The 52,889-nt window shown below is 72.9% G+C and carries 46 protein-coding genes, 1 tRNA gene and 4 pseudogenes (1 of these 51 only partly in view); 23 read left to right on the top strand and 28 right to left on the bottom strand.

Annotated elements, in window-relative coordinates; translation table 11 throughout:
- Window positions 1-306 precede the first annotated feature (306 nt).
- The 4 genes from ACFCZF_RS18335 to ACFCZF_RS18320 all read left to right on the top strand — a co-directional run bounded on the left by ACFCZF_RS18335 (window position 307) and on the right by ACFCZF_RS18320 (window position 2,746).
- Entirely contained in the window at window positions 307-588 is a 282-nt protein-coding gene (locus ACFCZF_RS18335; RefSeq protein ID WP_376672528.1) for a hypothetical protein, read from the top strand.
- Between the two features lie 60 nt (window positions 589-648).
- Window positions 649-1,164 (top strand): hypothetical protein, encoded by a 516-nt coding sequence (locus ACFCZF_RS18330; RefSeq protein WP_375912942.1) that lies wholly within the window; start codon window positions 649-651, stop codon window positions 1,162-1,164.
- A 144-nt stretch (window positions 1,165-1,308) separates the two neighbouring features.
- Window positions 1,309-1,896, top strand: coding sequence for a tyrosinase family oxidase copper chaperone (locus ACFCZF_RS18325; protein ID WP_376672527.1), 588 nt, complete (start codon window positions 1,309-1,311; stop codon window positions 1,894-1,896).
- Window positions 1,880-2,746, top strand: coding sequence for a tyrosinase family protein (locus ACFCZF_RS18320; protein WP_376672526.1), 867 nt, complete (start codon window positions 1,880-1,882; stop codon window positions 2,744-2,746). Before ACFCZF_RS18325 ends, ACFCZF_RS18320 begins: the two co-directional genes overlap by 17 nt.
- Window positions 2,747-2,887: 141 nt before the next feature.
- Here ACFCZF_RS18320 and ACFCZF_RS18315 read toward each other — a convergent pair whose 3' ends face one another.
- The gene (locus ACFCZF_RS18315; RefSeq protein WP_376672525.1) at window positions 2,888-3,208 is read right to left on the bottom strand and encodes a chaplin; all 321 of its coding nucleotides are present in this window, start codon (window positions 3,206-3,208) and stop codon (window positions 2,888-2,890) included.
- Window positions 3,209-3,427: 219 nt separating this feature from the next.
- Between ACFCZF_RS18315 and ACFCZF_RS18310 the strand changes: the two genes are divergently transcribed.
- On the top strand, window positions 3,428-4,054 hold the full coding sequence (locus ACFCZF_RS18310; RefSeq protein ID WP_376672543.1) for a DUF2087 domain-containing protein: 627 nt from the start codon (window positions 3,428-3,430) through the stop codon (window positions 4,052-4,054).
- 146 nt (window positions 4,055-4,200) lie between these two features.
- Here ACFCZF_RS18310 and ACFCZF_RS18305 read toward each other — a convergent pair.
- Together ACFCZF_RS18305 and ACFCZF_RS18300 are read right to left on the bottom strand one after the other, a co-directional pair.
- Window positions 4,201-5,157, bottom strand: a pseudogene (locus tag ACFCZF_RS18305) (D-2-hydroxyacid dehydrogenase family protein); the annotation flags it as partial.
- Window positions 5,158-5,187: 30 nt separating this feature from the next.
- Window positions 5,188-5,263: transfer RNA gene (locus tag ACFCZF_RS18300), tRNA-Arg, on the bottom strand.
- A gap of 321 nt (window positions 5,264-5,584) precedes the next feature.
- On the opposite strand from ACFCZF_RS18300, the gene ACFCZF_RS18295 reads away from it, so the two are divergent.
- From ACFCZF_RS18295 to ACFCZF_RS18260, 8 genes are all read left to right on the top strand, one after another.
- Window positions 5,585-7,192: a dynamin family protein gene (locus ACFCZF_RS18295; protein ID WP_376672524.1), complete on the top strand. Its 1,608-nt coding sequence runs from the start codon at window positions 5,585-5,587 to the stop codon at window positions 7,190-7,192.
- A 3-nt stretch (window positions 7,193-7,195) separates the two neighbouring features.
- A complete protein-coding gene (locus ACFCZF_RS18290) occupies window positions 7,196-9,241 on the top strand; it encodes a YfjP family GTPase (protein ID WP_376672523.1) in 2,046 nt (681 codons plus the stop codon).
- Window positions 9,242-9,546: 305 nt separating this feature from the next.
- Window positions 9,547-10,020, top strand: a complete 474-nt coding sequence (locus tag ACFCZF_RS18285; RefSeq protein ID WP_375912924.1) for a single-stranded DNA-binding protein — start codon at window positions 9,547-9,549, stop codon at window positions 10,018-10,020.
- 263 nt (window positions 10,021-10,283) lie between these two features.
- Window positions 10,284-11,696 carry a Cys-Gln thioester bond-forming surface protein gene (locus ACFCZF_RS18280; protein ID WP_376672522.1) on the top strand — a complete coding sequence of 471 codons (1,413 nt, stop codon included), beginning with the start codon at window positions 10,284-10,286 and terminating at the stop codon, window positions 11,694-11,696.
- 314 nt (window positions 11,697-12,010) lie between these two features.
- Window positions 12,011-13,300: a chloride channel protein gene (locus tag ACFCZF_RS18275; protein WP_376672521.1), complete on the top strand. Its 1,290-nt coding sequence runs from the start codon at window positions 12,011-12,013 to the stop codon at window positions 13,298-13,300.
- A gap of 170 nt (window positions 13,301-13,470) precedes the next feature.
- The gene (ettA, locus tag ACFCZF_RS18270; protein WP_375912915.1) at window positions 13,471-15,135 is read left to right on the top strand and encodes an energy-dependent translational throttle protein EttA; all 1,665 of its coding nucleotides are present in this window, start codon (window positions 13,471-13,473) and stop codon (window positions 15,133-15,135) included.
- Between the two features lie 6 nt (window positions 15,136-15,141).
- The gene (locus tag ACFCZF_RS18265; RefSeq protein WP_121747045.1) at window positions 15,142-15,552 is read left to right on the top strand and encodes a thioesterase family protein; all 411 of its coding nucleotides are present in this window, start codon (window positions 15,142-15,144) and stop codon (window positions 15,550-15,552) included.
- The gene (locus ACFCZF_RS18260) at window positions 15,549-16,241 is read left to right on the top strand and encodes a hypothetical protein (protein ID WP_376672520.1); all 693 of its coding nucleotides are present in this window, start codon (window positions 15,549-15,551) and stop codon (window positions 16,239-16,241) included. The genes ACFCZF_RS18265 and ACFCZF_RS18260 overlap by 4 nt, the downstream gene beginning before the upstream one ends.
- Window positions 16,242-16,322: 81 nt before the next feature.
- Here ACFCZF_RS18260 and ACFCZF_RS18255 read toward each other — a convergent pair.
- Window positions 16,323-17,018, bottom strand: a pseudogene (locus tag ACFCZF_RS18255) (ABC transporter permease); the annotation flags it as partial.
- A gap of 145 nt (window positions 17,019-17,163) precedes the next feature.
- Complete coding sequence (locus ACFCZF_RS18250; RefSeq protein WP_376672519.1) at window positions 17,164-17,577, bottom strand: globin; 414 nt, start codon at window positions 17,575-17,577, stop codon at window positions 17,164-17,166.
- Between the two features lie 75 nt (window positions 17,578-17,652).
- Between ACFCZF_RS18250 and ACFCZF_RS18245 the strand changes: the two genes are divergently transcribed.
- Complete coding sequence (locus tag ACFCZF_RS18245; protein WP_376672518.1) at window positions 17,653-18,627, top strand: methyltransferase domain-containing protein; 975 nt, start codon at window positions 17,653-17,655, stop codon at window positions 18,625-18,627.
- 13 nt (window positions 18,628-18,640) lie between these two features.
- On the opposite strand, the gene ACFCZF_RS18240 is transcribed toward ACFCZF_RS18245, so the two are convergent.
- The 14 genes from ACFCZF_RS18240 to ACFCZF_RS18175 form a co-directional block, all read right to left on the bottom strand.
- Window positions 18,641-20,275: an FHA domain-containing protein gene (locus ACFCZF_RS18240; protein ID WP_376672517.1), complete on the bottom strand. Its 1,635-nt coding sequence runs from the start codon at window positions 20,273-20,275 to the stop codon at window positions 18,641-18,643.
- Between the two features lie 47 nt (window positions 20,276-20,322).
- Entirely contained in the window at window positions 20,323-21,669 is a 1,347-nt protein-coding gene (locus tag ACFCZF_RS18235) for a VWA domain-containing protein (RefSeq protein ID WP_376672516.1), read from the bottom strand.
- Between the two features lie 136 nt (window positions 21,670-21,805).
- The gene (locus tag ACFCZF_RS18230) at window positions 21,806-23,230 is read right to left on the bottom strand and encodes a PP2C family serine/threonine-protein phosphatase (protein WP_376672515.1); all 1,425 of its coding nucleotides are present in this window, start codon (window positions 23,228-23,230) and stop codon (window positions 21,806-21,808) included.
- A gap of 3 nt (window positions 23,231-23,233) precedes the next feature.
- Window positions 23,234-26,149, bottom strand: coding sequence for a tetratricopeptide repeat protein (locus ACFCZF_RS18225; RefSeq protein WP_376672514.1), 2,916 nt, complete (start codon window positions 26,147-26,149; stop codon window positions 23,234-23,236).
- Window positions 26,150-26,210: 61 nt separating this feature from the next.
- Window positions 26,211-27,545, bottom strand: coding sequence for a hypothetical protein (locus ACFCZF_RS18220; RefSeq protein ID WP_375912888.1), 1,335 nt, complete (start codon window positions 27,543-27,545; stop codon window positions 26,211-26,213).
- Between the two features lie 60 nt (window positions 27,546-27,605).
- On the bottom strand, window positions 27,606-28,658 hold the full coding sequence (locus tag ACFCZF_RS18215; RefSeq protein ID WP_376672513.1) for a glutamate ABC transporter substrate-binding protein: 1,053 nt from the start codon (window positions 28,656-28,658) through the stop codon (window positions 27,606-27,608).
- A gap of 59 nt (window positions 28,659-28,717) precedes the next feature.
- Window positions 28,718-30,160, bottom strand: a complete 1,443-nt coding sequence (locus ACFCZF_RS18210) for a hypothetical protein (protein WP_376672512.1) — start codon at window positions 30,158-30,160, stop codon at window positions 28,718-28,720.
- Window positions 30,161-30,490: 330 nt separating this feature from the next.
- Window positions 30,491-31,462: an N-acetylglucosamine kinase gene (locus ACFCZF_RS18205; protein WP_376672511.1), complete on the bottom strand. Its 972-nt coding sequence runs from the start codon at window positions 31,460-31,462 to the stop codon at window positions 30,491-30,493.
- Window positions 31,453-32,718, bottom strand: coding sequence for a 6-phospho-beta-glucosidase (locus tag ACFCZF_RS18200; RefSeq protein ID WP_376672510.1), 1,266 nt, complete (start codon window positions 32,716-32,718; stop codon window positions 31,453-31,455). Before ACFCZF_RS18200 ends, ACFCZF_RS18205 begins: the two co-directional genes overlap by 10 nt.
- A gap of 7 nt (window positions 32,719-32,725) precedes the next feature.
- On the bottom strand, window positions 32,726-33,619 hold the full coding sequence (locus ACFCZF_RS18195; RefSeq protein ID WP_376672542.1) for a carbohydrate ABC transporter permease: 894 nt from the start codon (window positions 33,617-33,619) through the stop codon (window positions 32,726-32,728).
- Window positions 33,620-33,633: 14 nt separating this feature from the next.
- Window positions 33,634-34,578 carry a carbohydrate ABC transporter permease gene (locus tag ACFCZF_RS18190; protein WP_376672509.1) on the bottom strand — a complete coding sequence of 315 codons (945 nt, stop codon included), beginning with the start codon at window positions 34,576-34,578 and terminating at the stop codon, window positions 33,634-33,636.
- 15 nt (window positions 34,579-34,593) lie between these two features.
- On the bottom strand, window positions 34,594-35,931 hold the full coding sequence (locus ACFCZF_RS18185; protein ID WP_376672508.1) for an ABC transporter substrate-binding protein: 1,338 nt from the start codon (window positions 35,929-35,931) through the stop codon (window positions 34,594-34,596).
- Between the two features lie 95 nt (window positions 35,932-36,026).
- Window positions 36,027-37,244, bottom strand: coding sequence for an ROK family protein (locus tag ACFCZF_RS18180; protein WP_376672507.1), 1,218 nt, complete (start codon window positions 37,242-37,244; stop codon window positions 36,027-36,029).
- Between the two features lie 209 nt (window positions 37,245-37,453).
- Entirely contained in the window at window positions 37,454-38,536 is a 1,083-nt protein-coding gene (locus tag ACFCZF_RS18175; protein WP_376672506.1) for a mechanosensitive ion channel family protein, read from the bottom strand.
- 329 nt (window positions 38,537-38,865) lie between these two features.
- Between ACFCZF_RS18175 and ACFCZF_RS18170 the strand changes: the two genes are divergently transcribed.
- The gene (locus tag ACFCZF_RS18170) at window positions 38,866-39,402 is read left to right on the top strand and encodes an HNH endonuclease (RefSeq protein ID WP_019325428.1); all 537 of its coding nucleotides are present in this window, start codon (window positions 38,866-38,868) and stop codon (window positions 39,400-39,402) included.
- A gap of 36 nt (window positions 39,403-39,438) precedes the next feature.
- Here the strand turns inward: ACFCZF_RS18170 and ACFCZF_RS18165 are convergent, their stop codons facing one another.
- A complete protein-coding gene (locus ACFCZF_RS18165) occupies window positions 39,439-40,023 on the bottom strand; it encodes a Uma2 family endonuclease (RefSeq protein WP_376672505.1) in 585 nt (194 codons plus the stop codon).
- Window positions 40,020-40,502 carry an ATP-binding protein gene (locus ACFCZF_RS18160; protein WP_376672504.1) on the bottom strand — a complete coding sequence of 161 codons (483 nt, stop codon included), beginning with the start codon at window positions 40,500-40,502 and terminating at the stop codon, window positions 40,020-40,022. The genes ACFCZF_RS18165 and ACFCZF_RS18160 overlap by 4 nt, the downstream gene beginning before the upstream one ends.
- A 200-nt stretch (window positions 40,503-40,702) precedes the next feature.
- Between ACFCZF_RS18160 and ACFCZF_RS18155 the strand changes: the two genes are divergently transcribed.
- Together ACFCZF_RS18155 and ACFCZF_RS18150 are read left to right on the top strand one after the other, a co-directional pair.
- The gene (locus ACFCZF_RS18155) at window positions 40,703-41,587 is read left to right on the top strand and encodes a DUF5753 domain-containing protein (RefSeq protein ID WP_376672503.1); all 885 of its coding nucleotides are present in this window, start codon (window positions 40,703-40,705) and stop codon (window positions 41,585-41,587) included.
- A 3-nt stretch (window positions 41,588-41,590) separates the two neighbouring features.
- Complete coding sequence (locus ACFCZF_RS18150) at window positions 41,591-41,794, top strand: DUF397 domain-containing protein (protein ID WP_376672502.1); 204 nt, start codon at window positions 41,591-41,593, stop codon at window positions 41,792-41,794.
- Here ACFCZF_RS18150 and ACFCZF_RS18145 read toward each other — a convergent pair.
- The 3 genes and pseudogenes from ACFCZF_RS18145 to ACFCZF_RS18135 form a co-directional block, all read right to left on the bottom strand.
- Window positions 41,775-42,431 carry a class I SAM-dependent methyltransferase gene (locus ACFCZF_RS18145; protein WP_376672501.1) on the bottom strand — a complete coding sequence of 219 codons (657 nt, stop codon included), beginning with the start codon at window positions 42,429-42,431 and terminating at the stop codon, window positions 41,775-41,777. The two genes, ACFCZF_RS18150 and ACFCZF_RS18145, sit on opposite strands and share 20 nt — an antisense overlap.
- Before the next feature lie 259 nt (window positions 42,432-42,690).
- Window positions 42,691-43,038: pseudogene (locus ACFCZF_RS18140) on the bottom strand (nuclear transport factor 2 family protein); the annotation flags it as partial.
- Between the two features lie 171 nt (window positions 43,039-43,209).
- Window positions 43,210-43,617: pseudogene (locus ACFCZF_RS18135) on the bottom strand (MerR family transcriptional regulator); the annotation flags it as partial.
- A gap of 28 nt (window positions 43,618-43,645) precedes the next feature.
- Here ACFCZF_RS18135 and ACFCZF_RS18130 point away from each other — a divergent pair.
- Window positions 43,646-44,107 carry an NAD(P)-binding domain-containing protein gene (locus ACFCZF_RS18130; RefSeq protein WP_376672500.1) on the top strand — a complete coding sequence of 154 codons (462 nt, stop codon included), beginning with the start codon at window positions 43,646-43,648 and terminating at the stop codon, window positions 44,105-44,107.
- 171 nt (window positions 44,108-44,278) lie between these two features.
- Here ACFCZF_RS18130 and ACFCZF_RS18125 read toward each other — a convergent pair whose 3' ends face one another.
- From ACFCZF_RS18125 to ACFCZF_RS18115, 3 genes are read right to left on the bottom strand one after another with little or no spacing between them, the layout of a single operon-like run.
- Window positions 44,279-45,640 carry an ABC transporter permease gene (locus ACFCZF_RS18125; protein ID WP_376672499.1) on the bottom strand — a complete coding sequence of 454 codons (1,362 nt, stop codon included), beginning with the start codon at window positions 45,638-45,640 and terminating at the stop codon, window positions 44,279-44,281.
- Window positions 45,637-46,344 (bottom strand): ABC transporter ATP-binding protein, encoded by a 708-nt coding sequence (locus tag ACFCZF_RS18120; RefSeq protein ID WP_376672498.1) that lies wholly within the window; start codon window positions 46,342-46,344, stop codon window positions 45,637-45,639. The genes ACFCZF_RS18125 and ACFCZF_RS18120 overlap by 4 nt, the downstream gene beginning before the upstream one ends.
- Window positions 46,341-46,874, bottom strand: coding sequence for a PadR family transcriptional regulator (locus ACFCZF_RS18115; RefSeq protein ID WP_376672497.1), 534 nt, complete (start codon window positions 46,872-46,874; stop codon window positions 46,341-46,343). Before ACFCZF_RS18115 ends, ACFCZF_RS18120 begins: the two co-directional genes overlap by 4 nt.
- Before the next feature lie 237 nt (window positions 46,875-47,111).
- On the opposite strand from ACFCZF_RS18115, the gene ACFCZF_RS18110 reads away from it, so the two are divergent.
- The 4 genes from ACFCZF_RS18110 to ACFCZF_RS18095 all read left to right on the top strand — a co-directional run bounded on the left by ACFCZF_RS18110 (window position 47,112) and on the right by ACFCZF_RS18095 (window position 51,529).
- Window positions 47,112-47,417: a hypothetical protein gene (locus tag ACFCZF_RS18110; protein WP_376672496.1), complete on the top strand. Its 306-nt coding sequence runs from the start codon at window positions 47,112-47,114 to the stop codon at window positions 47,415-47,417.
- A 9-nt stretch (window positions 47,418-47,426) separates the two neighbouring features.
- Window positions 47,427-49,529 (top strand): 4-alpha-glucanotransferase, encoded by a 2,103-nt coding sequence (gene malQ / locus ACFCZF_RS18105; RefSeq protein ID WP_376672495.1) that lies wholly within the window; start codon window positions 47,427-47,429, stop codon window positions 49,527-49,529.
- A gap of 93 nt (window positions 49,530-49,622) precedes the next feature.
- Window positions 49,623-49,904 (top strand): hypothetical protein, encoded by a 282-nt coding sequence (locus ACFCZF_RS18100; protein WP_375912843.1) that lies wholly within the window; start codon window positions 49,623-49,625, stop codon window positions 49,902-49,904.
- A 161-nt stretch (window positions 49,905-50,065) separates the two neighbouring features.
- Window positions 50,066-51,529: an FAD-dependent monooxygenase gene (locus ACFCZF_RS18095; protein ID WP_376672494.1), complete on the top strand. Its 1,464-nt coding sequence runs from the start codon at window positions 50,066-50,068 to the stop codon at window positions 51,527-51,529.
- Between the two features lie 10 nt (window positions 51,530-51,539).
- Here ACFCZF_RS18095 and ACFCZF_RS18090 read toward each other — a convergent pair whose 3' ends face one another.
- Window positions 51,540-52,049, bottom strand: coding sequence for a MarR family winged helix-turn-helix transcriptional regulator (locus ACFCZF_RS18090; RefSeq protein WP_376672493.1), 510 nt, complete (start codon window positions 52,047-52,049; stop codon window positions 51,540-51,542).
- Window positions 52,050-52,168: 119 nt separating this feature from the next.
- Here ACFCZF_RS18090 and ACFCZF_RS18085 point away from each other — a divergent pair, with 119 nt between their 5' ends.
- A protein-coding gene (locus tag ACFCZF_RS18085; protein ID WP_376672492.1) for an EamA family transporter crosses the window boundary here: on the top strand, window positions 52,169-52,889 show its 5' portion. The gene runs 233 nt beyond the window's last position; the window shows 721 of its 954 coding nt (coding positions 1-721); the start codon lies at window positions 52,169-52,171; its stop codon lies beyond the right edge, outside the window.

Below are 52,889 nucleotides of genomic sequence, written 5' to 3'. Positions count from 1 at the left end.
CCGCCAGGTCCAGGCCGGTCGCCGCGGCGATCCGGCGCGGTACCTCGACGGCCCGGTCGCGCAGCGCCCCGCCCCCCCCCCTCCACCCCCCCCCCCCCCACCCCCCATTTCGCTCCGCCCCTCCCCCCCCCCTCCAGGGGGGGCCCCCAACGTCCCTTCGCCATTCTCCATTCCCTTTCCTTTCCATTCGGCCCTCCGGAGATCTCATATGTCTTCCGGACGCGGGGTTTCCGTGCCCGGTGCAGGTCGTTAGGCACGGCGTCAGCATTTCGTCCGGTAACACGAGTTGCCGAAGAAAGGAACACGATGAAGTCCCTCAAGGCCGCCGCTGTCGTCGCCGGGTCCCTGGTCGCCGCCGGATCCGCCGCGCCCGCGTTCGCCTACGACGCCGCCGACATCACGCCCACCAGCCTCAACGGCGCCGTGAACGCGCTCACCGCGGAACCCATCGACGTGATGCCGCTCAAGCACCAGTCGGACGCGCTCGACACCGAGAACAAGGAGTCCGTGCTGCACACCGTGAAGGGCGCGACCACCGACCTGAACTCCGAGGGCGGCCTGCTCGGCGGCCTCCCGCTGGGCGGCTGAGCCACCCCGCCCCGCCTTTTCACCGTTCTTCTCGCATTCTCGAAAGGGACCGTGCCTGAAATGAAGTCGACCACCAGACGAACCCTGGCCGCCGTCGTCACCGGTGTGGCGGCCGCCGTGGGCGCAGCCGCGACCCCCGCCGCCGCGGCCGGCGCGATCCCCGTGCCGGTGCCGCTGGACGGCGCGGAGACGGCCCTCGGCATGGAACTGCCCGAGGTGGCCGGCGAGCTGCCCGTGCCGACGGCCGGCGCGCCCGAAGGCCCGCGGTACGTCGAGGGCCGACTGCTGCCGGAGCGGACGCTGCCGCAGTTGCCGGTGCACGGCGGGCTGCCCGGCGCCGACCTGCGTCAGCCGCTGCCGCGCGTCCTCGGTGACGACTTCGACCACGCCGCCGTCGACGCCCCCGCCGCCGGGTTGCGGACCCTGGCGCCGGGCCTGTCCCTGGACGCCCCGCTCACCGCGCCGAACCCCGACGCCCTCGGCCTGCCGACGGCCAAGCTCCCGCAGGCCGGGCTGCTGGCCCCGGTGGTCCAGACGGTTCCCGTGGCCGACCTGGGCGTCGGGCCGGGGTTGTAGTGCCGGGGTTGTAGTACCGCAACGGCCCGCCGCGCCTCGCTGCCCGGGGCCGGCCCGTGCTCCGACTGGCCCTGCGAGCGGTGACCGTGGAGCCCGTCGGCCGGTTATCGGTGCGGACCACCGGAACCGGACGAGGAGCGAGCCATGGTCGTCAACGCGGGCGGAGCGGCGAACGACGCGGAGCAGCAGCGGGATCACCAGCGGGATCACCAGCGGGATCTCCAGCGGGATCACCAGGGGGAGGGCCCGGCGAGAGTCGGGCCGGCGTCCGGAAGCCGGCGGCAGCTGATGAGGCGGCTGCTCGCCCCGGCCCTCGCCGTGACGCTGGCCCCCCTGGTCGCCGCCTCCCGGCCCTCCCGGGCGGCCGAGGCCGCCGCCACCGGGGGCGGGGCGGGGCCCGCGCGCCCCGAGCCGCACGCCGGCGAGCCGGCCGGGAGCACCTCGTTCGACGAGACCTACCGGGGCCGTCGTATCCGCGGCATCCGGTCCGCCGCGGGCCGGGCCGTCGGTGCCGGCACCTGGCACGTCACCGTGGACGGCCGCCCGCTGCACCTGATGCGCCGGGCCGACGGCAGCTGGCTGAGCATGATCGACCACTACCGGTCGTACCCCACCCCCCTTGCCGCGGCCCGCGGTGCCGTCGACGAACTCGGCCCCGGCGAGCACCTGCGCGACACGCCGGCCGCCGCCGGCCAGGGCCACTCCGGGGGGCACCATGGCGTACACGCGTAAGGACGTCAGCACGCTGACCCGCACCGAGAAGCGACGGTTCGTCAAGGCCCTGCTGGAGATCAAACGGCGCGGCGAGTACGACGAGTTCGTGCGCACCCACATCGAGTACTACGTCTCCGACGGCGAGGACGGACTGCGTACGGCGCACATGGCGCCGTCCTTCCTGCCCTGGCACCGCAGGTTCCTGCTGGACCTGGAGGAGGCGCTGCGCCGGGTCGACTCGTCGGTCACCGTGCCGTACTGGGACTGGACGAAGGACCGCACCACCAAGTCGGCGCCGTGGACCGCCGACCTCCTCGGCGGCACCGGGCGGCGCTCCGACCACCGGGTCACCACCGGGCCGTTCGCCCACGCCGAGGGCAACTGGACCCTCAAGGAGAACATCACCGACACCGAGTACCTCACCCGGGACCTCGGCCGCGCCCAGGATCCCATCGCGCTGCCCACCGAGAGCGACCTGGAGTGGGCGCTCGACGACCCGGCGTACGACACCGCGCCCTGGGACTCCACGGTCCGCAAGGGGTTCCGGAACAAGCTGGAGGGGTGGGGGACCGGCCGGGGCAGCGTCTCCTGGCGCAACCACAACCGCGTGCACCGCTGGGTCGGCGGGGCCATGGTCGGCGGCGCGTCCGTCAACGACCCGGTGTTCTGGCTGCACCACGCCTTCGTCGACCTCCAGTGGTCCCGCTGGCAGGCCCGGCACCGCGGCGCCCGCTACCAGCCCGCCGAGCCGCCGGGCCGGGGCAGCGCACAGCGCGGACGGATCGTCGCACGGCACGAGAGGCTGCCGCCGTGGGACGTGACGCCGGACGAGCTGGAGGACCACAGCCGGATCTACCGGTACGGCTGAGCGACCGGTCCCGAGCGGTCCCGAGCGGTCCCGACCGGTCCCGACCGGTCCCGAGCGGTCCCGGGCGGTCCCGAGCGGTCGGTGCGGACATGGGGAGAGCCCCGGCCGGGAAGGCCGGGGCTCTCCTGGTGCCTACGGGACTCAGCCGCCGTAGCCGCCGTTCTCGCCGTCCTCGTTCTTGCCGTCCTCGCCGTGCTTGTCGCTCTCGTCCTTCTTGTCGTCGTCGCCGTTTTCGCAGGCGTTGCCGAAGGCCGGGTTGAGCAGGCCGATCACATTGATGGTGTTGCCGCAGACGTTGACCGGCACGTGGACCGGGACCTGGACGACGTTGCCGGACAGGACGCCGGGCGAGCCGACGGCCGCGCCCTCGGCGCCCGCGTCCGCCATGGCCAGGCCGGTGCCGCTGAGCACCACAGCGCCGGCGCCGAGTACGACGCCGGCGGCCTTCGCGATGCGAGACATCACGTTCTCCTTCTGACTCGGGGAGCGCGGCGGCAGGACGTGCCACCGCACTGCCGGTCCAACGCAGCAGGTCGCGAACGGGTCACGGGAGGAATGTGAGGATCACCCTTTTTGAACAGAAGGGTGGCGATGGGTCGCCCGGGGGCGGAAAATCGCTCCGCTCCGCGCCGGGGTGTCCACTAGCCTCCGGGCATGGTTAACGACCAACCCGACCGGTTCATGGAAACGCCGGAGCCGTCTGCGCCGTCTGCGCAATCCGCGCCGTCCGCGCAATCCGCGCTGTCCGCACTGCCCGGCCTGTTCGCCGAGGAGGGCCGGGTGCGGGCCTTCGCGGCCGTGGCCCTGGGGGCGGGCAGCGCCGCACAGGTGGCGGAGACGGCCGGCCTGTCCGCCAAGGACACGGCCGCCGCGCTGCGCCGACTGCGGGAGCAGGGCGTGGTGACGCTCGGGGACGGCGGCGAACTCGTCGTCGCCCATGACCGCTTCAGGGACCTGGCCCGCGCGGGCCGACCGGCGGCGGAGGCCGCCGTGAATTCCGAGGCGGGCGAAGACGACCGGGCGGCCGGCATGATCGTCCGGACCTTCGTGAAGGACGGGCGGCTGGTCCGCCTCCCCGCGCGCTGGACACGTAAGAAGGTGGTGCTGCGGCACATCGCCGAGCAGACCTTCGAGCCCGGCGCGGAGTATCCGGAGCGCACCGTCGACGAGAAGCTCCGGGCGTGGTGCGAGGACGGCGACGTCGACCATGTGACGCTCCGGCGCCATCTGGTGGACCTCGACCACCTGCGCCGGAGCGGCGGAATCTACTGGCGCCCGGCGGAGTCCGCCCGGGCGGGAATCGCCTGAGCGTCCGGAGCCGCAGCCGCAGCCGCAGCGGCAACTGAAGCGGGAGCTGGAGCCGCAGCCGCAGCTGAAGCTGAAGCGGGAGCTGGAGCTGGAGCTGGAGCTGGAGCCGGAGCCGGAGCCGGAGCCGGCTCCGGGGGCGCGGGCGCGGGCAGGCGGCGTACGGGCGAGCCCGCGAGATACGCCTGGATCGCCTCGACCGCCTGCCCGTAGTACGTGGCGTAGTTGGCCCGTGAGACATAGCCCAGATGCGGCGTCGCGAGCAGGCGCGGGGCGGTGCGCATCGGGTGGTCGGCGGGGAGCGGCTCGGTGTCGAAGACGTCCACGCCCGCACCGGCGATCCGGCCCTCGTGCAGCGCGGCGAGCAGGGCGTTCTGGTCGACGATCGCCGCGCGCGAGGTGTTGACCAGGTAGGCGGTCGGCTTGAGCAGGGCCAGTTCGGCGGGGCCGAGCAGGCCGCGGGTGCGGTCGCCGAGCGCCAGGTGGACGGAGACGAAGTCGGCGGCCCGCAGGAGCTCCTCCTTGGAGGGGGCGAGTTCGACGCCGACCTCGTCGGCGCGCTCCCGGGTGAGGTTCTGGCTCCACGCGCTCACCCGCATGCCGAAGGCGAGGCCGACCCGCGCGACCCGGCCGCCGATCTTGCCGAGGCCCAGCAGTCCGAGCCGCCGGCCGTGCAGGTCGGCGCCCACCGTCTGCTGCCAGGGGCCGCCCTCGCGCAGCGCGTTGCCCTCCTGGACGATGCCGCGGGCCAGGCCCAGCAGCAGGGCCCAGGTCAGTTCCACGGGCGGGGTCGAGGAGGAGGCCGTACCGCACACGGTGACGCCGTGGGAGTCCGCGGCGGCGTAGTCGATCACGCTGTTGCGCATGCCCGAGGCGACGATCAGTTTCAGCCGGGGCAGCCGGGCGATCAGTGACCCGGGGAAGGGCACGCGTTCCCGCAGCGTGACCACGATGTCCACGTCGGCGAGCGCCTCGGCGAGGGCGTCCTCGTCGCCGAGATGAGTGTCGAAGGACACAACGTCCACGTCGTCCGCGACCGGGGACCAGTCGGCGATCTCGGTCGCCACCTGCTGGAAGTCGTCGAGCACCGCGCAGCGCAGTCGCACGTCGTCCGGTCCCTCCCGCCAAACGGGCAGTGGCGCCCCCGGCAGGACTCGAACCTGCGGCCAAGCGCTTAGAAGGCGCCTGCTCTATCCACTGAGCTACGGGGGCCAGGTGTGGTGGCCTCGGTCGTGGTGCCCGGGTGTGGGCTGATCCGTGACGATGCCGGGGACAAGGATAGGGCTCCCGGCTCCATGTCCCTGATGCTTCGCCTCCGTGGCTCGATGTGGAGGTTCGGTGAAGCGGTCCTGATAATCGCAGGCAGGTACGAATCGTGCATCGCTTTTGGCGTCTCGCGCATCGGGTGTTGTGCACTCGTTATGCCTGGACTGCCCTCACGTCCCAGTAGTCCCTTCCGCCCGGAGTGTCTGGTCGGCGCGCAGACATACTCATATGCTTCAGAATTCCCCTAAAATTGGGCATTCTTCACATGTGGTGACCTTGGACGTACGGCCTCAGTTGCTCGACGCACTCTCCGCCCTGCGCGACCGTGTCGCGGCCGCACGCTTCCCGCTGCCCCTGGCGGGGGCCCCACGCGCGCGTGCCAACCGCGACGAACTGCTCGCACAGCTCGACGACTACTTGGTGCCCCGGTTGAAGGAGCCCGAAGCGCCCTTGCTGGCCGTCGTGGGCGGATCCACCGGCGCCGGGAAGTCCACGCTGGTGAACTCCCTCGTGGGGCGGCGGGTCAGCGAGGCGGGTGTGCTGCGGCCCACGACCCGGACGCCGGTGCTGGTGTGCCATCCGGAGGACCACCACTGGTTCAGCGGCATGCGGGTGCTGCCCGACCTCACGCGCGTGTGGGTGCCCCACCGGGAACCGGACGACGACCTGCTCCTGCCGGGCGAGAACCCCGCGCGCGTACTGCGCGTCGAGACCGCCGACACCCTGCCGCCCGGCATCGCCCTCCTGGACGCGCCCGACATCGACTCCCTCGTCGCCGACAACCGCGTCCTGGCCGCCGAGCTGATCTGCGCCGCCGACATCTGGGTGATGGTCACCACGGCCGCCCGGTACGCCGACGCCGTGCCCTGGCATCTGCTGCGCACCGCCAAGGAGTACGACGCCACCCTGGTCACCGTGCTCGACCGGGTGCCCCACCAGGTGGTGTCCGAGGTGTCGCGGCAGTACGGGGCGCTGCTCACCAAGGCCGGACTCGGCGAGGTGCCCCGCTTCACCGTGCCCGAGCTGCCCGAGTCCGCCTGGGGCGGCGGCCTGCTGCCGGCCAGCGCGGTGGCGCCGCTGCGGGCCTGGCTCGTCCACCGGGCACAGGATCTCGAGGCCCGGCACCACGCCATGGCCCGTACGGCGCACGGCATCCTGGACTCCCTCAAGTCCCGGATGCCCGAACTGGCCGGCGCCTCCGCCGCCCAGTACGCCGCCGCGTTGCGGCTCACCGCCGCCGTCGACGGTGCGTACGACGGCGAGCACGCGCGCGTGCGGGGGCGGTTGCAGGCGGGTGCCGTACTCGCCGGGGACGCGCTGAAGCGGTGGCGGGCCTTTCCCCTCGACTGCTCCCCCGAGGAACTCCTCGACTCGCTGGTGGAGAGCCTGAGCGCCCTGCTGCTGTGCGCCGTCACCGCCGCCGACGAACGCGTCGACGAGGCCTGGCAGCGCGAACCGGCGGCCGCCGCTCCGGAACTCGCCGACCGCGACCCGGCGCCGGAGACCGCCGAGCACCGCATCGGGATGGCCGTACGGCGGTGGCGGCGCGAGCTGGAGGAGTACGCCGAGGAGGAGGTGGGCCGGCTCGACCGGAGCATGGCACCGGACCCGGGGGTGGTCGCCGCCCTGGTAGCCACCGTGCTGCTGGGCGGGCGGCGCGCGCGCATCGCCGGGGAGCGGCTCGCCGAGCGGATCGGTGCCCACGGCGCGCTGCGGCTGCGCGACCGGGGCGGGCGGCTGCTCGACGAACACGTGGACCGGGTCGTGCACATCGAGCGAGAACGCCGACTGGCTCCGCTCGACGGGCTGGAGGTGCATCCCGAGCCGCAGGCCGAACTCATCGCCGCGCTGTCCGTACTGCAGAAGGAGAGGTGACCGGTGACCGCCGTCACTGACCAGGACCCCACCGAGCACACCGACCACACGACGGAGGAAGCAGGCCGGAAAGGCCAGGCGGACCGGACGGGCAGGACGGGCCGGACAGGCCGGACAGGTTCCGGGGACGGCCGGGGCCCGGAGCGGGGCGCCGACAAGGACGAGAGCGAGCGCGCACGCGGCTCCCACGCGCGCGTGCGGGACGGCGGGGAGTCCCGCCGTACGGACCGGGATCGGGACCGGGACCGGGACCGGGACCGCGGGGACGAGCGCGTGGAGCGTACGGAAGGCAGCGCGCGTACGGAGGACGTGGCCGGCGGTTCGTCCGGGCCCGGGGGCGGGGAGGAGGGCGCCTGGGGCGACGGGCTGATCGCGCGGCGGGTGGACGAGAACAGCGGGGCGGAGCAGTTCAGCATCGTGCCGAGCAGGCCCGCCAGTTCCTCGGCCCTCATGCCGCTGGCGTACGACGGGCAGCTCAGGTCGCGCCTTGACGCGCTGCGCGAGCTGGTGGGCCTCTCCCGTACCCGGCTCGACAGCGGGACGCTGGCCGAGGCGGGCCGGGTCCTCGACGAGGCCGCCGCGCGGCGCAGGCTCTCCGGGCAGCACACCGTGGTGGCCATCGCGGGCGCGACCGGCAGCGGCAAGTCGCAGCTGTTCAACACGCTCGCCGGTGTCACGATCTCCGAGACGGGCGTCCGCCGGCCGACCACCGCGGCGCCCATCGCGTGCAGTTGGAGCGACGGCGCGGCCAGCCTCCTGGACCGGCTCGGCATCCCAGGGAGGCTGCGGCGCCGCCCGCTCCAGCACCCGGACGCCGACTCGCCGCTGCGCGGGCTGGTCCTGATCGACCTGCCCGACCACGACTCGGCCGCCGTGCAGCACCGCGAGCAGGTGGACCGCATCCTGGCGCTCGTCGACGCCGTCATCTGGGTCGTGGACCCGGAGAAGTACGCCGACGCCGTGCTCCACGAGCGCTATCTGCGGCCGATGGCGGGCCACGCGGAGGTCACCCTCGTCGTCCTCAACCAGGTCGACCGGCTGCCCGGGGAGGCGGCCGAACAGGTCCTGGACGACCTACGGCGGCTGCTCGACGAGGACGGCATCGCGCTGGGGGAGTACGGCGAACCCGGCGCCACCGTGCTCGCCCTGTCCGCCCTCACCGGCGACGGCATCGGCGAACTGCGCGAGGCGCTCGGCCAGTTCGTCGCCGAGCGGCAGGCCCCCGCGCGCCGCATCTCGGCCGACGTGGACGCCGCCGCCTGGCGCCTGCGTCCCGTGTACGTCACCGGGCGGCGGACCGGGCTCAGCGAGGAGGCACGGGAGGAGTTCGCGGACCGGCTCGCGGACGCGGTGGGTGCCACCGCGGCGGGCGAGGCGGCCGAACGCTCCTGGCTGCGCAACGCCAACCGCGCGTGCGGCACGCCCTGGCTGCGGCTGTGGCGCTGGTACCACGACCGGCGCGAACCCCCCACGGGGCGGCTCCCGCTGCGCGCCCAGGCGGACGAAGAGGCCACGGCCCGTCAGCGCGTCGAGCAGGCGGTGCGTACGGTGTCGGAGCGGGCGTCGGCCGGGCTGCCGGCGCCGTGGGCGCAGGCGATGCGCGAGGCGGCCGTCCGCGGCGCCCAGGGGCTGCCCGAGGCCCTCGACGAACTGGCGGTGCGCACGGGGCTGCCGCCGGGGCGTCCGCCGCGGCCGGGCTGGTGGCCGGTGGCCGTGCTGGCCCAGGCGGCCATGACCCTGCTGCAGGTGGTGGGCGGCCTGTGGCTGCTGGGCCAGATCATCGGCTTCGTGCCGCCCAACCTGGGCGTGCCGGTGCTGCTGATGGTGGCCGGCATCATCGGCGGCCCCCTCATCGAGTGGAGCTGCCGCATCGCGGCACGCGGACCGGCACGGCGCTACGGCCACGAGGCGGAACGCCTGTTGCGGGAGGCGGCCGCCGGGTGCGGCCGGGCCAGGGTGCTGGATCCGCTGGCGGCGGAGCTGCTGCGGTACCGGGAGGTGCGGGAGCAGTACGGACGGGTCACGGGGGCGGGGGCCGCGGCGAGGTAGCGGAGGCCGGGGCTGCGGCGAGGTAGCGGGGCCGGGGGGCCGCGGCGAGGTAGGGCTGGGGGCCGACGGCGCGGGCCGCGGGCGTCGTTGCCGTCCGGAGCTCCCACTCGCCGGGGTGACGGAGTTCTCCACAGGCGCCGGGACGGTCCACAGCCCGCAGCGGGCCCGGCCCGGACGGAGGCAGTCTGGCTTCGCGGCGATCGCGACGGACGCGGTCGTCGCGGCAGCGGCGGCGTGCGGGAACGCGACGCGGCCGCGCCGGACGCAGCCGTACGGGAAGCGCCCGTACGGGAGGGAGGACTCCGATGAACGAGACGATGATCTGCGCCGTCGGCAACGTGGCCACGCAGCCGGTGTTCCGGAACCTGGCGAACGGACCGTCGGCGCGGTTCCGGCTGGCGGTCACCGCGCGCTACTGGGACCGCGAGAAGAGCGCGTGGACCGACGGCCACACCAACTTCTTCACGGTGTGGGCCAACCGGCAGCTCGCCGCCAACGTCTCGGCGTCCTTGGCGGTGGGCGAACCCGTCGTCGTACAGGGCCGGTTGAAGGTGCGCACGGACGTGCGCGAGGGGCAGAACTGGACCTCGGCGGACATCGACGCGGTGGCGATCGGTCACGACCTCGCGCGCGGCACGGCGGCGTTCCGGCGCACCGGGAAGGCGGAGACGGCGGCCTCCCCACCGCAGCCGGAGCCCAACTGGGAGACACCGGCGGGGGAGTCGGCCGGCGCGGACAACGCCGGACAGCGGCCGGAACCCGCCGCCGCGGTGGCATGACTCCGACGGCCCGCCGGAACTGACCGAAGTGCGGCTTATCGGCGAGTGCGCCCCGCGTGGACCCGGGTGGATTTGTCGATAAGCCCTGCTCACCTGCCCTGTCGGCGATAACGATTCCGAGTCGGATCACCGCGTGGACCAACATCACCGGCAAGCACGGTGTGTCAGGTCCTTAGGATGCCGAACGAGCCCTGTGGGGCTGGTGATTCTGCTGGTGGGACCGTGCCCCCCACGTCAACGGGTCCTGCTCGAAGGGGAATTTGGTGTTTTCTTCGCTCACCGCGCTGTCTCTGCCCGGCCGAGGGGCGGCGCGCCGCGCCACCGCGGCACTGGTGTCCGCGCTCGCCGTCGCGGGCGTGGTGACCGGTGCCGGCCCGGCGGCCGCCGCCCAGGACGCGGCGGCGCGGGGACAGGGCGGGGCGACGGCCACCATAGGCGGACTCAAGGCGCACGGCACCGCGGTCATCCATGGCGAGGGCGGCGACCAGGAGGTGCCGGCCGGCCTGTTCGAGATGTCCGTGGAGGGCGGCGGCATGCTGCAGACGTACTGCGTCGACATCCAGAACCCGACGCAGAAGGACGCCAAGTACCACGAGACCCCGTGGAGCGGCACGTCACTGGGCACCAACAAGGACGCCGGCCGCATCCGCTGGATCCTGCGGAACTCCTACCCCCAGGTCAACGACCTCGCCGCACTCGCCAAGAAGGCGGGCGTCCGCGGCGGCCTCACCGAGCAGGACGCGGCCGCCGGCACACAGGTCGCCATCTGGCGCTACTCGGACGACACCGCCGTCGACGCCGTCGACCCCCAGGCGGAGCGGCTCGCCGACTACCTGGAGAAGAACGCCCGCGACCTCACGGAGCCCGCGGCGTCGCTCACCCTGGACCCGCCCGCGGTCTCGGGCCGCCCCGGTGAGCGGCTCGGCCCGGTCACGGTGCGCACCAACGCCGGCGGGGCGACGGTGACGCCACCGGTCGACGCCACCGCGGGCGGGGTGCGGATCGTCGACAAGAAGGGCGAGCCGGTCACCTCCGTCACCGACGGCACCCAGATCTTCTTCGACGTGCCCGAGGACGCGGCGGCGGGCACCGCCGAGCTGACGGTCCAGGCCTCGACCACCGTGCCGGTCGGCCGCGCCCTCGCCTCCGAGAGCCGCAGCCAGACCCAGATCCTGGCCGGCTCCAGCGAGTCCACGGTCGCGGCGACGGCCACCGCCACCTGGGCCGACCAGGGCGCGATACCCGCCCTGTCCGCGACGAAGAACTGCGCCGAGGGCGCTCTGGACATCACCGCGCTCAACGAGGGCGACGAACCCTTCACCTTCGAACTCCTGGACACCGAGTACACCATCGCGCCCGGCGAGTCCCGGACGGTGACGGTCCCGCTGCCGGAGGACCGCGCCTACGACTTCACCGTCCGCGGCCCGGCCGGCTTCGAGCAGCGCTTCACCGGCGTACTCGACTGCCGCACCCGAAGCGCCGCACTGGCCGACACGACCCGCCCCCTCGGCGAACCGGCCCCCACCAAGGTCGTCACCCCAAGCCCCACCCCGGACCCCAACCTCGCCGAGACCGGCAGCTCCGGAGTGACGCCCCTGATCGGCGGCGCGGCCATCGGCCTGGTCGTGATCGGCGGCGCGGTCCTGCTGCTCCTCCGCAGGAAGACCGAACAATGACCGCGACGTCACCATCCGTACGCACCGGCCGCCGCCCGTAGCAGCGGCCCGGGGCACGGGTTTCCGTCCAGGGGTGGCGGTGCGGCGCGGACGGCGTGTCACTTGCCTCGTCCCGAAGGGGGCCGGCCGGTCCCCCGGTACCCCCTGACGGCGACCTCACGGAGGTCCGGTCGGGCGCCTTGGGGTGCGGGCTCGGCGAGCTTCCCCGTGGTGGGCGGCCGGCGGGTCCAAGCTCGGACGGATGTCCAGCACGGCTCCGTGGGGAGGCGTTACATGCCCGGTACTCTGCTCGGCCCCGGTCGTCCGGGGCGGGCTTGACGGCCGGCCGGGTCCGGGCGGGTTCCCGTGTCTACCTCGTCCTGGTACCAGCAAGCTGTCTGGTGGGGCTGGTCGGCGGGGCGTTCCGGTGGTCTCTGGAGCGCGCCGACCGGCTGCGCGTCGCGGTACTGGAGGCTGCCTCGGGCTTCGGTGGCCCGGGATGGCTGATTCCGGTGGCGCTCGCGGCGGTGGGCGCGGCGGTGGCGTGCGCGATCGCGCAGCGGGTTCCACACGCGGCGGGCAGCGGGATCCAGCACGTCGAAGCGGTGTGGCGTGGGGAGGCCGGAACCGGCTCCCGTTCGCTGTGGCTGTTGCCGGCGAAGTTCTTCGGCGGTCTCATCGCCATGGGCTCGGGCCTGGTGCTCGGGCGGGAGGGCCCGATCGTGCACATGGGAGCCGTGATCGGGTCCGAGGCGGGCCGCCGTACCCGACTGGGCGCACAGGACGCCCGGCTGCTGCATGCCGCGCTCGGCGGCGCGGGCCTGGCCGCGGCGTTCACCGCCCCGCTCGGCGGGCTGCTGTTCGTCTGCGAGGAGGTGACCCGCACGATCCGACCCCGCCTGGTGCTGCTCACTCTCGTGGGCACGGCCACCGCGGTCGCGTGCTCCGGGTTCGTCGTGGGCGACGCGCCGGTCTTCCCGGTATCCGCCGTACCGGTCCCGCCGGTGTGGCTGCTGCCCGTCTTCCTCCTGTTCGGCGCGGTGGCCGGGGCGCTGGGCGCGGCCTACAACGGTCTCGTCGTAGGGATGCTGAGGGTGTGCGACCGGCTCACACGGGTGCCGCTCGTGGTCCGGGCGGCCGCCATCGGCGCTGTCATCGGTCTGTTGATGGCGTCCGGCCCGCTACTGGCCGGGGGCGGAGATCCGCTGAGCGAGCGGCTCCTGGTGGGCGAGAGTCCCGCGTTGACGGTGCTGGCGGTCTATATCGCCGTCCGGTTCGTGGCGGGGCCGCTGAGCTACGCGGCCGCGACCCCTGGCGGGCTGTTCGCTCCGCTGCTGGCCCTGGGTGCCCTGTGGGGGACCTTCGCGCACGCGGTCGCGGCGCCGCTGCTGCCGGACCAGTCGGCCGGCCCGGGCGCGTTCGTGGTCGCGGGGATGGCCGCCCTGTTCGCCGGGGTCGTACGTGCGCCGGTCACCGGCGTCGTACTGGTCGTGGAGATGACCGGCACCCTCCCGCTCCTCATCCCGCTCCTCATCGCCTGTTTCGCCGCGACACTGACCGCGGACCGGCTGGGGAGCGAGCCCATCTACGACACCCTGCGGCGGCGGATGCCGGCACACCCGTGATCCGTCCGCACGGAGGGGACACGCGCACGTCGCCCCCCCCGGACGGTGGTGCCATCTGGGAAGCACCAGGTCAGAGGGCCCGTCCCATACGCGTTTCCTCCCAGGGGTGGCGGTGCGGCAAGATGGGGTGTATCTGCCCACTGCCTGATCAAGCTGCCGGACGGTTTCTCTTGGCTGAGTACATTTACACCATGCGCAAGGCGCGCAAGGCGCACGGCGACAAGGTGATCCTTGATGACGTCACCCTGAGCTTCCTGCCCGGCGCGAAGATCGGTGTGGTCGGACCGAACGGTGCCGGTAAGTCGACCGTTCTGAAGATCATGGCGGGGCTTGAGCAGCCCTCGAACGGCGACGCGTTCCTGTCGCCGGGCTACACGGTCGGCATCCTGCTCCAGGAGCCCCCGCTCAACGAGGAGAAGACCGTCCTGGAGAACGTCCAGGAGGGCGTCTCCGAGGTCAAGGGCAAGCTCGACCGGTTCAACGAGATCGCCGAGCAGATGGCGACCGACTACTCGGACGCGCTGCTGGAGGAGATGGGCAAGCTCCAGGAGGAGCTGGACCACGCCAACGCCTGGGACCTCGACGCCCAGCTGGAGCAGGCCATGGACGCGCTGGGCTGCCCGCCCGGTGACTGGCCCGTGGTCAACCTCTCCGGTGGTGAGAAGCGGCGTGTGGCGCTGTGCAAGCTGCTGCTGGAGGCGCCCGACCTGCTGCTGCTCGACGAGCCCACCAACCACCTCGACGCCGAGTCCGTCAACTGGCTGGAGCAGCACCTCGCCAAGTACGAGGGCACCGTCGTGGCCGTGACCCACGACCGGTACTTCCTGGACAACGTCGCCGGCTGGATCTGCGAGGTCGACCGCGGCCGGCTGCACGGCTACGAGGGCAACTACTCCAAGTACCTGGAGACCAAGCAGACCCGCCTCAAGGTCGAGGGCCAGAAGGACGTCAAGCGCGCCAAGCGGCTCAAGGACGAGCTGGAGTGGGTGCGGTCGAACGCCAAGGGGCGGCAGGCCAAGTCCAAGGCGCGTCTCGCGCGGTACGAGGAGATGGCCGCCGAGGCCGACAAGATGCGGAAGCTGGACTTCGAGGAGATCCAGATCCCGCCGGGTCCGCGCCTGGGCAGCGTCGTCGTCGAGGTCAACAACCTCACCAAGGGCTTCGGCGACAAGGTCCTCATCGACGACCTCTCCTTCACGCTGCCGCGCAACGGCATCGTCGGTGTCATCGGCCCCAACGGCGCCGGCAAGACCACCCTCTTCAAGATGATCCAGGGCTTCGAGGAGCCGGACTCCGGCTCCATCAAGGTCGGCGAGACCGTCAAGATCTCCTACGTCGACCAGAGCCGCGAGAACATCGACCCCAAGAAGACGCTCTGGGCGGTCGTCTCCGACGAGATGGACTACATCAACGTCGGCCAGGTCGAGATGCCCTCGCGGGCGTACGTCTCCGCCTTCGGGTTCAAGGGGCCGGACCAGCAGAAGCCGGCCGGCGTGCTCTCCGGCGGTGAGCGCAACCGGCTCAACCTCGCGCTCACCCTCAAGCAGGGCGGCAACCTGCTCCTCCTCGACGAGCCGACCAACGACCTCGACGTCGAGACCCTCAGCAGCCTCGAGAACGCCCTCCTGGAGTTCCCCGGGTGCGCCGTGGTCGTCTCCCACGACCGGTGGTTCCTGGACCGCGTCGCCACCCACATCCTCGCCTACGAGGGTGACTCCAAGTGGTTCTGGTTCGAGGGCAACTTCGACTCGTACGAGAAGAACAAGGTCGAGCGGCTCGGTGCGGACGCGGCCCGTCCGCACCGCGCCACCTACAAGAAGCTGACCCGGGGCTGATCGATCTTGCGGCACATCTACCGCTGCCCACTGCGCTGGGCGGACATGGACGCGTACGGCCACGTCAACAACGTGGTCTTCCTCCGCTACCTGGAGGAGGCCCGTATCGACTTCCTGTTCCGCCCGGAGAAGGATTTCAAGCAGGGGTCCGTGGTGGCACGCCATGAGATCGACTACAAGCGGCAGCTCGTCCACCGGCACCACCCGGTCGACATCGAGCTGTGGGTCACGGAGATAAGGGCCGCCTCCTTCACGCTCACCTACGAGGTCAAGGACGGCGACCAGGTCTACGTCCGCGCCTCGACGGTGATCGTGCCGTTCGACTTCGAGACGCAGATGCCGCGCCGGATCACCGCGGAGGAACGGGAGTTCCTTCGCGAGTACACGGACGACAAGGAGGAGGCCGTCGCCGCATGACGGTGCTCCATCTGGCCGACGAGGGGGAGGCCGCGGATCTCGCCGCCTTCCTCTCCCGCCTGCTCCACTACGACCGTTCGGCGTCGGTGCGCCTCCAGGCGGCCGGTACCGCCCTCGCCGTCTTCGGCCGGCCGCCCTCCTTCGAGGTGCTGGCCGTGCGCGCGGTGCGGCTGGCCAAGCCGTACGAGAACGGGCTCGACGCCACGCTGGACGTGACCGTGTCCGCCGGTGAGCTGCTGGAGACGGTGGACGGGGCGGCTGCCACCGCCGGCGTGCCGGGTGCGGTGACCGGGCCTCCGTGGGCCGGCGTACTCCCCCCGCGCGGCGGCTGGCGGCCCGAGCCGGGGCTGCCCGCCCCGGACGCCCTGCGCGCACTGGTCGCCGCCGCGGTGGCGGAGTTCCGCTCCCGCACGGGCGAGTTGGCGCCCGAGGGCCGTACGCGGGCCGAGCTGGACCGGATCGGGCGGGAGATATGGTCCCGGACGGTCGGGGACACCGGGCTGCCGGTGCGGGCCGTGCACGCGGCCCAGTCACTGGGGTTCCTGCGGGCGCCTGCCGGGGAGTACCTGTCCGGTGAGGCCGCGCCCAGGCTGTTCTCCTCGGGCGCGTGGCTGCGGCTGCGCACGCCCTACGGCTCCGTCGCCCTGCGCCGGGCGGGAACCGGGGCGCTGGGCATCAGCGTGCGCTGACCCGACGCCGCTCGTTCGTCGCCGCTCGTTCGTCGTCGCTCCGGCCCGATCACTCCGGCCCGATCAGTCCTGCTTGCTGCCGTCCGGCCGTACGGCGATGTGGTCGGGTTCCAGTTCCAGGGCGACGCGGTCGCGCATGCCGAGGGCCCGGGTGTGCTCGGCGGACAGCGGCAGCGTCGTGCGCGCCGCGGGGGCCACCTCCCGTACGCCCGGCACGGCCGCGTACGTCTCGGCGCGGCCCGGGCCCGCCGACCCGGCGGCCAGCACCCGCACCGGCGCACCGGCCCGGAAGTCCGTCCGGTCGTCCTGCGAACGGTCCCAGGACGCGCCCTGGCCGATCGCGAGCATGCCGAGCGCCACCGCGAGCACCAGCAGCAGCACCGGCCCGGCACCGCGCATCGGGCGGCGGCTGAGCTGCCAGCCCGCCGGCGCCGAGGTCAGCCCGCGCCCACCGGCCGCCCGGCGCTCGGCGAGCCGTGCCACCGGCGGCAGCAGCCGCTGCGTCAGCACCGTCCCCGCCAGCAGCGCCGGCGCGGGCGCCGCGACGAGTAGCGGATCGATGCCGAGGGCGCCCGTGCCGTCCCCGGTCACCGCGCCCGAGGTCTGCCGGGACAGCTGCCAGTAGGCGACGCCCGCGACCACCAGCAGCCCGACGTCCGCCCCCGCGCGGAGCGGGGCGGGCAGTGCTCGGGCGCGGCCCCCGGCGGCCGGGGACGAGGTCAGCGCCGGCAGCGTCACGGCCAGCACGAACCCCGCGAGCCCCCCCCCGAACCGCCACCCGGCCCCCGGCACTGTTGTCCAGACCTTCGGGCGATGCTGTCAGAGGCAGTGGGACGGAAGTAAGCGCCCGGTAATCGGACTTGACCGGATCGTGACCGGATTCCGGCGCCGGACGACCGGATTCCGACGCCAAGTCACGGGGTCATCCCGGGGTGTTGACCATTGAGGCCGCCGCGTACGTCAGGTACTTCCACAGCGTCTGCTCGTGCTCCTCGGAGAGTCCCAGCTCGTCGAGGGCGACCCGCATGTGCTTCAGCCAGGCGTCGTGCGCCGCCCGGTCGACGGTGAAGGGGGCGTGCCGCATCCGCAGCCGCGGGTGGCCGCGGTTGTCGCTGTACGTCGTCGGGCCGCCCCAGTACTGCATCAGGAAGAGCGCGAAACGCTCCTCGGCCGGGCCCAGATCCTCCTCCGGGTACATCGGCCGCAGGATCGGGTCCTCGGCGACCCCCTGGTAGAAACGGTGGACGAGCCGGCGGAAGGTCTCCTCCCCGCCGACCTGCTCGTAGAAGGTCTGCTCCTGAAGCGTGCCGCGCCGAATCTCGTTCACGTCGTCCATGGTCTCAGACGCGTGGACATAGGTCTTGAGGCTTAGGACCTCTACCGTCCGTCGCCCGGCCCGTACTGTGGAGACATGGGCGGGCACCGGGATCTGGACGGCCTCGCCGCCTCCGCGCGGGCGGAGCTGGTGCGGGAGATCGAGCTGAGCGGCGCCTGGGCGGCCGAGCCGGTGTGGCGGGAGGCCTTCGCGACGGTCCCGCGCCACCTCTTCGTGCCCTACTACTACGTCGGCGTCCGGGGCGGCTACGAACGCCGCTGGGGCGAACACCCCGACCGGCACGCCCGCGAGCGCTGGCTGCACGGCGCCTACGCCGACACCCCGCTGGCCACCCGGCTGCGCGACGGCGAACTGCTCTCCTCCAGCAGCCAGCCGTCGCTGATGGCGATGATGCTGGTGGAGCTGGGCGTGAGGGACGGCGACCGGGTCCTGGAGATCGGCGCCGGCACCGGTTACAACGCCGCCCTGCTCGCCCACCGGCTCGGCGACGACGACCTGGTCACCACCGTCGATCTGGACGCCGACATCACCGAGTCGGCCCGCCGGCACCTGGACGTCGCCGGGTACCACCCGGCCGTGGTCACCGGCGACGGCGCCCGCGGGGTGCCCGAACGCGCTCCCTACGACCGGATCCTCGCCACCTGCGCGCTGCCCTCGATCCCGCGCGCCTGGCTCGCCCAGTGCCGCCCCGGCGGCCGGATCCTGACCCCGCTCGCCACGGGACTGGTCGTCCTCACGGTCCGCGACGCCGGGCACGCCGAGGGCCGCTTCCTGCACACGCCCGCGTACTTCGTGCCGCTGCGCGGCGCGGAACGGTGCGAGCCGGAGACGCCCGGTCTCGGCGGGGTGCCGCGCCGGGCCCGGGAGGACGACCTGTTCCGCTTCCTGCTGGCGCTCGGCCGGGGCAGCCTCGACCCGCAGGAGGCGTACGCGCTGTGGGACCGCGAGGACGCGCCGCGGCGCGAGCGCTACGGGATCACCGTCAGCGGCGAACGGGCCTGGGCCTGGCTGGACGACCCGGAGGGCCCGTACGCCTGGCCCTTCACCTGACGTACGGCGGTGACTAGCCCCGGCGGATCGTGATCGTCGTCCAGGCGCCGACGTGCACCCGGTCGCCGTCCTGGAGCGGCACCGGCACGAAGGGCTGGATCGGCTCGTCGCCGCCGTTGACCGTCGTGCCGTTCGTCGAGTTCTGGTCGACGACCGCCCAGCTGCCGTCCGGCTGCTGCACCAGCACCGCGTGCTGGTGCGAGACGCCGGGGTCCTCCGGCGGCACCGCCAGGTCGATGTCCGGGGTGTCGCCGGTGGAGTGCCGGCGGCGGCCGATCGTGAACTGGTTGCCGGTGAGCGTGCGCTGCTGCTCGGGCGAGTACGCGGGCAGGTTCAGGCCCGCGGCCTCGGGGCCGGAGCGCTGCATCATCGCCATGAAGTAGTCGCGGTCCGGCCCGATGGTCGCCGTCCAGGTCGTCGGCTGCTGGGGCCGCTGCGGCTGCTGGGGCTGCGGAGGCTGCTGCGGGAACCCGTAGCCGCCGCCGGGCGGGGGCGGCGGGGCCTGGGTGGCGCCGGGCTGCGGGTAGCCGTAGCCGTTGCCCTGGGCCGGGCTCGGCCCGCCCGGTCCTCCCTGTCCGCCCGGTCCTCCCTGTCCGGTGGACGACGGCGGGGAGAGCACCCAGTCGTCGTCACCGCCGCCGAAGGACGGGCCGCCCGGCTGCGGGCGGTTGGTCTCCTGCGGGAAGGCGGGCGGGGCCGGCGGACCGGACTGCTGCTGGTAGGCCTGCGGGGCGCCCCCCGGCCCACCGGGGCCGGGCGGCGGAACGGGCCCGGGCGGCGGCGGAACCGGCCGCGACGGGTCGGCACCGAAATTGGGCGGGGGCGGCGGGCCGCCAGGGCCTCCGGGGCCGCCGGGACCGTGCGGGCCGCTGGGACCACCAGGGCCGCCGGGGCTGTAGGGACCATTCGGGCCGCCCGGACCACCGGGGCCACTGCCCGGACCACCGGGACCAGCGCCCGGACCACCGGGGCCACCGGGGCCGGTGGGACCACCGGGGTTGAAGGGACCGGAGGGACCATTCGGACCGCCCGGGCCGCCGGGGCCACTGCCCGGACCACCCGGACCACCCGGACCACCCGGACCACCCGGGCCACCGGGGTTGAAGGGACCGGAGGGGCCACCGGGACCACTGCCCGGACCACCCGGTCCCGACGGGTCGCCGCCGAAGGGCGGCCCCGGCGGGATCGGCTCGGCGGGGCGGTTCATCTGGGACGGGCGGGAGCCCTGGTAGTCGTACGAGTCACCGCCGCCGTACGACGGACCCGCCGGCGGCTGCTGGAAGTGCGGCGCCGGACCACCGGGCGCCGGCGGGCGCGGGGCGGCCGGGGTGTACGAGGTGGCGGTGTTGGTGAGGAAGTTCCACCGGCACTCCTCGCAGAACGGCGCCCCGCCCTCACGCGGCGTGCGGCACTGCGGGCACAGCTGCGGGTCGGCGCCGGGGCCACCGGGACCGCCGCCAGGCCCGCCAGGCCCGCCAGGCCCGCCGGGGCCGGCGGGGCCACCGGGGCCGGCGGGCGGCGGGAAGCCGTAGCCGCCGCCCGGGGGCGGAGGCGGGGGAGGGGGCGGCACGGCACCGGCCATGCGGTGACCGCAGACCTCGCACCAGTCGTCGGAACCCGACTGGTGTCCGTTCGGGCAGGTCGGCATGTCGGAGCTTCCCCCTCTTGCGGGCTTGTGGAGTGTGTTGTCCTGCGTCACTTCTTTACACGAACGGTCTTTGTCGACCGAGTCTCGAGAGTCATCTCGTCGGCCTCCTCGACCTTCGCTTTCAGTCGCACAGTACCTTCCGCCGCGTCGACGACGTCCACCACCTTCGCGAGCAGTTTCGCGGTATCCGCGTTTCCGGAGGCTCCCGCGAGCTGAACCGCACGGCCCAGTTTGGCCGTTGCTCCGTCGAAGTCTCCCGCTTTGCGCAGATCCAGCCCTTGCTGGATGACTTGTGCCAGTTCGGCCTGCCCGGTGTAGTGGGCGACTTGCGGGTTGATCGACGTGGAGGCGGCCATGTCGTCCGTCCACACGGCCCGTACGAGACCCTGCGCGCCGAGGTTCTGGACGCTGCCGTCGGGCTCCGGGATGACCAGGGAGACCCGGGCGGCCAGCATCTCCTGGCCGAGGTTCGCGGCCGGTACCTCCACGCAGACGTGGTAGTCACGGGACTCGTCGCCCCAGGAACCGATGGGGTAGTCCCCGGCGCGCGGGCCCGCCTCGGTGCGGCGGCCGGTCAGCTCCTCGACCGTGGGGGCGACCTGCTTGACGAACTTCACCGTGGTGCCGAGCGGGGTCCACAGGCGCAGGGCGACGTCCGCGACCTCCTTGCCCATGGCCGTCTCCATCATCCGCGTGAAGTCGGCGGCGAGGCCGGCCGGGTCGGCGACGATGTCGGCGGTGCCGAGCATGGCGGAGGCGATGCCTGTGACTTCTTTCACTTCCCAGTCGGTGCCCACGCCCCGGGCGTCACAGGTGAACCGCCCGGCGCAGGAGTCGAGCGCCGCCTTGAGGTCTTCCGGCGACTCGTGCTCGTTGCGGCCGTCGGTGAGCAGGATGCCGTGCCGGATGGCGACGTCCGCGGTGGACAGCAGCCGGTCGGCGAGCCGGAGCCAGGTGCCGATGGCGGTGCCGCCGCCCGCGCTCAGCTTGCGCAGCGCCTGCTTGGCCTGCTCCCGGGTGGTGGCGTCGGCGACCGCGAGCCGGCCGCCGCCCGGGTACACCTCCTTGGCCACGTGCGTGCCCCCGACCACCGCGAAGTGCACGCCGTCGCGCAGGGTGTCGATCGCGGCGGCCGTCGCGTCGCGGGCGTTGCGCATCTTGGTGGGCGGGTAGTCCATCGAGCCCGAGCAGTCGACCATCAGCGCCACGGCCGCGGACGGGCCCTGGCCCGGCGAGTACAGGTGGGGCGCGGCGACCGCGCTCCCGATCGTGCCGCCGCCGGTCGCGGTGACCGTCACGATGGCGTTGACCTCACGGCCGCCCTCGGGCAGGTACTCGTTCTGGTAGACGTCCACCGAGAACTGCGGCACGTTCGACTTCGAGAAATTGGCCATGCCGGATCGCATCCCCCTCTACGTCCCCACGGTGGTGGGGTGTCTGGCTGCCGGCGCGGACCGCCCCCTGCGGCCCGCGAGGCCGCCCCGCGCGGGCAGCCCTACCTGTGCGGGTGGCCCTGCCCGTGCGGAGGCCTCAGGCCGATCCTGCCCCCTGGGCCGGGGCCGGGAACGGCAGGAGGGCCACTGTTACGTTGTCGTGGCCCCCGCCGTCCAGGGCGTGGCCGACCAGAACGCGGGCGCTGTGCAGCGGGCGCGCGGCGGCGTCGAGGGGCATGGCGTCGGCCATCTCCTCGGCGGACTCGGCGTAGTTCCACAGGCCGTCCGTGCAGACCACGACCACGCCCGGGCGGTCCGGCTTGAAGGACGCGGTGTGCGGCTCCAGTTCGTAGGCGTCGGCGCCGAGCCAGCCGGTGATCGCGTGGGCGCGCTCGTCGGCGTACGCCTCGGCCTCGCTCATCAGGCCGGCGGCGACCATCTGCGCGGCCCACGAGTCGTCCTCGGTGAGCCGGGCGGGCGGTGTGCTCCGGTCGACCGGCACCCAGTAGACGCGGCTGTCGCCGACCCAGCCGACGACCAGCAGGCCCGAGGCCACCACGGCGCCGACCAGGGTGCAGGCGGGCGCGTTCTGGTGCGGGGCCTGCTCGCGGGCGGTGGCGGGTTCGTCCGCCAGCGCGTTGACGGCGTGCGAGGCGGCGAGGATGGCGTCGTGCATGGCCTGCTGCGGATGCGTGCCCCGCGGCAGGGCGGTGAGCAGCGACTCGCCGGCCGCCCGGGACGCGGCGAGCGAGGCGTCGTCGGGACGGGTCGCGGAGGACACGCCGTCGCAGACGATCGCCACGGTCGCGGGCGCGCCGTCGGGCAGCGCGGTGCAGCCGACGGAGAACGCGTCCTCGTTGCGGTGATGGCGCAGACCTCGGTCGCTGACCGCGGCGACGGGGCCCGACTCTTGCTCCATGTGGTCGCGTTCGCGGGGCTGGGCGTGCCCGCAGTTCTCGCAGTAGCCGTCGTCGTCGACCCGGCCCGCGCGGCAGGCCACGCACACCTTGTCGCCCGCGGCCGGTGCCGGTGCCGGTCGCACCGGTCCGGCGGGGGACTGCGGCTCGGTGGCCAGTCGCGGGTCGGGTGCCTGAAGTGGGTACTCCTCGGGCTCCCGCGGCCGGTCGGGACGGTCGAACCGCACGCCGGGCGCGGGCGACTCCGGCGGCGCCGCCGGCATCGGCGGTGCGGCCGGAGGGGTCGCGGCCGGCGGTGCGACCGGTGGGGTCGGTGGCAGCGGGGAGCCGCCCGAGTCCGTGCCGGGCACCTCAGCCGCCGCGTGCACCGGGGCGGGCCGGCCGGAGCCGTCCGAGTCCCGGGCCACGGGCCAGTCCATGCCGTCCGGCGGCGAGGACGGCGCGGGCACCGTGCCGTTCATGGCGATCGTCGGGCTGTCGTCGGGCCGCGCGGGCACTGCGGACAGGTCGTATCCGCACGCACCGCAGAAGCGGTCGCCCGACTCGAGGGGTTCCTCGCAGCTCGGGCACTTCGACACAGCGGCCTGCTGGGGCATCTGCGACATCAACTACACCCACGTCCGGGGGCGGTAACGATTGGCACGTTCCACCAGGTCGATCCTCTCCTCGCCGCCCCGCGCCAGCCGAGCCAGCGTGCGGTACGAACGCTCCAGGCCGAAGCGCAGGCCGCGTTCGTCCAGGCCGCTGCCGAGCAGCGTCCGTCCCCCGGCGGCGGGTGGGACGGAACCCCGACCTCCGGAGAGTACCCAGTCCAGCGCGCAGCCGAGGACCTCGGCCGACAGCTGCTCGCGCCGCGCCGGATCCAGACCGTACACGTCCAGCGCCTCGACCTGCCGCGCGGCGGCGACCAGATCGTCCAGGAAGGACACGTCGCCCGCGCCCGCGGTGCGCTGCCGCAGCCGTGCCCGTACGGCCGCGACGCGCGCGGCCGTGCAGTGTATGGACGACTCGGGCACCGACTCCAGCGTCCGTACGGCACCGGCCCGGTCGCCGCCGGCCAACTGCACCCGGGCCAGCCCGAACGCCGCGCTCACATGGCTCGGGTCGGACGACCACACCAGGCGGTAGTACTCGGCGGCGTTGTCGAGCTGCCCCAACACCTCCGCGCACAGGCCGAGCGCCAGCTTGGGCGCGATCTCGCCCGGGAAGGCGTCGTAGATCGCGTCGAAGGCCAGCGCGGCGACCTCGTGGTCCCCGGTCACCAGCGCGGCCAGTCCCCGGTACCAGACCACCCGCCAGTCGTCGGGCCGCTCGCCCTCCAGGGTCTCCAGGGCCTGCAGCGCGCCGGGCGCGTCGCCGCTCTCCAGCCGGGCCCGGATCTGCCGCAGCCGGGTCTCGGTCGACGGCGCCGGCGAGGCGGCCAGCGCGGTCAGCAGCTCACCCGGCGCGGACGCCATGAGGCCCGCCAGGAAACCCGCGTTGGGGTCGCCCGCGTCGACTCGGGGCACCGGCAGGGCGAGGGATGCGGTGGGCGCGTCGGCCGACTTGACCAGGCCGGAGACACCGGCGCCGACCTCGCCGGGTCCGCCGACCTCGCCGGGTCCGCCGGCCTCGCCGACACCGCCGGCCCCGCCGACCTCGCCGGCCTCGCCGGGTCCGCCGACACCGCCGACCTCGCCGGCCCCGCCGACCTCGCCGACCGAACTCACCGCACCCGGCAGCCCGGCGCTCGCACCCGCTCCGCCGGCCGGTCCGGCACTCGTGCCCGTCCCGCCGTAACCCGTGCCCGTCGCGCCCGTCCCGCCGTAACCCGTGCCCGTCGCGCCCGTCCCGCCGTAACCCGTGCCCGTCCCGCCCGGTGCACCGACCCCCGTGCCCGTCCCGCCCGGCGCTCCGACCGCCGCGCTCGTGCCGACCGGTAGCGCGGGGCCGGTGCCCGCGCCGCCCGGCGGCAAGGCCGGTGCCGAGGTGGCGCCGCGCCTCCTCGTGCCGGTCACCCGGGCCCGGGCCCCCAGCCGCGACACGTCGCCGTCCAGCCGGGGGAACAACTCCGTGTCCGTCACCCTGACTTCCGGCCCGAACAGCGTGGACACGGCCGGCCGGGCGCGGCCCGTCTGGAGCGACACCACCTCGCGCAGCACGCCCGTCAGCTGCTCCGCCATCTCCTGCGCGGAGGCGAACCGGCGGGCCGGATCCGGGTCGGTGGCGCGCACCAGCAGCCGGTAGAACGACTCGTACCGCCGGAAGACGTCGATGGTGTCCGGATCCGGCAGGGAGTCGGCGTAGACGTTGGTGTAGCCCTGGAAGTCGAACGTCAGCACGGCGAGGGTACGGCCGACGGTGTACAGGTCGGACGCCACCGACGGGCCGACGTCGGCGACCTCCGGCGCCTGGTAGCCCACCGTGCCGTAGATGGCCGACTCCTCGTCGTCCATCCGGCGCACCGCGCCCATGTCGATCAGCTTGAGCTGGTCCTCGGTCTGGATGGCGTTGTCGACCTTGAAGTCGCAGTAGAGCAGGTTGCGGCTGTGCAGGTGGCCGAGCGCCTCCAGCGCCTCGATGCCGTACGCGCAGGCCTGCTCGACCGGCAGCGGGTCGCGCCGCCCTCCGGGGGTGCGCCGGCCGTTGGCGATCTCCTTCAGGGACTTGCCGCCGACGTACTCCATGACGATGTACCCGTCCAGCGAACCCGTCCGCTGGTCGAGGTGCTCGACGAAGTTGTAGATCCGCACGATGTTGGCGTGCTCGATCTCGGCGAGGAACCGGCGCTCGGAGATGGCCGCCGCCATCGCGTCCTGGTCGCCGGTGTCCAGCAGGCCCTTGAGGACCACCCAGCGGTCGGAGACCGCCTTGTCCACGGCGAGGTAGACCCAGCCGAGCCCGCCGTGCGCGAGGCAGCCCACCACCTCGTACTGGCCGTGCACGACGTCCCCGGCGTTCAGCTTGGGCACGAACGAGTACGGGTGGCCGCACTTGGTGCAGAAGCCCTCCGTGCGCCCGGGCCGCTCCCCGCGCGCCCGCCCGACCTGCGCCCCGCAGTCCGAGCGCGAGCAGAATCGCTTCCGCTCGGGCACCTCGGGATTGTCCAGGACCATCGCGCGCGGGTCGGGCCGCGGGATCGCCGGGACCTCGACCAGGCCGGCGCCGAGCCGCCCGCGCGCGGAGGAACCGGCGGGCGAACCCGAGCTGCGCACCGACACCGACCGGCCCGTCGACCGTCCCGACACCGACCGCGACAGCCGTCCCGACACCGAGCGCCGGGACCTCGACGAGCACGACGACTGCGACGACGTACGCGAACTGCGGCTGCTGGAACGCGAACTGCCGCTGCCCGCCGAGCCGCGTGATCCGCGCGAGCCCCGGCCGCCGCCACCGGTGATCCCGGTCGGCGTCGAGCCCACCATGCCGTTGGAGCCGACGACCGGCGCGAGACCGCACGTGTCGCAGTACAGCTCGCCGCCGCCCATGTCCTCGTAGGTCCCGCCGCAGCCGGGACGCTGACACGTCCGCCGTGCCTCACTCATGACGCTGCCTCCCCCCCTAGTGAGTGTCGTTCGGATCTTGCCGGGGGCTCCGCCCTGTCGCTCACGCGCCCGGCCCCGTCCGGTCCACCGGCCCGCCCTGACCGGGCACGCGCGGAACGGAACCGAGCAGGTCGGCCGCCGCGTACTGGTAGCGCAGCACGGCCTGCTCGGCGACGCGCAGGTCGCAGGGCGCGCTCCACAGCATGCGGCGCGCCTTCTCGTACTTCTCGACCAGCTCGGGATCCTCGGCGAACCCGAGCCGGGCCACCTTCGCCTTGTACGCGTCGAGCCGGCCGCGCAGCTCCGCGCGGACCGCCAGCGGCGCGGTGACCGCCGTCAACGACTCCCGGGCGCGCAGCAGCTCGTCGTCCGCCTTCTCCTCCAGCGACTCCAGGAGCGGGGACAGACGGTGCCACTGTGCGTGTCTGCGGTACTCGGCGGCCGCCGCCAACTGCTCCTGGAGCACCGTGGGCGGCCCGCTGACGACCGGCACCTCCGTCGCCGCGATCTTCGCCAGCACCTCGCCGCGCGCGGTGCGGGCCTCGGCGAGGGTGCGGTCCGCGCGGGAGAGCACGTCCCGCAGGGCCACGATCCGTCGCTCCGCGTCCTGGCGGACCGTCAGCACCGCGTCGATCTCGCGGCGCACGTCCTCCAGGGCGCGCGCCTCCCGGTCGTACACCGTGGTGTCCGGCCGGCCGCCGCCCGGCGCCGAACTGCCCTCGGCGGGCAGCCAGAAGGCGAGCGGGTCGGACACCACCCGCTCGCGCAGCCTCGTCAGGGTGCGGGTGATCCGCTCCAGGTCGTCACCGGCCGGGTGCTCGCCGGGGCGGACTCCCACGGAGTGCGCGAGGCGGCGGGTGCGCTGGAGCTCGGCGGCGAGTAAATCGATCCGCGCGGGCAGCGCCGACCACACCGCGTCGGCGGCGACGACCATGTCGAGGGAGGTCGCGTACAGCTGGTTCATCCGGTCGACCAGGGTCGCCAGCGAGTAGCGCTCGCTGAGCCGGCCCGGGCCGCCGTCCAGGGTGGGCGCGGCGGCCGTGGCGGTGGCGCCGCCGGCCACCGTGACGGCCTCGCCGCGCAGCAGTTCGGTCAGCTCGGCCAGGTCCTCGCGGCTGGACCAGCGGCGCCGGGAGCGGATCTCCCGTGCCGTGCGCAGCGCGCCCGTGTACGCGTCGAAGTACGTCCACAGCAGCGTGATCGACGCCTCCGCGGCGGCCCAGCGCTCGCCGGTCACCCCGGTGAGTTCGGCGCCTTCGAGGAGTCTGCGGCCCGCGTGGTCCTGGAGGGCGAGGAGCGAGGTCTCGACCGCCTCGTGCTCCGCGCCGAGCCGCGCCAGCGCACGGTCCACCTCGTCCCGGTCCATCACCGGCCCGGTGGGTCCCGTGTCGCCCATCGATCACCCCTCGCTGTCGCGGACTCGTGCGTGCTCTTTCCCTGCGCTGCGGCGGTCGTTTCAGTTCTCGCGCAGATACTGCGGGGGCGGTGGCTCCGACTTCCCGGAGTCGTCACCCATGGTCTCCGACAGCCACTCGTCGTACGAGTGCTGCCAGCCCTCGGCCCTGTCGGCGCGCCACTCCACCAGGATCTGGTTGACCCGGCGTACCAGATCGTCGGCGTCCTTCTTCATCGCCACGCCGTAGTACTCGGTGGTGAAGGCGTCGCCCTGCAGTTCGACCGTCGGGTCCTGCGCGGCCTGGCTCGCGGCGAGCGCGCCGTCGGTGACCACCGCGTCGGCCTCGCCGAGCTGGAGCCGCACCAGGCAGTCCAGCTGGTTGGGCACGGTGGTGCTCAGGTCGGCGTCGGCGGCAAGCTTGCCGTCCTGCTGGTCCTGCTCCAGCGTGCTGAACGCCGTCGAACCCGCCGCCGTGCAGATCCTCTTGCCGGCGAGCGTGTCGTTGTACCCGGTGATGTCCGAGGACTTGGGCGCCAGTACCTGCTGGCCGGTCTCGAAGTAGGGCGCGGAGAAGGCGACGTCCTGTATGCGGTCGCAGTTGATGGTCATCGTGCGGACCACCATGTCGACCCGGCCGTCCTGGATCGCGGGTATGCGCTGGTCGGTGGGGATCGCCTTGAACTGCACGGCGTCCGGGTCGCCGAGGATGTCCTCCGCGATGCGGTGCACCAGGTCGATGTCGAAGCCCTCCAGCTCGGCGTCCCCGCCGCTGTTCGGGTCGCGGTAGCCCCAGCGGTAGCTGTTCTGGTCGACGCCGACGATCAGTTTGCGCTTCTCGCCCTCGCGGCTCTGGATCTCGTCGATGGTGGGGCCGTCGGCGTCGTCCGGGGACAGCGTCTGCTTCTCCGGGTCCGTGCACTCCTCGGCGACGCGCGCCTGGCTGCCGTGAGCGACCCCGTGGCCGGCGGTGCCGGTGCCCGCGCCGCCGCCCTCGCCGTGCGAGCGGACCACCGGCAGGAGCAGGGCGAAGAGCACGGCGAGGGCGCAGGCGAAGGCCATCGCCCCCACACCGCCCCAACCCCTCAGGCCGGCCCGCAGTCGTCGTGCACGCATCCTCGCGCCTCCTTCCACGGGTGTCCCTTCCCGCCCGTCCGCCGGGTCCGCGACCCGCTTCACCGGTACTCCGAGAGCCTGCGGCCGATGCCCAGCAGCGCGCCGGCCGCGCCGAGCCCGGCCAGGACGCCGGCGCCCTGCGGCAGGTAGCCCATCGCGTCCAGTCCGTCCCCCGCCGCCTGCTCGAACTCCCGCTCCTCGTGTTCGATGGCGGCGGCCAGCGAGGTGTCGACACCGTCGAAGCACTCGACCGTGGCGCCCTTGCCGCCGATGACCAGGTCCAGCGCCTGCTGGTAGTTGCCGCTCTCGTCCTGTTCACGGGCCGAGGCGTGGCGCTTCTTCCACTCCGCCATGTTGCCGTTGGCCGCCGCGACCGGCCGCTCGCCCGCCTCGTCGTCGGCGAGCCCCTTCGCCTCGGCCAGGCCCTTGCCGAGGGTGTCCATGTTCTTCCCGAAGTCGAAGTCGTAGGCGTCGAACGTCTCGTCGCCCACCTTCTTCGTCTCCGCGCCGCGTGCCACCAGCGTGAGGTTCTCGTTGCCCCGGGCCTTGAGGGAGGCGATGCGGGCGTCGTGCAGCACGTCCAGGGAGCGTACGCCGTGGTCGTAGGAGTCGCCCAGGTTCGACCGCGCGACGCTGTGGCCGACGATCAGCCAGAGCATGACGATCGTGGCGGTGGCCGTGGCGGCGACCAGGCCGTGGTTCAGAACCCGGTTGGTACGCCGGTAGTTGCGGTGCTGCGCCCAGGCCAGGGCGGCGAGCGCGAGGACGCCGAGGGCCAGCGCGGCCCAGGGGTAGGGCCTGGCGTCGGCGTAGTCGGCGCGCAGCCGCTGGTTCTCCTTCTTGTACAGGTCCTCCGCCGCCGGGAGCATGTCCTGCTGCATCTTCTCGTTGGCGTAGCGCAGGTAGGCGCCGCCGACCGGGAAGCCCTGGCGGTTGTAGGTGCGGGCGCGCTCGATGAGGCCCTTGTACTCGGGCAGGAGGCGGTTGAGCTTGGTGATGGTAGCCGCGGAGGGGGAGTTGGCGGCGGCGGTCACGAGCCCTTCGGCGGCCGTGCGGATGCCCTTCTCGTACCGGTCCCGGGACGCCTTGGTCTCCTGGCCGCCGGCCAGGAAGCCGCTGGAGGCCGCGGTGTTGGCGTCGGCGAGGGAGCGGTAGATGTCGGCCGCGTCGGAGGTGAGCGGCTGGCTGCGGGTGAGCACGTCGTCGGCGGCCTGGGACCGCTCGTTCATCTGCCAGGCGGTGACGGTGCCGAAGGCGACGACGAGCGCGGCGAGCAGCGCACCGATGATCCGCAGCAGCCCCGGCTCGGTGACGGCCGCCGCGCGCAGTCGGTCCACGCCCTCGGCGAACGCGGTGCGGCGGGGCTCCGCGGGCGGGGGCCCGGCGGGGGCGTCGGCCGACCGCTGCGGAGGCAGTGGCCGGGGCTGTGGCGGTACGGCGGGCAGGGTGGGCGCGCCGGTGCCCGGCGGTGGCGCCGCGCTGCCCTTCGGCGGTCGAGTCACTGCTGACCTCCCCCATGGTCATCCGTCGCCGCAAGTATCCCTGCCCGCACCGACATTCGCACCGGGCTTCACCCGATCTTGATCCGATCCGGGTGTAACGCACCACCCCTGCCCATGAATACGCCACCGGAACCGGTTCGGTTCCCCGAGCGGGACTCCGCGCGGGGCGGATCCCGGCCCCGGACCGGATCCGGGCTCGAACTCGAGCCGGACCGGACACGGGCGGGACTCGGATCGGGCCCGGGACTGATTCGGGACCCGGACCCCTGCCGGACCCGGGTCCGGAATCGGGACACGGCGGCCCCGGAGTGGGCTTCGGGCGGCGGGGTCTCAGGCAGTGAAGTGTGTCCGTGCGCGTGCGTGGGCGTCGGGGGTTGCCTCCGATCGGTCGAGTCCCAGCAGGACCGCGCCCAGGACGGGGCGTGCCGTCACCACCCGCGGTACGGCCTTGGGGGCGCGGGTCGTCAGCAGTTGACGTATGCGGTCGTCGAGTTGGGGGTGGCGGGCCGCCAGGACGCTGCCGCCCAGCAGGACCGGGGTCTCCTCCGCGAGCAGGTCCAGCCGGGTCAGCGCGACCGTGGCCATGGCCACCACCTCGTCGGCCTGCCGGTCGACGACCGCACGGGCGAGCGGGTCGCCGTCCGCCGCCGTGGCGAACAGCACGGGGGTCAGTTCATGGCGCCGGACGGGCTCGATGTGCCGCAGGTGCAGGGCCTCGATGAGGGCGTACATCGAGCCGAGCCCGAAGTGGGCCGGCAGGGTGCGGGCCAGTTCCGTGGGCTCGCCGCGGCCGTCCTCCGCCCGCGCCGCGTGCCACAGCGCCTCCTCGGCCAGCCCCCAGCCGCCGCCCCAGTCGCCGGACAGGCGCCCGATGGCCGGGAAGCGGGCGGTGCGGCCGTCGGGGCGCATGCCGACGCAGTTGATGCCGGCCCCGCACACGACGGCGACGCCGAGAGGCTCGTCGATGCCCGCCCGCAGAACGGCGAACGTGTCGTTGCGTACCGCCACGCTCGTGCCCCACCCGCGCGCGTCCAGCGCGGCCGCCAGCTGCTCCTCCTCCACGGGCAGGTCGGCGTTGGCCAGACACGCCGAGACGTGGTCGACGGAGGTGACGCCGGCCGCGGCGAAGGCCCGCGTCACCGCCTGGGCCAGTGTGTCGACGGCCCGCTCGACGCCCACGGCGGGCGGACGGAAGGCGCCACCGCGGGCCGTGGCGAGGACCTCCCCGTCGGCCGTCACCACGGCCACGTCGGTCTTGCTGTTGCCCGCGTCGACGGCGAGCAGGCTTGCGGTCAGGCCCACGCCAGGTGCTCCCGGTTGTGTGCGATCAGCCGGTCGGTGAGCTGCTCGGCGTACGCGTACTGGCCGACGAGGGGATGGGCGAGCAGCGCCCGGAACACGCGGTCCCGGCCGCCGCGCAGGGCCGCGTCCAGGGCCAGGTCCTCGTACGCCGTCACGTTGGCCATCAGGCCCGCGTACAGCGGGTCCACGGTCGGCACCGGCAGGGGAACGGCGCCCTTGCCGCCCACCGCCGCCGGCACCTCGATCACCGCGTCGTCGGGGAGGAAGGGCAGCGTGCCCCGGTTGTACGTGTTCACCACCTGGTACGGGGAGCCCGCGCCGCCGAGCAGGGCGGCGGCGAGGTCGACGGCGGCCTCGGAGTAGTAGGCGCCGCCGCGCTTCGCCAGCAGGGCGGGCTTCTCGTCCAGGGCCGGATCGCCGTACATCTCCAGCAGTCGCCGTTCCATCTCCGCCACCTCGGCGGCCCGGGAGGGCTTGGTGCGCAGCTCGTCGACGACCTCGTCGTGCGCGTAGTAGTAGCGCAGGTAGTAGGAGGGGACGACGACCAGGCGGTCCAGGAGGGGCCGGGGCAGGCGGAGGTCGGCGGCGATCGTCTCACCGTGTTCGGCCAGCAGGCGGGGCAGCACGTCCTCACCCTCGGGGCCGCCGAGGCGGACGCCGGTCTCCCAGGTGAGATGGTTGAGGCCCACGTGGTCCAGGTGGACGTCGGCGGGTGCCACCCCCAGCAGGGCGGCGAACTTGCGCTGCAGCCCGATCGCCACGTTGCACAGGCCGACCGCCCGGTGCCCGGCCTGGAGCAGGGCGCGGGTCACGATGCCGACCGGGTTGGTGAAGTCGATGATCCAGGCGTCCGGGTTGGCCCGGCGGACCCGCTCGGCGATGTCCAGCACCACCGGCACGGTGCGCAGCGCCTTGGCCAGGCCGCCCGCGCCGGTCGTCTCCTGGCCGACGCAGCCGCACTCCAGAGGCCAGGTCTCGTCCTGCTCGCGGGCGGCCTGGCCGCCGACGCGGAGCTGGAGCAGGACGGCGTCGGCGCCGTCCACGGCCGCGTCCAGATCGGAGGTGATGACGACGCGGCCGTCGTGTCCCTGCCTGGCGAGGATGCGGCGGGCGAGGCCCCCGACCAACTCCAGCCGGTCCGCCGCGGGATCGACCAGGACCAGCTCCCGCACCGGCAGCGTGTCCCGCAACCGGGCGAACCCGTCGATCAGTTCGGGCGTGTAGGTCGAACCGCCGCCGACCACGGTGAGCTTCATACAGAGATCAACCCTTTACTCCAGTCAGCGTGACACCCTCGACGAACGCCTTCTGCGCGAAGAAGAACACGAGGATCACGGGGGCCATGACCAGCACGGTCGCCGCCATGGTGAGGTTCCAGTCGGTGTGGTGGGCGCCCTTGAAGGACTCCAGGCCGTAGGAGAGGGTCCAGGCGCCGGGGTTCTCGGAGGCGTAGATCTGCGGGCCGAAGTAGTCGTTCCAGGCGTAGAAGAACTGGAAGAGGGCCACGGCCGCGATGCCCGGCTTCGCCATCGGCAGGACGACCTTGAGCAGGGTGCGCAGTTCGCCGCAGCCGTCCACCTTCGCCGCGTCCAGGTACTCGTCCGGGATGGTCAGCAGGAACTGCCGCAGCAGGAAGATGGAGAACGCGTCGCCGAACGCCATCGGGATGATCAGCGGCCAGAGCGTGCCCGACAGGTCGAGCTGCTTCGCCCAGAACAGGTACATCGGGATGATGACCACCTGCGGGGGCAGCATCATCATCGAGATCACCAGCATCAGGGACAGATGTCGGCCCCGGAAGCGGAACTTGGCCAGCGCGTACGCCACGGGGATCGACGACACCACGGTCAGGACGGTGCCCAGGCCGGCGTAGAGCAGCGTGTTCCTCCACCAGGTGAGGAAGCCGGGCGTGTCCAGGACCGTGCGGTAGTTGCCCCACTCCCAGGTGTCCGGCATCAGGTCGCGGGTGAGGGCCTGCTGGTCGCTCATCAGCGAGGTGAGGACCACGAACACGAACGGCAGAGTGAAGAAGAGGGCGGCGGCCACGCCCAGGGAGTGGACGGCGATCCACTCCAGCAGCACGCGCCTGCGGGCGGCGCGCCGTTCGGTGGGGGGCGTGCCCCCGGCCACCACGGGCCGGTCCAGTACCTGGGTCACCTGGGACACCTGGGTCATCGTTCACCTGCCTGGATGAGACCGCCCCGGCGGCGCATCAGCAGTGCCGTGAACGCCATGGCCAGTGCGAACAGCACGAGGGCGACCACACAGGCCGAGCCGTAGTCGAAGCGCTGGAAGCCGAGGTTGTAGACGAGCTGGGGGAGGGTGAGGGTCGACTTGTCCGGGTAGCCCGGTTCGAAGGACTGGCCGGAGCCGCCGATGATCCCGGAGGCGACCTTCCCGGCGACCAGCGGCTGCGTGTAGTACTGCATCGTCTGGATCACGCCCGTGACCACGGCGAACAGCACGATCGGCGAGATGTTCGGCAGCGTGACGAACCTGAACCGCTGCCAGGCCGACGTCCCGTCCAGCTCGGCCGCCTCGTACTGCTCCTTCGGTACGTCGAGCAGCGCGGCCATGAAGATGACCATGAGGTCGCCCACGCCCCACAGCGCGAGCGCGGTCAGCGCCGGCTTGGACCACGCGGAGTCCGTGAACCAGCCGGGAGCCGGTACGCCCAGCCCTTCCAGGACGGAGTTGACCGGGCCGGTGCCGGGGTTGAGGAGGAAGACGAAGGCCAGCGTCGCGGCGACCGGCGGGGCGAGGTAGGGGAGGTAGAAGAGGGTGCGGAAGACGCCCGCCCCCGTCCTGATCTTCGTGATGAGCAGACCGATCCCGAGCCCGAACACCACCCGGCAGGTCACCATCACCAGGACCAGCCAGAGGGTGTTGCGCAGGGCCGGCCAGAACAGCGGGTAGTCCTGGAAGACGTACGCCCAGTTGTCCAGGCCCCGGAACTCCGGGACGCCGAAGCCGTCGTACCTCATCAGCGAGAAGTACACGGTGGACACCAGCGGATAGGCGAAGAAGACGCCGAACCCGACGAGCCACGGTGACATGAAGGCCACCGTCCGAAGCGCCGAGGACCGGCGCTTCGCGCGGAGAGTGTTCGCGGTCATGAACGTCATGGACCGCTACTTCGTCTGCTCGATGTCGCGGTCGATCTGCGCGGCGGTCTTCTCCAGCCCGGCCTTGAGATCCTTCACCTTGCCCGACTCGTACTGGTAGCCGAAGTCCTGGAGCGTCAGCTGGTACGTCGAGCCGTTGACGGAGGCCGGCGGGGAGCTCGACTCGGGGTGCTGGGCGATGTCCATGAAGGTCTTGAACGCCGGGTCGGTCTTCAGGTCGGGCGACTTCAGGGCCGGGAACGTGGAGGGCACGTTGCGGATCGCGTTGGCGAAGGCGACGACGGCCTCGGTGTCGGTCGTCATGTACTTCACCAGCTCCCACGCCGCGTTCTGCTTCTCGCTCTGCGGGGCGATGCCCATGACCGTCCCGGAGAGGAAGCCCTTGCCGTACTCGTCCACCTCGTCGTCGGCGACCGGCATCGGCGCGGTGCCGATCTCGAAGTCCACGCCCGCGTCCTTCGCCATGCCGAGCCGCCACTCGCCGTCGAGCTGCATGGCCACCTGACCGGTGTGGAAGGGGTGCTTCGCGCCCCACTCGTCGCCGAAGGTGTTGCGGTACTTCTCCAGCTTCCCGAAACCGCCGAGTTCGTCGACGAGCTTCTTCTGGTACGTGAACATCTCCGCGAAGGCCGGGTCCTCGGCGACGCTGGACTTGCCGTCCTCGTCGAAGTACGCGTGGTCCCACTGGGACATGTAGTGGTCGACCACGGTCTCGTAGCCGTGGTAGTTCGGCATGAAGCCGAGCTGTTCGTAGCCGTCGCCCTTGGGCTTGGTGAGCTTCTTCGCCACCTCGGTGAACTCCGACCAGGTCTTCGGCGGCGCCTTGATCCCGGCCGCCTCGAAGGCGTCCTTGTTGTAGTAGAGGCCGTAGGCGTCGCCGAGCAGCGGCAGGGCGCAGCGCGTGCCCTCGAACTGCGTGTAGTCCAGCATCGGCTTCGGGATGAGCGCGTCCAGGTCGAGCTTCGACTTCTCGATGAAGGGCTTCAGGTCGAGGAACGCGCCCGAGGAGCAGAACTTGCCGATGTTGGAGGTGGTGAACGACGACACCACGTCCGGGCCGCTCGAACCGCCCGCGCGCAGGGCCTGGTTGAGCTTGTCGTCGTTGATGTTGCCGACGACCTTCACCTTGATGTTGGGGTGCGCCTTCTCGAAGCGGGCCACGTTCGCCTGTACGGCCTTCACCTCGGCGGGCGCGCTCCAGCCGTGCCAGAAGGTGATGGTCGTCTCGGCGTTCGGGTCGTCCGTGGCGCCGGTGTCGGACTGACCGGTGCAGGCGGTGGCGAGGAGGGTGAGGGAGGCGGAGGCGGCGACCGCGAGAGCCGCTTTCCTGGATATTCCGGGCATGACGAATCTCCCTGGGGCAGGGCGTGGCGGGACGGGGGCGGGTGGTGCGGGGTGGTGCTGCGGTAGCGCTAAGCGGTGGTGCTGACGGGGCGGGCTCAGCGCGAGGTGTCGAAGACCTCGTCGCGGGTGGTCGCCAGCGCGCTCTCCAGCGCGCCGCGCAGTACGGGATGCTCGGTCACGTCACCGACGACGAGCCGGGGCCTGGACGCGGCCAGCTCCTCCAGCTCGTCCTGGACCAGGGCGCGCAGCGCCTCACCGCCCGCGGCGAGCGAGGTGCCGCTCAGGACCACCAGTTCGGGGTCGAGGACGGAGACGAGGGAGGCGAGACCGGTGGCCAGGCGGGTGGCGTACGTCCGGAGCAGGCGGTGATGCGGGTCGTTGTCGTCGTCGGTCCGCGCGCCCCGGGCGACGAGGGCGGCGGCGACCTCGTAGTACGACCCGGAGGGCACGGCAGTGACGCCGAGCTCCCGGGCCAGTCCTGCCAGGGCCTGGGAACCGGCCAGTTCCTGGAAGCCGCCGCTGCCCGTACGGCTGACCTTGCGGACCAGCGGGGCGCCCGGCACCGGCAGGAACCCGACCTCGCCCGCGCCGCCGGTCCAGCCGCGGTGCAGCCGGCCGCCGAGGACGAGGGCGGCGCCCAGGCCCTCCTGGTTCCACAGCAGGATGAAGTCCTCGTGGCCCCGGGCCGCGCCGAGGCGTTGCTCGGCCACGGCGGCGAGGTTCACGTCGTTCTCGTACTCGACCGGCATCGGCAGGGCGGCGGCGAGTTCGTCGAGCAGGGTGGGGGAGTGCCAGCCCGGCAGGTGGGCGGCGTAGCGCAGCCGCCCGGTGCCCGGGTCGAAGGCGCCCGGGGTGCCGATGACGAGGCGGCGGACGTCGTCCCGGGCGAGTCCGGCGGCCTTCACCGCGCCGTCGAGCGCGTCGGTGACCTGCTGGACGACGGGGGTGGCGGCGCGCCGTCCCGGGGTGGGCAGTTCGTACCGGCCGACTGTGCGCCCCGTGACGTCGGCGACCGCGGCGAGGACGCGGTCCGGGGTGACGTCGAGTCCGGCGGCGTACGCCGCGGCCGGGTTGACCTCGTACAGCTGGGCGCCGGGGCCGGGGCGTCCCTCGGTCGTTCCGCCGGCCAGCACGAGCCCCGCCGCCTCCAGGCGGGCCAGCAGTTGGGAGGCGGTCGGCTTCGACAGGCCGGTGAGCTTGCCGATCCGGGTGCGGGACAGCGGACCGTGCTCCAGCAGGAGGTCCAGGGCGGCCCGGTCGTTCATGGCGCGCAGGACGCGCGGGGTGCCCGGCGTGCCGGCGGTTCCTGCCATGCGTGTCCACACCTGCCTCTCGACCGCTCAGTTTTTCAGTGTCCGGTGGGGGAAGTCCACCGACCGCCCTCCGGGTGTGAGGGAAGCCGAGTCTGTTAGGAAAGTTTCCTGTTGACTGAGAAACGTAGGCCCGCCGGGCAGGGGCGTCAAGAGACCGCCCCCGAGGCAACGCAGTCGTTGCCTCGGGGGCGGTGTGGGCGCCGGGCCCGCTACTTGGTGGTGCTCGTCGGGGGAATCGGGGACGCCGCGATGGACTGCGGCGACACCGTGCTCGCGTACGCCGACGGCGCCGCGACACCGGCCGTCGGGTCGGCGGCCGCGGCGGTCTGCCCCGGGATCTCGGGGCCGCCGACGATCTGGATGTCGGCCGCGTCGAAGGCCCGCTTGATGCGCCAGCGCAACTCGCGCTCGACGGTGAGGGCCTTGCCGGGCATGGTCTTCGCGGACACCCGCACCACCATGGAGTCGAGCAGTACGGAGTCCAGGCCGAGCACCTCGATCGGGCCCCAGAGCATCTCGTTCCAGGGCTCTTCCTTGCTCATCCGCTCGCCGACGGCGGCGATGGTCTCCTTCACCTTGTCCAGGTCCTCGTCGGAGCGGACGGTCACGTCCACGCCGGCCGTCGACCAGCCCTGGGAGAGGTTGCCGATCCGCTTGACCTCGCCGTTGCGGACGTACCAGATCTCGCCGTTGTCGCCGCGCAGCTTGGTCACCCGCAGCCCGACCTCGATGACCTCGCCGGAGGCCACGCCCGCGTCGATGCTGTCGCCGACGCCGTACTGGTCCTCCAGGATCATGAAGACGCCGGAGAGGAAGTCGGTGACCAGATTGCGGGCGCCGAAGCCGATCGCCACGCCGGCGACGCCGGCCGACGCGAGCAGCGGCGCGAGGTTGATCTGAAAGGTGCCGAGGACCATCAGGGCCGCGGTGCCGAGGACGAGGAAGCTGGCCACCGAGCGCAGTACGGAGCCGATGGCCTCCGAGCGCTGACGGCGCCGCTCGGCGTTGACCAGCAGGCCGCTCAGCGCGGTGCTGGCGCCCGTCCCGGCCCTGCGGTTCATTCGGTCTATCAGCTTGGTGATCGCCCGCCGCACCACCGCCCGGAGCACCACCGCGATCACCACGATCAGCAGTACCCGCAGCCCGATCGCGAGCCACGTCGACCAGTTCTCCTCGACCCAGCCGGCGGCGTTCGTCGCGCTCTTCTGGGCGTCCTGGAGCGAGGGTACCGCCGGGGCCGTCGGGGACGGCGACGAACCGGCGGCCAGTAGGACGGCGGCGGACAGGGACACGGCGGATACCTCCAGATGCGGCGGCCCGTCCTCACAGGCCCGGGCCAAGGTCCGATCCGAGGTCCGCTCCAAGGTCACGGAAAGGTCACCGGACGGGCAGAAGCACCACACTAACGGGGCACCGGGCGCGGATCGGCCCGAAACGGTCGGGAGAGACGGTGCTCACCCGCGCTTGAACTGGTCACGGTCGTGGGGATGCATTCCGTGTGGTCGAAAACACTCCCAGCCCGTTACCGGGACATGGTGGCGCTTCCACCAGCCATGAGGGGAGACTGACTACGGATCGTCCCGGCGCGAGCCACGCGCCGCCGGCGTACAAGGAGGCATCCGTGCCGCATGTCCTGGTTCTCAACGCGTCGTACGAGCCACTCGGCGTCGTACCGCTCCGCCGCGCGCTCGTCCTCGTCCTCGAGAACAAGGCCGTATGCCTTGAGGAGTCCGGCGCCTATCTGCACAGCGCGACCGTCACCGTGCCCGCACCCAGCGTGGTCCGGCTCAAGCGATTCGTGCGGGTTCCCTACCGGGGGCCCGTCCCGCTCACCAGGCGGGCGCTCTTCGCACGCGACGGGGGCCGCTGCATGTACTGCGGCGCCGTCGCCACCAGCGTCGACCACGTCATCCCGCGCAGTCGCGGGGGCCTGCACGCGTGGGACAACGTCGTGGCGTCCTGCCGCCGCTGCAACCACGTCAAGGCCGACCGGCACCTCGGCGAGATCGGCTGGCGCCTGCGCCACAAACCCGCTCCGCCCACCGGCCTGGCCTGGCGCATCATCGGCACGGGCCATAGGGATCCGCGCTGGCTGCCGTACTTGCAGCCATACGGCGCGGAGGACGCCATGGCCCGGATCGACGGCATTTCCGCCTGACGGTCCGGGCCTTCGTGTACGCCGGGCCGGGCTCGCTCAGCGCACCCAGTTCTTCAGCGACTCGGTGTCCAGGGCGATCCCGACCGGCTCGGGGAGCGCGACCTCCTTGCCGAAGGGCAGCGTCTGCACGGTCTCGTACCGTCCCCCGTCCGGCCGGCTGTGCACCTTCACCTCGCAGACGTCCCGGTCGATCAGGAGATACACCGGGATGCCCGTCTCGGCGTAGGCCCTGGGCTTCTCGACGCGGTCGCGCCGGTCGGTGTCGGAGTCGTACGAGGTGACCTCGACGACCATGAGGACGGGGGTGGCGTCGGCCCATTCGCCCGCGCCGGCGAAGGCGTGGCTGGGTACCAGCGAGCCGTCGGGGCGGGCACGGCCCTCGCGGTAGGCCTCGACCATCAGGCCCTGGTGAGAGTCGAGCCACAGATCCGGGCGCTGCTGCATGCAGATCCGCGTGAGCCATTCGATGATGCTGCCGTGGTCGCCGTCAGGCACGGCTTTCCCCCCCAGGTGTCCGTTGATGAACTCGAGCCGCGCGCCTTCTATGCTCCGGTCGGCGTGGCGGGCGAGTTCCTCGAACTCGGTGACGAGCATCTGGGGCCTGTCAGCGGTCACGGTCACAAGGCTCCTCCGGATCTGCGGGGGTCCACACGCTCAGCGTAGGGGAGATCCGGCCTGCCAGGCGGGGAGTCCCACTCGGCGTACACCGTCTTGCCGACGGTCCGCGGTTCCCATCCCCATCGGTCGGCCAGCGCCCCGACCAGCTGAAGTCCCCGCCCGAACTGCTCGTCGGCTGCCCCGACCGGGCGCGGGTGGGGCGGCCGCTCGCCCCGAGGGTCGCTCACCTCTACCCGGAGGACCCGGTGATCGAGGGTGAGGTGCACGCGGATGAGCCGTCCCCGGAGGCTGCCGTGCAGCAGGGCGTTGGTCATCAACTCCGAGACGACGAGGGCCACGTCTCCGGCGAGGTCCGGCTGTCCCCATTCGGCCACGAGCCGCGCGGCCCGGCGCCGGGCGAGGGGGACGCTGCGCTGGGCGAGGGTGTAGTCGAGCCGGTCCTCGTGGAGGAGTGGGAGGGGCAAGGGCACGGGTTCTGTCATGGAGGGGTGCCTTCTGGTGTTGGGGGCGGTGGCTCTGCCGTGCCTCCGTGTCGGCAGGACGGTGCACTTCCGCCGGGAGTGGACCACGGAGTAAGCGGCTGGATACTGAAAGTAGTGGCCCTTGTGTCGCGGGTGCAACTGGTTCGGAGACATTTGTCTCCATTGCGTCTCCAGTGGATCGCGTCCGGCAACATGTGGGGGTGACTCGAACCACGCAACTCGGGAACCGGGCGTCAACTGTGCTCGGGCGCAGGCTCGGTGGAGAACTCCTGCGTCTGCGAGATGCCGCGGCCAAGACGCAGCAGCAGGCAGCCGAGGTCATCAGTGCGACCAACTCGAAGATCGTCAAGATGGAACGCGGCTGGGTGCCGATGCGTGATCCGGATATCCGTGCGCTGTGCGAGTTCTATGGCCTGGCGGACCGGAAAGCCGTGGCCCAGCTACTGGAACTGGCCGGTCTGGATCGTGAGAGGCGCAAGGCGAAGGGGTGGTGGCAGGACTCACCCCATCCTGGAGCGCTGACCGAGTACATCGCCATGGAAGACGCTGCCAGTCGCGTACGCACATGGCAGCTCTCGCTTGTGCCGGGTCTTTTCCAGACCCCTGAATACGCACGGTCGCTGGCGGTCAGTGAAGGTGTCGGCTCCTGGGAGGACCCTGCGGAGATCGAGCGGATCGTCGACATCCGAATGCGTCGGCAGGATCGTTTGGTGGGTGAGCGCCCGCTGGAGGTGTATGCCGTCGTCTGGGAGGCGGCGTTGCGGCAGTTGATCGGCGGGTCTGGGACGATGCGAGGACAGCTCGAACGGCTCCTGGAAGTCGCCGAACTGGAGAACGTCCGTCTTCAGGTCCTGCCGTTCCATGCTGGGGGCCACCCATGCATCACGGGCCCGTTCACCATCTTGTCGTTCCATGAGGCCGAGGCGGTGGATGTGGTCCAGGCCGACACCATCGCGTCCAGCGTGTGGGTGGAGAACGAAGCGGCGAGCAGCGAGTACGGCGACCTCTTCGATCGCACGGCCCGGCGGAGCCTGGCGCAGCGTGACTCCACTCGCCTCATCGAGGCCATCCGACAGGAGATTTGACCGGTGTACGAATTCGACTTCGTGAAGTCCAGCCACAGCAATACCTCTGGTGAGTGCGTCGAGGTCGCCCTCAACGTTCCCGGGACGGTGGCCGTCCGTGACTCCAAAATCCCCGCCGACGGGCCGATACTTCGCATCGCGCCGCAGGTCTGGGCTCGGTTCGCGGGGGAGTTGGGGGCGTGCCCGCTCAAGGGTGGCTCCATGTGAGTGTGTAGCGCCAGAAGAGCCGGCGGTGCAGCCGGGCGCCGGGCAGAGCCGTGCGGGCCGCTTCGGTGATGTCGGAGAAGGGCATGTCGGCCGGACGGGTCCGGGCGGTCATCGAGGTGGGCGGGGCAGCGCTCCGGCCCCTGTTCTTGAGCCACCCGGTGGCCGCGTTCAGCGGGACTGCGGCCGCGCCGAGGAGGTGGTCCGTGGCGGTCCGCGGCCGGAAGAGGCCGACGACGACCAGGGTGCCGCCGGGAGCCAGATGCCGGCGGAAGGTGTCGAGGGCCTCGGTGAACGGCAGATGGTGGATGGTGGCGACGCAGGTGATGACGTCGTAAGGTCCGGCGGGGAGTCCCGTCAGGGCGTCCGCGACGGTGAAGGACGCCGCCGTCCCCTCCGGGGTCAGCGCGCGTGCCTGCGAGGTGATCAGGGGGTCGGAGTCGACGCCGTGGACTTCGTCGGCGCGGGTGGCGAGAAGCCGGGCCAGGTCACCACTGCCGGAACCGACGTCCAGCGCGCTGCCGAACCGGTGGGGAAGTCGGCGCAGTATCCAACGGTGGTAGTGGGCGTTGTGGTCCCAGGGGTGAGCGGCGTTGAAGCGGTCGAGCGCCTGGAGGAGTCGATGAGGCGGTGACGTCATGGATTCCTTACGACCTCGGGACGTGTTGGTCCTGAAGGTTCGAGTGGGTGGGGCGCCGTGCGGCCCGGTCGGAGACGAGGCCGGCGATCGCCAGATGCGTCTCGGCGTAGGTGTCAATCCGGGGCGAGGACTGGCGCCGCCCCCGCCCCTGGATTCGCGAAGCGGGCCCAGGCCAGCTTCACGGCCGGCCTCACCCGCACGGCCCTTCTCATGTCACGGTCGAATCAGCCGGACAGTCGATGCGAGGGGCAGGGCCACCTCACATGAGTTCGACCAGAGCCGCTCGCCACTGCGGGCGCGGATCAGCACCGACGCTTGTCCAGTACTCCCGGCCGCGCACGATCTGTCCCTGCTCGACGGTCCAGAACGAGGCCGCGCGGAACACGCCGAACGCGTCGTGCGGCACCTCGACCTCGGAGACCACCTCGTTGCCGTCAGCCACGATCCGCAGCACCCGAATCGACCAACCCCCCGGGTATTCGCTGTTCACCGCGACGAAGTTCTTGTTGCCGACGATGCGTTCTGCGCTGATCGGCCACTCCACCACGACGTCCTCTGCGACCAAACCGGCGACAGCCGACCAATCGCGCGCCTGGATCCGATCCCACAATGCCTCAACCACTTCCGAAGACTCCATGGGCGGCACCCTTGCACGAGCCACTGACACCCGACCTCGGGGATTGAGGAGCAACCTGGCACGGCCGCCCAAGCAGTAGCCCGATGTGCGAGTGGCAGATCGGGTGTCCGCCCCTGGTCCAACCTGATGCCGAGCGGTTCCGCAGGCTTCCGGGTCGTCGCCTCCGGTCGGCGCCGTGGCGGCGATGACGGCGTCCAGCGTGTCCCGTGCGGCCAGCAGGCCGGCCACGGCCTCGTTGATGCGTTCACGTTCCCGGTTCAGGTCGGGCAGCATGCCAGAACAGGCTGGCGCCAGGGTCTGCCCGTCGTCGACCATGCAGGGCATCAGTTCGGCGATCGTGGCGGTGTTGAGACCGACGCCGAGCAGCATACGGATGCCCCGCACTGTGGCTATGTCCTCTTCCGTGAACTCGCGATATCCGCTTGTCCGCCGCGATGGCTTGAGCAGCCCCTGCTCCTCGTAATAGCGCAGCAGGCGTTGGCTGACCCCGGTCCGCCGGGAGAACTCCCCATGCGCATGTGACGACCACCACGTTCGGTTGACTCTCACATCGATGAGAGACAGCAGTCTATGCCGCATGACGAACCAGCGATCAGCAAGCCCGCAGCACCACGCACCCGTTACCGTCATCGGCCTCGGCCCTATGGGCCTCGCCCTCGCCGAGACGCTTCTGGAACACGGCCACCCCACGACCGACTGGAACCGCACCCCGGAGAAAGCCGACAGCCTCGTCACCAAGGGCGTCCACCGCGCGGGGACCGTCGCCGAGGCGGTGTCCGCGAGCCCTGTCACGATCATGTGCCTGAAGGACTACGAGACCATGTACGCGGTCCTCGACTCCGCTGGTGACGCCTTGAAGGGCCGCGCATTGGTGAACCTCAACTCCGGTACCCCGAATGAGGCACACGCGGCGGTCAGCTGGGCAACCGAGCGAGGCGAGGATGTCTTCGACAAGCATCGGGCGACGCTGGCGGGCATGGGCGCCCCCCGGTTTCATACGACGTTGAGGCGCACTACTGACAGGGCTAACGCTGCCTGATGCGGCACTAAACGGTCAACCGTGAGCACTCGTGCCCCTTCTGTCCTGAAGCCGCTCCTTTGAGCGCCCAGATGACAGTTACCCGCCGAATGCTCACGTCTTTCGGTAAGGCCCCGCCCTTGCCAGAACGGACGTGGCCGCGCGACTTGCGCGCACACCCCCTGGGGGCCGTCACACGTACCGCAGCTCCCCGGGCCGTACCGAGCGCCCCAGCAGCGGCAGCGCCGTCGCCGCCGACAGGAGGCAGGACGCGTACACCGCGGGCGCGACCAGCAGGGCCGTCCACGGCACCGAGCCGACGCCGGTCGCCGTGGAGTACCAGACGCCGACCGCCAGGCCCCCGGTACCGGCCAGCAGCAGGGCGGGCGCGAGCGGGACGGCGGTTTCCAGCAGCAGGGCCCGGTTCAGGACCGTACGCGGCACTCCCGCCGCGACCTGGGCGGCCAGGGCCCGGCGACGGGTGGACAGCGACTCGGCGGTGCCCACGGCGAGGCCGGACAGGGTGATCGCGAGGGCGACGAGGACGGCGGCGCCGGTCAGATCGAGGCCGGTGGTGTAGTACGCCATGTCGGCGCCGAGGTGCCACTCCCGGGAGCGCAACTCGGTGAGCATCGCGTGCCGGACGCACAGGAAGGCCGTACCGGCGACCGTCACCAGCAGGACCGCGGCGTGGGTGCGGGCCGGTGCCCACGGGTCGGCGCGCAGCCGTTCCGCCGCGATGAGCGGGGCCGGGGTCCGGGCCCGCCCGGCGAGCAGCCGCCCGGTGAGCCGCGCCGTGGCCCCGGACAGCCACACCGCACCGGCACCGACCGCGATGACCAGGGCGAACACGGTCAACGGGCCCTGCCGGTGGTCCCGTCCGCCCGAACCGGAGCCGGTCGTGGCCACGGCGAGCGGCGCCAGCACCGCCACCAGCAGCAGCGCGGCCAGGAAGAGGAGCCCAGGGCCGCGGCCCGTCGTCGGCCGCGTCCGGCGTACCCAGCCCAGCGGCGAGGCCACCACCCGACGCAGCGCCAGCACCCCCGCCACCGCGCCCAGCACCGGCACCCCGACGGCGACCAGCGCGATGCCCGCCCAGGTCAGGGCGGTCGGCCGGCTCCACAGGCGCAGCAGGAGCAGGACGGAGAAGACGGTCACCACCGCCGAGCCCGCCAGACACGCGAGCCCGGTCTCCAGCGCCGCGATCCGCCGCACCTGCCAGGGCGTCGCCCCGGCCAGCCGCAGCCCGGCCAGCCGCCGGTCGCGGTGGACGGCGCCGATCCGGGCGCACTGACCGAGGAAGCCCAGCACCGGAACCAGCAGCATCAGCAGACTGACGATCACTCCGGCCCGGGTGCCGGGCTCGTTCAGCAGGCCGTGGCCGACGGAGACGGTCAGGCCACCCCGAAGGGACGCGAGCGTGACGGCCGCCAGCGCGAAGCCCGTCGCGAGGGCCGCGCCCGCCGCCGTCAGCATGATCCGCCACCACTCCCGCCGGTCCGACCCGCGTACGAGCTGCCGGGCCAGCCGGACGTCCGAGGTCACCGTGCTCACGCCGTCACCTCCAGCGGCGCCACGGCACCGTCCCGCAGCTGGACCTCGCGGTCCGCGTACGCCGCCACCTGGGCGTCGTGCGTGACCAGCAGCACCGCCGTGCCCGACTCCCGGGCCGTGTGCGCGAGCGCCGTCATCACCTGCTCGCTCGCCAACGAGTCCAGCGCCCCGGTCGGCTCGTCCGCGAAGACCGCCTTCGGCCCGGTGACCAGCGCGCGGGCCAGCGCCGCCCGCTGCGCCTGCCCGCCGCTCATCTCGCCCGGCCGCAGCTCCTCCTGCCCACGCACTCCGAACCGCTCCAGCCACTGACCGGCCCGCGCCCGCGCCTCGGTGCGGCCGGTGCCGGCCAGCATCAGCGGCAGCGCCACGTTGTCCAGCGCCGTCAGCTCCGGGATCAGCTGCCCGAACTGGAAGACCACCCCGAAGTCGGTGCGGCGCAGCTCGCTCAGCCGTTTCTCCGGCAGCTCCTCCAGCCGCTGACCGGCGTACGTCACCGAGCCCGCGTCCGGACGGACGATCCCGGCCAGGCAGTGCAGCAGCGTCGACTTCCCGCTGCCGCTGGCCCCGGTGACGGCGAGGATCTCGCCGGCCCGCAGCTCGACCGAGGCGCCGCGCAGGGCCTCCGTCCTGCCGTGGGACTTCACCAGGTCGCGGGCCGCGAGCAGCGGCCCCGCCGTGGTCCCGTTCGTGTCCCCGTTCGTCATGCTGTGCGGACCTCCGCGGTCAGAGTGGTGAGCCGGGCCGCCGTGGTGGTCATCCAACGGAGGTCGGCGTCCAGGTGGTTGAGGGCGTAGTCGGCCGAGAGCACGGTCGTCAGGTCCGTGCCCGGGGCCGTCTTGACCGCCGTGAGCTCCCGCATCCGGCCCATGTGGGCGGCACGCTGGGCCAGCAGATAGGCGCCCGCGTCGCCGCCGGTGAGGATCGAGACGACGACCTTGGCGAAGATCTCGTTCGTCACGAACGGCGCGGGCGGTGCGATCTCGCCCGCCCACCGCGCCAGTTCGCGGCCGCCCTCGTCCGTCGCGCGGTACGCGGTCCGCTCCGGACCGCCGTCCGACGCGGTGCCGTCGACCTCCGCGAGACCGTCCCGGACCAGGCGTTGCAGGGTCGTGTAGACCTGCCCGTAGGCCAGCGGACGCGCCTCGGGGAAGCGTTCGTCGTGGCGTCGCTTCAGGTCGTAGCCATGGCTCGGCCCCGAGGCGAGCAGCCCCAGCAGGATGTGACGGGTGCTCATGAGGACCATTATTCACTGAGTACATGTACTGAGTGAATAGCTGGGGTGGAAGTGTGTCCGGGCGCTTCGGGCGGGTCAGGTGACTGTTTCGCCCGGATTTGGGGAGAGTTTGCGGGGATGGAGTGTGACCAGGACCACGTTGTCGCTGCTGGGGCGCCTGACCTCGCGCTGACTGGGTAGGGCTGCCGTAACGCGCCAAAAGCGTGCTCGAAACAACGCTCGACGAAGGAGACCCCCGTGGTTGCACTGGCACCGCTTCTGCTCCCGGCCCCGTCCAAACCCGTGGTGGAGCCGTCCACCCCCTGGGCGGAGCCCTCCGCCGCCTCCGACACCCCGCACTACTGCGTCTTCGGCGCCACCGGCAGTTGCGCCGAGGCACCGCTCACCAGCGAACCGCCGCTGCCCGACGCCGAGCCCCTCACCAGCGAGTCGCCGTTCGCCGACGCCGTGCCGCTGACCAGCGAGTCCTCGCCCGAACTCACGGCGGACGTGCCGGAGCAGGGCGGCCCGTCCTTCGCCGTCCCGGAACCCACGAGGTCGTAGAGGTCACAGATGCCAGCAGCCCGGCCGGCCGAGCCCCCCACCGAGGACCTTCCCGAGGATCTGACCCGGCTCGCCGCCCTGCACGGCGTCGCCACCTCCTACAGCCCCTCCCCGGACCGCACCGTCGCGGCCTCGGCCACCGCCGTCACCCTCGCGCTGGCCGCCCTCGGCGTGGACACGAGCACGCCGGAGGCCGTACGCGCCGCGCTCGCCGCCCGCGAGTCCGTGCTGCGCGCACGCCTGCTGCCGCCCACCGTGGTCGCCTGGAGCGACGGCGGCACCCCCGCCGCCCTGGCCGCCCTGCCCGAGGGCACCCGGCTGCGCGTCGACACCGAGCAGGGCGAGACCCGCGCCGACGCCGGGGGGCTTCCGGCCGGCGTCCACCGCCTGGCCGCCACCGCGCCCGACGGCCGGACCGCCCTGGCCCACCTGATCGTCGCGCCCGCCCGGCTGCCCGTCCCCGCCACACGTTCCTACGGCCTCCTCGTCCAGCTCTACTCCCTCCTCTCCCGCCGCTCCTGGGGCATGGGCGACCTCGGCGACCTCGGCGAACTGGCCGCCTGGGCCGGACGCGCCCTCGGCGCCGGGTTCGTCCAGGTCAACCCGCTGCACGCGGCCGTGCCCGGCGCCCCCACCGACCCCTCCCCGTACCGGCCCTCCTCGCGCCGCTTCCCCGACCCGGTCCACCTGCGGATCGAGGACGTGCCCGAGTTCGCGTACGTCACCGACCACGAGCGCGCCCGGACCCTCCAGGAGCGGGCCGGACGGCTGCGCGAGGCCGTGCTGGACAAGGACGCCCTGATCGACCGGGACGCCGTGTGGGAGCTGAAGCGCGAGGCCCTCGAACTGCTCCGCGAGGTCCCCCTCGGGCCCGGCCGCCGCGCCGCCTACTGCGACTACCTCGCCGAACAGGGCACGGCCCTGGAGGACCACGCGACCTGGTGCGCGCTCGCCGAGGTCCACGGCTCCGACTGGCACCGGTGGCCCGAGGGCCTGCGCGATCCCCGCTCGGCCGAGACCGACCGCGCCCGCACCGAGCTGATGGACCGCGTCGACTTCCACTCCCGCCTCACCTGGCTCACCGACACCCAGCTCACCGCCGCCCAGCGCACCGCCCGCGAGGCCGGGATGCCGGTCGGGATCGTCCACGACCTCGCCGTGGGGGTGCATCCGCAGGGCGCCGACTCCTGGGCGCAGCAGGAGTACTTCGCCGCCGGCATGTCGGTGGGCGCGCCGCCCGACGCCTTCAACGCCCGCGGCCAGGACTGGGGCCTGCCGCCCTGGCGCCCCGACCGCCTCGCCGAGTCCGGCTACGCGCCCTTCCGACGCCTGCTGCGGGGCCTGTTCCGCCACGCCGGAGCCCTGCGCATCGACCACGTCATGGGCCTGTTCCGGCTCTGGTGGGTCCCCGAGGGCCACCCGCCCACCGAGGGCACCTACGTCCGCTACGGCGCCGAGGCGATGCTCGCCGTCCTCGTCCTGGAGGCCGCCCGGGCCGGCGCCGTGGTCATCGGGGAGGACCTGGGCACCGTGGAACCCGGCGTGCGCGAGGCGCTGCGCGAACGCGGGGTGCTCGGCACCTCCGTGCTGTGGTTCGAACGCGACTGGGCGGGCGACGGCCGACCCCTGCCCCCCGACCGTTGGCGCGCCGACTGCCTGGCCACCGCCACCACCCACGATCTGCCGTCCACCGCCGCCCGCCTCACCGGCGAACACGTCGAACTCCGCGACCGGCTCGGCCTGCTCACCCGTCCGCTGGAGGAGGAGCGGGCCGAGGCGTCGGCTGACACGGCCGAGTGGCTGGACGTACTGGCCCGGCTCGGCCTGCTGCACGGCACCGGCGGCGACACCGGCACACCCTCAGAGGAGGCCGGCATCCAGGCCGTCCACCGCTTCCTGCTGCGCACCCCCGCCCGCATGGCCGGCATCTGGCTCCCGGACGCCGTCGGCGACCGACGCCCGCAGAATCTTCCCGGCACCTGGGACCAGTACCCGAACTGGCGCCTGCCCGTCGCCGACGCCGAGGGCCGCCCCGTGACCCTGGAGGACCTGGCCGCCTCGGCCCGGCTGCACGCCCTGATCGACGTCGTACGGGACCGCGACGGCGACTGAGCGGGCCCGCCCGGAGACCACTCGCGGTCCCCGTACGACCCCGTACGGCACCCCGGGCGCGCGACCCTTCCGGCCGTTCGCTAACTTTGCACCGTGGACAAGAAGAACGCCCTGCGCGCCGGCGCCCTGGCAGCCGGTACGACGCTGATGATGCTGCTCATGTCGTCCCCCGCGCTCGCGCTGACCCGCGACGACGGCGACGACCCCGGCACGGGCCTGAGCGTCGTCGAGACGCTAGGTCTCTACGTCGTGGCCCCGATCGCGCTGTTCGTGATCATCGCGGGCCTGGTCATGGTCCTGGACAGGTCCAAGGAAGAGCACCGCGTGACCTCCCGCAACATCAAGACCCGGCCCAAGGCCGACGCCAAGGTCTGACGGCCCACCTCAGCTCCACCGAGGGCGCCGGTCCCACCGCACGTACGCGCGTCAGTCGTGTGCGGGCGGGGACCGGCGCCCTCGGCGTGCGTGTGACGGCCGCGGCGGCCGGGCAGGAGTGAGCAGCGTGCAGCGTGCGTGCGCATCTCACAGGAGGCCACATGAACGGCACCCGCCCCGTGATCGTCGTCGGCTCCGGTCCCACCGGCCTCCTCCTGGCCGGTGACCTGGCCGCCGCCGGCGTTTCCGTCACCCTCGTCGAGAAGCGCCCGCACCGGATCAGCAACCTCTCCCGCGCCTTCGCCGTGCACGCCCGCACCCTCGAACAGCTCGACGCCCGGGGGCTCGCCGACGAGCTGGAGGCCGTGGGCCAACCCCTCGAACGCCTCGGCCTCTTCGGCCGGCTCACCGTCGACCTCGGCGCCCTCCCCTCCCGTTTCAACCACCTCCTCGTCGTCCCGCAGTACGAGGTGGAGAAGGTGCTGGAGCGGCGCGCGGTGAAGGCCGGGGTGGAGTTCCGGTACGAGACCGAGGTGACCGGCCTGGCGCAGCGTGCCGGCGGTGGTGCGGACCCGGACGACGGCGTGAGTGTCGAGGTCCGGGGCCCGGACGGGGAGACGGCGACCCTGCGGGCGGCGTACGTCGTCGGCGCCGACGGGATGCGCAGCACCGTGCGCGAGGCGATCGGGCTGCCCTTCCCCGGCCGCTCCGTCATCAGGTCCGTCGTGCTCGCCGACGTAACGCTCGCCGAGCCGCCGGAGACCCTGCTCACCGTCAACGCCGTCGGGGACGCCTTCGCCTTCCTCGCGCCGTTCGGCGACGGGTACCACCGCGTGATCGGCTGGCACCGCGGCCGGAACGTCCCCGACAGCGAGCCGCTCGACCTCGACGAGATCAAGGAGATCACCCGGCTCGCCCTGGGCCGGGACTTCGGGATGCGCGACGCCCGCTGGATGTCCCGCTTCCACAGCGACGAACGCCAGGCGCCCGCCTATCGCGTGGGCCGGGTCTTCCTCGCCGGTGACGCGGCGCACGTGCACACCCCGGCCGGCGGTCAGGGCATGAACACCGGGCTCCAGGACGCGGCGAACCTGAGCTGGAAGCTGGCGGCCGTGCTGCACGGGCACGCCGGTCCCGAACTGCTGGACACCTACCAGGCCGAGCGACACCCCGTCGGCAGGTCGGTGCTGCGCAGCAGCGGCGGGCTCGTGCGCCTCGCCATGGCCAAGCGCCCCTGGACGCTGGCGCTCCGGGCGGGGATCACCACCGTCCTCGACCACGTGGGCCCGGCCCGCCGCCGGGCGGCCGGCCAGGTCACCGGCATCGGCTACCGCTACCCCGCTCCCCGTGGGGCCCACCGGCTGACCGGCACCCGCGTCCCCGACGTGGCCCTCGCGGGCAGCGGCCGGCTGTACGAGGCGCTGCGCGGGGGCCGGTTCGTGCTGATCACCCCGGAACCGCCCCAGGAATCGACCCCGGAAGCGACGGACCGGCTGGCCGTGGAGCGCTGGGCGAGCGGACGGCGTACGGCGGTGCTGGTACGGCCCGACGGACACGTGGCCTGGGCGGCGGACGGCGCGGACCCGGCGGAGACCGAGGCGGCCGTCGCCGCGCACGTGGGCTGAGCGGACCCCCCTACTTCTCGGTGCCGGCGAGCAGGTCCCGCAGCAGGCCGGCCAGTTGGGCGGCCCGTTCGTCGTCGAGGGCGGACAGGGCCTCCGTCTGTGCGGCGAGGCCCGCGCCGACCGCCTCGTCGATCAGCTCCAGCCCCCGGTCGGTGAGCGTGACCTGCAGTCCCCGGCGGTCGTGCGGGTCGGGGGAGCGGCGCAGCAGTCCGGCCCGTTCGAGTTTGTCGAGGCGGCCGGTCATGCCGCCGGTGGTGAGCATCAGCGTGGCCGAGAGCTGCCGGGGGGAGAGCGTGTAGGGCTCGCCGGAGCGGCGCAGGGTGGCCAGGGCGTCGAACTCCCCGCGGGAGATCCCGAAGCGCGCGTACGCCTTCTCCATCCGGTCGCCCATCGCGCGGGCGAGCCGGAAGACGCGGCCGAACACCTCCATGGCGGCCGTGTCCAGGTCGGGCCGCACCGTCGCCCACTGGTCGATGATCGCGTCGACGGGGTCCTTGCGCGGCTCGGAGCGTTCAGTCATGCCACGAGTATCGGGACAACTCCGTTCGGCCGCAAGAAAGTAGCTTGACGGAATCTTGCTTAGCGCTAAGCTACTCTCGGTCGAGCTTTTCGCTCACCCGTCTCCCGAAGGGTGCCCTCATGGCTGCCGGTCGCCCCGCCCTCATCGCGCTCACCGCCCTCGCCCCCGTCTCCTGGGGCACCACCTACGCCGTGACTTCCGAGTTCCTGCCGGCCGACCGGCCCCTGTTCACCGGGCTGATGCGGGCCCTGCCCGCCGGTCTGCTGCTGCTCGCCCTCGCCCGGGTGCTGCCGCGCGGGGCCTGGTGGTGGAAGGCGGCGGTGCTGGGCGCGCTGAACATCGGGGCCTTCTTCCCGCTGCTGTTCCTTTCCGCGTACCGGCTGCCGGGCGGCCTGGCCGCCGCGGTCGGCTCGGTCGGCCCGCTGATCGTCGTCGGGCTCTCGGCGCTGCTGCTCGGGCAACGGCCCACCGCCCGGTCCGTGCTCACCGGCGTCGTCGCCGCGTTCGGCGTCAGCCTGGTGGTGCTGAAGGCGGCCGGGGCGCTGGATGCGCTCGGCGTGCTGGCGGCCCTCGCGGCCACCGCCTCCATGTCGGCCGGCACCGTGCTCACCAAGCGGTGGGGCCGCCCGGACGGCGTCGGCCCGCTCGCGCTCACCGGCTGGCAGCTGACCGCGGGCGGCCTGCTCATCGCGCCGCTCGCCCTCCTGGCCGAGGGTGCCCCGCCCGCGCTGGACGGCCCGGCGGTCGGCGGCTACCTCTACCTGGCGCTGGCCAACACGGCGGTGGCGTACTGGCTCTGGTTCCGCGGCATCGGCCGGCTCTCCGCCACCCAGGTCACCT

The organism is Streptomyces sp. NPDC056296 (assembly GCF_042268605.1).
Lineage (GTDB): Bacteria > Actinomycetota > Actinomycetes > Streptomycetales > Streptomycetaceae > Streptomyces.
The sequence above is the reverse complement of the archived record's forward strand: the minus strand, read 5'-3'. Positions and strand labels throughout refer to the sequence as shown.

Excerpts from the sequence above, each read along its gene's own strand:
- ACFCZF_RS18335 (WP_376672528.1), top strand. The coding sequence starts at position 307 with ATGAAGTCCCTCAAGGCCGCCGCTGTCGTCGCCGGGTCCCTGGTCGCC.
- ACFCZF_RS18330 (WP_375912942.1), top strand. The coding sequence starts at position 649 with ATGAAGTCGACCACCAGACGAACCCTGGCCGCCGTCGTCACCGGTGTG.
- ACFCZF_RS18325 (WP_376672527.1), top strand. The coding sequence starts at position 1,309 with ATGGTCGTCAACGCGGGCGGAGCGGCGAACGACGCGGAGCAGCAGCGG.
- ACFCZF_RS18320 (WP_376672526.1), top strand. The coding sequence starts at position 1,880 with ATGGCGTACACGCGTAAGGACGTCAGCACGCTGACCCGCACCGAGAAG.
- ACFCZF_RS18315 (WP_376672525.1), bottom strand. The coding sequence starts at position 3,208 with ATGTCTCGCATCGCGAAGGCCGCCGGCGTCGTACTCGGCGCCGGCGCT.
- ACFCZF_RS18310 (WP_376672543.1), top strand. The coding sequence starts at position 3,428 with ATGGAAACGCCGGAGCCGTCTGCGCCGTCTGCGCAATCCGCGCCGTCC.
- ACFCZF_RS18285 (WP_375912924.1), top strand. The coding sequence starts at position 9,547 with ATGAACGAGACGATGATCTGCGCCGTCGGCAACGTGGCCACGCAGCCG.
- ACFCZF_RS18260 (WP_376672520.1), top strand. The coding sequence starts at position 15,549 with ATGACGGTGCTCCATCTGGCCGACGAGGGGGAGGCCGCGGATCTCGCC.
- ACFCZF_RS18250 (WP_376672519.1), bottom strand. The coding sequence starts at position 17,577 with ATGGACGACGTGAACGAGATTCGGCGCGGCACGCTTCAGGAGCAGACC.
- ACFCZF_RS18245 (WP_376672518.1), top strand. The coding sequence starts at position 17,653 with ATGGGCGGGCACCGGGATCTGGACGGCCTCGCCGCCTCCGCGCGGGCG.
- ACFCZF_RS18240 (WP_376672517.1), bottom strand. The coding sequence starts at position 20,275 with ATGCCGACCTGCCCGAACGGACACCAGTCGGGTTCCGACGACTGGTGC.
- ACFCZF_RS18235 (WP_376672516.1), bottom strand. The coding sequence starts at position 21,669 with ATGGCCAATTTCTCGAAGTCGAACGTGCCGCAGTTCTCGGTGGACGTC.
- ACFCZF_RS18230 (WP_376672515.1), bottom strand. The coding sequence starts at position 23,230 with ATGTCGCAGATGCCCCAGCAGGCCGCTGTGTCGAAGTGCCCGAGCTGC.
- ACFCZF_RS18225 (WP_376672514.1), bottom strand. The coding sequence starts at position 26,149 with ATGAGTGAGGCACGGCGGACGTGTCAGCGTCCCGGCTGCGGCGGGACC.
- ACFCZF_RS18220 (WP_375912888.1), bottom strand. The coding sequence starts at position 27,545 with ATGGGCGACACGGGACCCACCGGGCCGGTGATGGACCGGGACGAGGTG.
- ACFCZF_RS18215 (WP_376672513.1), bottom strand. The coding sequence starts at position 28,658 with ATGCGTGCACGACGACTGCGGGCCGGCCTGAGGGGTTGGGGCGGTGTG.
- ACFCZF_RS18200 (WP_376672510.1), bottom strand. The coding sequence starts at position 32,718 with ATGAAGCTCACCGTGGTCGGCGGCGGTTCGACCTACACGCCCGAACTG.
- ACFCZF_RS18190 (WP_376672509.1), bottom strand. The coding sequence starts at position 34,578 with ATGACCGCGAACACTCTCCGCGCGAAGCGCCGGTCCTCGGCGCTTCGG.
- ACFCZF_RS18185 (WP_376672508.1), bottom strand. The coding sequence starts at position 35,931 with ATGCCCGGAATATCCAGGAAAGCGGCTCTCGCGGTCGCCGCCTCCGCC.
- ACFCZF_RS18180 (WP_376672507.1), bottom strand. The coding sequence starts at position 37,244 with ATGGCAGGAACCGCCGGCACGCCGGGCACCCCGCGCGTCCTGCGCGCC.
- ACFCZF_RS18160 (WP_376672504.1), bottom strand. The coding sequence starts at position 40,502 with ATGACAGAACCCGTGCCCTTGCCCCTCCCACTCCTCCACGAGGACCGG.
- ACFCZF_RS18145 (WP_376672501.1), bottom strand. The coding sequence starts at position 42,431 with ATGACGTCACCGCCTCATCGACTCCTCCAGGCGCTCGACCGCTTCAAC.
- ACFCZF_RS18130 (WP_376672500.1), top strand. The coding sequence starts at position 43,646 with ATGACGAACCAGCGATCAGCAAGCCCGCAGCACCACGCACCCGTTACC.
- ACFCZF_RS18120 (WP_376672498.1), bottom strand. The coding sequence starts at position 46,344 with ATGACGAACGGGGACACGAACGGGACCACGGCGGGGCCGCTGCTCGCG.
- ACFCZF_RS18115 (WP_376672497.1), bottom strand. The coding sequence starts at position 46,874 with ATGAGCACCCGTCACATCCTGCTGGGGCTGCTCGCCTCGGGGCCGAGC.
- malQ (WP_376672495.1), top strand. The coding sequence starts at position 47,427 with ATGCCAGCAGCCCGGCCGGCCGAGCCCCCCACCGAGGACCTTCCCGAG.
- ACFCZF_RS18095 (WP_376672494.1), top strand. The coding sequence starts at position 50,066 with ATGAACGGCACCCGCCCCGTGATCGTCGTCGGCTCCGGTCCCACCGGC.
- ACFCZF_RS18090 (WP_376672493.1), bottom strand. The coding sequence starts at position 52,049 with ATGACTGAACGCTCCGAGCCGCGCAAGGACCCCGTCGACGCGATCATC.